This is a genomic window from Bacteroidota bacterium, from assembly GCA_016721765.1.
In the GTDB taxonomy this organism is placed as follows: Bacteria; Bacteroidota; Bacteroidia; order UBA4408; family UBA4408; genus UBA4408.
This window is the reverse complement of the sequence record JADKHO010000001.1, coordinates 2,227,132-2,268,056: the sequence shown is the minus strand read 5'-3', so window position 1 is coordinate 2,268,056 and position 40,925 is coordinate 2,227,132. Positions and strand designations below refer to the sequence as shown.

General features: G+C 35.7%; 33 protein-coding genes (1 of these 33 running past the window's edge). 21 read left to right on the top strand and 12 right to left on the bottom strand.

Going from position 1 to position 40,925, the window contains the following annotated elements; all coding sequences use genetic code 11:
* Positions 1–108 precede the first annotated feature (108 nt).
* The 6 genes from IPP32_08435 to IPP32_08410 all read right to left on the bottom strand — a co-directional run bounded on the left by IPP32_08435 (position 109) and on the right by IPP32_08410 (position 7,514).
* Positions 109–1,119 carry a T9SS type A sorting domain-containing protein gene (locus tag IPP32_08435; GenBank protein MBL0048105.1) on the bottom strand — a complete coding sequence of 337 codons (1,011 nt, stop codon included), beginning with the start codon at positions 1,117–1,119 and terminating at the stop codon, positions 109–111.
* A 205-nt stretch (positions 1,120–1,324) separates the two neighbouring features.
* A complete protein-coding gene (locus IPP32_08430) occupies positions 1,325–3,964 on the bottom strand; it encodes a hypothetical protein (GenBank protein ID MBL0048104.1) in 2,640 nt (879 codons plus the stop codon).
* 63 nt (positions 3,965–4,027) lie between these two features.
* The gene (locus IPP32_08425) at positions 4,028–4,480 is read right to left on the bottom strand and encodes a T9SS type A sorting domain-containing protein (protein MBL0048103.1); all 453 of its coding nucleotides are present in this window, start codon (positions 4,478–4,480) and stop codon (positions 4,028–4,030) included.
* Positions 4,461–5,756, bottom strand: a complete 1,296-nt coding sequence (locus IPP32_08420) for a hypothetical protein (protein MBL0048102.1) — start codon at positions 5,754–5,756, stop codon at positions 4,461–4,463. Before IPP32_08420 ends, IPP32_08425 begins: the two co-directional genes overlap by 20 nt.
* Before the next feature lie 112 nt (positions 5,757–5,868).
* A complete protein-coding gene (locus tag IPP32_08415) occupies positions 5,869–7,107 on the bottom strand; it encodes an SBBP repeat-containing protein (GenBank protein ID MBL0048101.1) in 1,239 nt (412 codons plus the stop codon).
* Positions 7,035–7,514, bottom strand: a complete 480-nt coding sequence (locus IPP32_08410; GenBank protein ID MBL0048100.1) for a hypothetical protein — start codon at positions 7,512–7,514, stop codon at positions 7,035–7,037. The genes IPP32_08415 and IPP32_08410 overlap by 73 nt, the downstream gene beginning before the upstream one ends.
* Positions 7,515–8,916: 1,402 nt before the next feature.
* On the opposite strand from IPP32_08410, the gene IPP32_08405 reads away from it, so the two are divergent.
* The 5 genes from IPP32_08405 (at position 8,917) to IPP32_08385 (ending at position 16,930) form a co-directional block, all read left to right on the top strand.
* Positions 8,917–9,774 (top strand): BACON domain-containing protein, encoded by an 858-nt coding sequence (locus tag IPP32_08405; protein MBL0048099.1) that lies wholly within the window; start codon positions 8,917–8,919, stop codon positions 9,772–9,774.
* A 261-nt stretch (positions 9,775–10,035) separates the two neighbouring features.
* A complete protein-coding gene (locus tag IPP32_08400) occupies positions 10,036–11,280 on the top strand; it encodes an AraC family transcriptional regulator (GenBank protein ID MBL0048098.1) in 1,245 nt (414 codons plus the stop codon).
* Between the two features lie 67 nt (positions 11,281–11,347).
* The gene (locus IPP32_08395) at positions 11,348–13,147 is read left to right on the top strand and encodes a VCBS repeat-containing protein (protein ID MBL0048097.1); all 1,800 of its coding nucleotides are present in this window, start codon (positions 11,348–11,350) and stop codon (positions 13,145–13,147) included.
* Positions 13,148–13,347: 200 nt separating this feature from the next.
* Entirely contained in the window at positions 13,348–15,231 is a 1,884-nt protein-coding gene (locus tag IPP32_08390; protein MBL0048096.1) for a M14 family metallopeptidase, read from the top strand.
* A 292-nt stretch (positions 15,232–15,523) separates the two neighbouring features.
* Positions 15,524–16,930, top strand: coding sequence for a T9SS type A sorting domain-containing protein (locus IPP32_08385; GenBank protein MBL0048095.1), 1,407 nt, complete (start codon positions 15,524–15,526; stop codon positions 16,928–16,930).
* A 39-nt stretch (positions 16,931–16,969) separates the two neighbouring features.
* On the opposite strand, the gene IPP32_08380 is transcribed toward IPP32_08385, so the two are convergent.
* Both IPP32_08380 and IPP32_08375 read right to left on the bottom strand, forming a co-directional pair.
* Positions 16,970–17,665, bottom strand: a complete 696-nt coding sequence (locus IPP32_08380; protein ID MBL0048094.1) for a response regulator transcription factor — start codon at positions 17,663–17,665, stop codon at positions 16,970–16,972.
* 1 nt (position 17,666) lies between these two features.
* Entirely contained in the window at positions 17,667–19,139 is a 1,473-nt protein-coding gene (locus tag IPP32_08375) for a HAMP domain-containing histidine kinase (protein MBL0048093.1), read from the bottom strand.
* A 131-nt stretch (positions 19,140–19,270) separates the two neighbouring features.
* On the opposite strand from IPP32_08375, the gene IPP32_08370 reads away from it, so the two are divergent.
* Positions 19,271–20,059 (top strand): GLPGLI family protein, encoded by a 789-nt coding sequence (locus IPP32_08370; protein ID MBL0048092.1) that lies wholly within the window; start codon positions 19,271–19,273, stop codon positions 20,057–20,059.
* 6 nt (positions 20,060–20,065) lie between these two features.
* Positions 20,066–22,816, top strand: coding sequence for a TonB-dependent receptor (locus tag IPP32_08365; protein ID MBL0048091.1), 2,751 nt, complete (start codon positions 20,066–20,068; stop codon positions 22,814–22,816).
* A gap of 197 nt (positions 22,817–23,013) precedes the next feature.
* Here IPP32_08365 and IPP32_08360 read toward each other — a convergent pair whose 3' ends face one another.
* The 4 genes from IPP32_08360 to IPP32_08345 all read right to left on the bottom strand — a co-directional run bounded on the left by IPP32_08360 (position 23,014) and on the right by IPP32_08345 (position 26,568).
* Positions 23,014–23,658, bottom strand: a complete 645-nt coding sequence (locus IPP32_08360) for a DUF1211 domain-containing protein (protein ID MBL0048090.1) — start codon at positions 23,656–23,658, stop codon at positions 23,014–23,016.
* A gap of 553 nt (positions 23,659–24,211) precedes the next feature.
* Positions 24,212–24,856 (bottom strand): response regulator transcription factor, encoded by a 645-nt coding sequence (locus IPP32_08355; GenBank protein MBL0048089.1) that lies wholly within the window; start codon positions 24,854–24,856, stop codon positions 24,212–24,214.
* A 27-nt stretch (positions 24,857–24,883) separates the two neighbouring features.
* Positions 24,884–25,573: a hypothetical protein gene (locus IPP32_08350; protein MBL0048088.1), complete on the bottom strand. Its 690-nt coding sequence runs from the start codon at positions 25,571–25,573 to the stop codon at positions 24,884–24,886.
* Positions 25,574–26,265: 692 nt separating this feature from the next.
* Positions 26,266–26,568, bottom strand: a complete 303-nt coding sequence (locus IPP32_08345; protein ID MBL0048087.1) for a hypothetical protein — start codon at positions 26,566–26,568, stop codon at positions 26,266–26,268.
* Positions 26,569–26,906: 338 nt separating this feature from the next.
* On the opposite strand from IPP32_08345, the gene IPP32_08340 reads away from it, so the two are divergent.
* The 14 genes from IPP32_08340 to IPP32_08275 all read left to right on the top strand — a co-directional run.
* The gene (locus tag IPP32_08340) at positions 26,907–27,053 is read left to right on the top strand and encodes a hypothetical protein (GenBank protein MBL0048086.1); all 147 of its coding nucleotides are present in this window, start codon (positions 26,907–26,909) and stop codon (positions 27,051–27,053) included.
* Positions 27,054–27,354: 301 nt separating this feature from the next.
* Positions 27,355–27,735, top strand: coding sequence for a hypothetical protein (locus IPP32_08335; GenBank protein ID MBL0048085.1), 381 nt, complete (start codon positions 27,355–27,357; stop codon positions 27,733–27,735).
* A 37-nt stretch (positions 27,736–27,772) separates the two neighbouring features.
* Positions 27,773–27,973, top strand: coding sequence for a hypothetical protein (locus IPP32_08330; GenBank protein ID MBL0048084.1), 201 nt, complete (start codon positions 27,773–27,775; stop codon positions 27,971–27,973).
* A 301-nt stretch (positions 27,974–28,274) separates the two neighbouring features.
* Positions 28,275–29,942, top strand: coding sequence for a DUF2219 family protein (locus IPP32_08325; protein ID MBL0048083.1), 1,668 nt, complete (start codon positions 28,275–28,277; stop codon positions 29,940–29,942).
* Positions 29,943–29,998: 56 nt separating this feature from the next.
* Entirely contained in the window at positions 29,999–31,657 is a 1,659-nt protein-coding gene (locus tag IPP32_08320) for a hypothetical protein (protein ID MBL0048082.1), read from the top strand.
* A gap of 365 nt (positions 31,658–32,022) precedes the next feature.
* The gene (locus IPP32_08315; GenBank protein ID MBL0048081.1) at positions 32,023–32,673 is read left to right on the top strand and encodes a hypothetical protein; all 651 of its coding nucleotides are present in this window, start codon (positions 32,023–32,025) and stop codon (positions 32,671–32,673) included.
* A gap of 88 nt (positions 32,674–32,761) precedes the next feature.
* Positions 32,762–33,532, top strand: a complete 771-nt coding sequence (locus IPP32_08310) for a hypothetical protein (GenBank protein ID MBL0048080.1) — start codon at positions 32,762–32,764, stop codon at positions 33,530–33,532.
* A 211-nt stretch (positions 33,533–33,743) separates the two neighbouring features.
* Entirely contained in the window at positions 33,744–34,448 is a 705-nt protein-coding gene (locus tag IPP32_08305; protein ID MBL0048079.1) for a hypothetical protein, read from the top strand.
* 45 nt (positions 34,449–34,493) lie between these two features.
* The gene (locus IPP32_08300; protein ID MBL0048078.1) at positions 34,494–35,282 is read left to right on the top strand and encodes a trypsin-like peptidase domain-containing protein; all 789 of its coding nucleotides are present in this window, start codon (positions 34,494–34,496) and stop codon (positions 35,280–35,282) included.
* 16 nt (positions 35,283–35,298) lie between these two features.
* Positions 35,299–35,505, top strand: a complete 207-nt coding sequence (locus tag IPP32_08295; protein MBL0048077.1) for a hypothetical protein — start codon at positions 35,299–35,301, stop codon at positions 35,503–35,505.
* Positions 35,506–35,881: 376 nt separating this feature from the next.
* Entirely contained in the window at positions 35,882–37,843 is a 1,962-nt protein-coding gene (locus IPP32_08290) for an AAA family ATPase (GenBank protein ID MBL0048076.1), read from the top strand.
* 506 nt (positions 37,844–38,349) lie between these two features.
* A complete protein-coding gene (locus IPP32_08285) occupies positions 38,350–39,948 on the top strand; it encodes a hypothetical protein (protein MBL0048075.1) in 1,599 nt (532 codons plus the stop codon).
* 520 nt (positions 39,949–40,468) lie between these two features.
* Positions 40,469–40,822, top strand: a complete 354-nt coding sequence (locus IPP32_08280) for a hypothetical protein (GenBank protein MBL0048074.1) — start codon at positions 40,469–40,471, stop codon at positions 40,820–40,822.
* A 67-nt stretch (positions 40,823–40,889) separates the two neighbouring features.
* Positions 40,890–40,925, top strand: the beginning of a protein-coding gene (locus IPP32_08275; GenBank protein MBL0048073.1) for a DUF3830 family protein. It continues 387 nt past the right edge of the window; 36 of the gene's 423 nt are visible here — the first part of the coding sequence; the start codon lies at positions 40,890–40,892; the stop codon falls past the right edge of the window.

The following is a 40,925-nucleotide window of genomic DNA, read 5'->3' as shown; positions in this document are numbered from 1 at the left end:
ACAAAAGGCTATTATTGCTTTTCTGAAAACCTTAACAGATACTGCTTTTCTCAATAACAAAAAGTTCAGTTACACTTATATTAAATAAAAATCCAAAATCATAAACCTTTATTCTAAAATCACTTTCTTAATAATTAATGATGCAGTTGAGGTCAATTTTAAAAAATAAATTCCTTTTGGAAATTGGCTAATATCTATCGCCTTCGTAGTAAAGTTTACTAATTCTTCCATATAAATTAGTTGTCCGCTAGCATTTGTTATTTCTAAATGTGATTTGCCAGTTAGGATAGTTGTTGAAGAAATTTTTAATTCCTCACTTGCTGGATTAGGTGAGATATTTATGACCGCTACATCTGGAGTTTTACGAATTGAATTACCCAAATCAATGGTAATGATATAATCTTCAGTTTCGCCGGTTATATAATTAATACAAGCTGAATTTGCTGTTAATGTACCTGAAATATTTTCTATCGATCTGATGCGCATACCGGTTTTTCCTGTCGGTATTCCTTGAGGAATGGTTAAATTAGTAGAACTAGGAACACTTGCAGTTGAAGAATTTGTAATTTGTTTCCACTCGGAAGATTCAAATATTCCATTTTGATTATAATCAATCCATACTGCTAAAGAATTATTGTAAGAAGTTGTTACACTTAAAGAATAAGTGTTTCCGGTAAGAAGTGTAGCTGTGCTATTCCCATAAGGCGGAAAAGCATTTATCGAACTGCCATTTGTAACCGCACATATTGGGTTGCTATTGTTTAAGGAAGTACCTGAAATTGTTACGTTTGTAAGATTGCTCCGTGACCAACTTGATCCGCATAATGCGCCACCTAAATTAGCACTGCAATAGCACAAAGCAGTATCTGTAGCCAATATTTTAACACTTGTAGAACTAACCGTTTGAGCGTTGCAACTTACCTGACATCGATAATACATCGGACCAGAGAAATTAACATTATAATACGGGTAGTTTGCACCCTGAATAATCGACCAAGTTGTATTATTAGTTGAATTTTCCCACTGATAGCTTTGTCCAAACCCAAACCGAATTTCCCGCCCGCAAATAAAGTGAAGTAAGCGCACCCGAACACAAAGTTGAATCCAATGCCAAGTCAAACCCCCAGTTGGTGGTCAACACAAGGATTGCCGCTTACAATGTTAACGGTGTAATCTTCGGTCTCGCCGAAGAAGTAACTACCACAAGGGCTTTGCAAAGCAGAACCTGAACCGGTCAATTTAATCCGCATCCGTTTGGGACCAAGCGCTGAGGTGTAGGGTATAAAAATATTTGAAAAAAGTTTTCCTTGGTTAGCTATTGTGGTTAATCCAATTGGAAAGTTCTCATCAAATGAATTAAAATTACCATCTTCATTAAAATCAATATAAAGTGTTGTGCATAACTCTGAAAAAGTGTAATACTGTTATTGATTTGAATTATGCGGATTGTGTAGTTTTGACCTTGAATGAGGTTCGTTGCAGGTAGGTTGGTAAAGTCAGTATATGAATTGTTTGCGGTTGAATTATTAAAGGTACTTGTATCCGTTCCATTTTGAAGTGTGGAAATACTTACATACCCAATATCATTGTACAAAACGTAGTTTGCATTTGATTGACAATAGCATGGATTAATTGTATCCATTGAGATGGACTGAACAGTGGAGTAAGTAAGTTGTCCATTGCATAAAATACTGCACCTGTAATAAGCTCCCACATTAATTGTGTCGGAATAACTTTCTGAATTAGCACCCAAAATAGACGCCCAATTAATGTTATTTGAAGAGCTTTGCCATTGGTAAATTTGTCCGCTGCCTGTTGAATTTCCTTGAAGAGTGAAAAACACAAGTGTCCCTGGGCAAACAATAGAATCACTTGCAAGGATTGATCCTCCGGTTGGGGAAGTGCAGGGAGGTATATTTGGGACAATATTTACTGTGTAATCTTCCGTTTCTCCATAGTTGTATGTTCCACAAGGTGATGGGCTAATTGATCCATATTGACGTAAAACAATTCTCATTCGTGTGTTACCCAACAAGGCTGTGGCAGGTATTGTTATTGCCTTAGTAAGGCGATTACCACCCGGGCCGGAGTTTGTTTGCCCAATGTCAATCATTTCATCCGAATTATTAAAGAAGCCGTCTTGGTTGTAATCGATATACACCTTAGCATAGCAGGCAATAAAGAAAGAGGTTTTGTTAATTTGAATCAGGTCTATAATGTGAGAGGAGTTTCTGGGTAAATTAGGAGCGGGCAAAGTAGTAAAATCACTGTACATTTTGGTGGACGTTGGGTTATTCCTTGCTGTGGTGTCAGTACCATTTATAAGAGAACCTAACGAAAAATAACCTATATCCGAATCAGTATTAAACTGCGCAGTGGAATTGCAATAATTACACTGTGTAATGGGATTCAATGCAATATGCTTGGATGATGAGTATGCAGAATCGGAATTGCAAATTAAAAGGCATCTATAGTACATCGAACTGAAAATGGAATCAGAATAGCTCGCGAGGGTTGCTCCCGGTTTGCTTATCCAATTGATACCATCGCTTGAAAATTGCCACTGAAAAGTTTGTCCGATTCCTATTGAATTACCTTGTAAATAGAAACTAACAACACTTCCAGCGCATGCATAACTTTCGGTAGCATTTGTTATTCCCCCTATTGGTGGTGAGATACAGGGTGAGGGTCCTTGTATATTTATAAGATAATCCTCCGTTTCACCATTATTATAAGTGCCACAAGGATTTTGAGGAGATGGACCTCCCTCTTTTAAAATAATTCTCATACCGGTAATCCCAGTAAGTGCTGTTGCAGGAATCGTAATAAATCCACTAACTGTTTCACCCCCAGGCGCAAATGTAGACCCTATGTGAAATCGCTCAGTGGTTGTATTATAAACAGTATCGTGGTTGAAATCTATATACGCGTAAATATCGCTAACACTATAATTACTAGAACCACTAATTTGATTTACGCGCATTGTATAAGAAGCTGAAACCATAACATCTGCAGGTGGCAGATAAGTATAATCACTATACGTTTTATTAGCCGTAGGATTATTGTATTTAGATGTGTCTGTTCCATTCTGCAAATTAGAAAAGCGGACATATCCAATGTCAGTGCGAATTGATGATGTTGCATTAGATAAACAATAACAAAGATTATTGGGTTTTACCCATACAAAAACGGGTGCTGTTGTATCCGACACACCGCTGCAGGTTACAATACACCGGTAATAACTTGCAGCAAGAACTGTTTGAACTAAAACCGTATCGACTGCACCTGCAATGTTACTCCAATTCAGTGAAGCCGGTGAAACTTGCCATTGATAAGTTAGTCCATACCCATGATCGTTTGATTTTAGTTTGAATGTATCGACGGTACCTTGACAAAGAGCACTTAATGTTGGTAGAACTTGACCAGCATTGGGAGGTGAGGTGCATAGAGGTCCTGTAATAGTTAACGTATAGTCTTCCGTTTCACCAGTCGCAAAATGAGTACATGCAGAACTAGAATTATTAGGATTTCCATAAGCCCTACTTCTAATTCTCATTTTAGTTTTGCCAATATAAATTCCATATGGTACGGTAAAATTTACTGTTAAAACTAATCCTGGTGCACAGCCATTTGCTATTTGTTTCCATTCAGATGCGTCAAAAACATAATTATGATTGTAATCAATCCAAAATGAAATAATGCTATTAGATGTACTAACAACTTTTAAAGTATATGTTTGGCCCCATGTAACTGTAGCAGTAGTTGTTCCGCTTGCAGGAAAATTGCTATATGAATCTGAACCGGTAGTTAGCGTGCAACCATTATTATAATTAACTAAGGTGGTTCCCGCAATTTCAACGCCACTAAGTATATCATTTGTAAAGCAATATCCTCCCCCTAAGCTAAAAACACAATACTGTGCGCGCGCAGTTTGACTAAGGATGAGTGTAAAAAAAGAAAGCAATGAAATAAAAAACGGAATGAATGTTTTTTGTAGCTCATATTTAAATTGGGAATAACCATCTTACTATTGCTTCACTAATTTTATGACAGAATTATAATTATCAGAAATGATTTTAAGAATGTATATTCCATTTGGTCCCTCTAATTGTGCTCTCAATTTGGAAGTATTAACAAATTTTAATTTGTTAACTTCTTGACCGGTCAGCGTAAAAATTCTAATCTCTGCAGCTGAAACTGCATCTCCTAAATCGATATTAATTTCTCCGCTTGTAGGATTGGGATAGGCACTTAACTCATTTTGGGATAACCTTACAGGAATTGAAAGTGGAGCTGAACCATATTTTGCAAAATAATAATTTGTATATAAAGGAATACTCAAAGTTAAAGATTGATTTGGATCTGGATTAAAATCTAAAATGCCTGCATAACTACCAGTGGTGTATAAATTTCCGTTGTTGTCAGCTTTTATTCTATTGCCAAAATCTCTGGCATTACTACTAAGTTTGAATGCCCACATAAAATTCCCCACTTGAATCATATTTTGAAATATAGGAATCGCCTAAATTGGATGTATCAGCAGACATCATATAATTAACAGGCCCAAAATCAAAATCAGCTGTACCCATGAAATTACCTGTCACGTATAGGTTACTATTAGAGTCATAACTGATATCATAGCAATTCTCGGTAAAAAGACTTCCGGTAGAATTACTTCCAATTAGATTTGCAGATATATAATTTCCACTGGAATCAAATTTGCAAATAAGGCCGTCATATGATTGCGCAATTAAGTTAGCTATTCCCGGTCCGGGGTCAAAGTCGCAGGTTCCGGTTAAAAATCCAGCCATTGCGATAGTTCCATATTGATCAGTAGTCAATCTGCGTAAATTTTTTGGATTTGTTGATCCAATTTGTTTCAGCCAGCGAAAAGCACCATTAGAATTAATCTTACACACAAAAATATCGTAAATACCGGTTGCATAGGAAATTAGGGTGGATGAGTCAAATACTGTTGTGTCACTGAAAGTTCCTGTAACATTGAGCATATTATCAGGGCTTATTGAAATTGCTCGTGCATAACTATGTAAACTTGAAGGCAATTGTTTCACCCAAACGAAATTTCCGTTCGAATCCAGTTTTAAAATATATGCTTGTTGTGTTTTTAATGTATTGAAAGAATAAATACCAGGCCCCGGATCAAAATCTACAATTCCACCGGTATAGCCAACAGAATAGATATTGTTGTTGCTATCCAGCGCACATGAAAAAATTTTATCATCAAATGCGTTTCCAATTTTTTTAGCCCATAAAAAGCTTCCATTGCTTGAGAATTTAGTGATAAAAATATCTGTATAACTATATGAACCTTGGGTAACGGTAGGCGCACTAATCATTTGAAATATACCCACACCAGGATCAAAATCCACAGTATCACTAAATGTTCCTGTAAAGAAAATATTTCCTGAATTATCAATTTTTGCATCAGTAATTTCTTCTGTTAAACGTGAACCAAATTTCCGAGCATAAATTAAATTGCCAGTAGGAGTATATTTTGCAAAAAAAGCATCTAATTTACCCGATGATGTAAGATTGGTAACGCCTGAAGGAGATAGGTTAAAATCAACGGTGCCTTCAAAATTTCCGGCAATAAGTACATTGCCATTTTCATCTATTTCTATGCAATTTACGTAAGCATTTAGGTTATAAGCCCACTGCAGTGATTGTGCCTTTGCAGTATTGCTAATAAATCCTAACCAAATTAAAAGAATGAAAAGAATAATTTTTTTTAGCATGGATTAGAAATTAATGTGATAGCTTCTTGAGGAGAATATCATCTTCTATTGGTTTTTAATATTCAAATCATGAAAAAATTACTCTTTGATTATTTTTAGTGTATTGCTCGATTCAGGGCAAATAATTTTCACAAAATACATTCCAAGATTCTCCAGGAATAATCGCTTTTAGACGAGATGCATCAATATATTTTGTCCTGCTGATTTCCTTTCCTAGCATATCGTGAATTATTATTTCTAGGAATGAATAGTGTTGCCCCAAATTAATCTCAAATGCACCTTTTGTTGGATTGGGATATAATGTTGCATTCAAACCAGAAATGTTTTCGGATATACCTATACCGAATACTCCATATTTTGCGATAAAGATATCAGAATATCCAGCTGATGTTAATAGGGAAGAGGCCGGAGAATCAAAATTAGCAGTAACTTCATAACTTCCTGCTGTGTAACAATTCCCTCCAGCATCAACTGTAATACTGTAACACTTTTCTGTGCCTGTACCACCTATTCTTTTAGCACCGAGAAAATTACCCAAAGAATCTAGTTTAAGAACAAATGCGTCATCATTTCCAGCAGTAGTTAAATTAAAAACTGCGGGACCCGGATCAAAATCAGCACTCCCCTGCAAAAGGCCACAAACAAAGATATTTGCTGAGGCATCTAGTGCAATACTATAACCATCTAAATTATTATTCCCTTCAACATTTTTGGCCCATTTGAAAATGCCGTTATTATCCAATTTCAAAATAAAAGCATTGCTGGCACTACCAGCGGGTGTTAGATTAAAAATAGCGGGTCCCGGGTCAAAATCAACTTGGTTGTTGAATCTACCGGAAATGTAAATATTATCCTGTGCATCACAAGACAATGATTCTGCATAATCATTTAAGTTTCCACCAATAGTTCTGACCCATAAAAAGCTACCGCTTGAATTTAATTTCAAAATATAGGCATCCACATGTCCTCCTGTACCTACTGAACCTATTTTGGTTACTCCCAAGCCTGGATCAAAATCGGTGCTATCATTAAATGAACCACATATCAGCGGATTTTGGGCTACGTCTAATTTAATATCTAAGCATCCTGAAAGTGCAGATGGAGTTGGTGAAACCAATTGCTTGGCCCATATAAAATTACCGGCTGAATCGAGTTTACTAATATACCCGTTTGATCCGCTTCCTGGAACAGTTAAATTGTAAACAAGCAGTGGGTCGGGATTAAAATCAACACCTTTAAAAGATCCGACAGTGTAGATATTGCCCGAATTGTCTACAGTTATACTACCGCAAGCGCCATTGTATGAGTCAGAAATATACCTGGCCCAAATAAAATTTCCTGCGGTATCCAATTTATTAAAGGCATAGTTCCATCGGTTAATGTATATACTCCAGGTCCCGGATCATAATCTACAACTGAGTTGTAAGTAGCATATCCGAAAATATACACATTGTTGAATGCATCCAGTGTAATTCCTCTTCCTGCTGCATTAGTCCCAGTCAAATTACCTCCAATGCTCTTTGCCCATACAAAATTTCCGGCAGGGTCTAATTTTAAAATAAACATATCAGTACCTATCGATGTAAGATTATAAACTCCCGGACCAGGATCGAAATCTGTAGTTCCTCTAAAAGAACCTGTTGAATAAGTGTTGCCATACGCATCTGACTCAATTTCGTAACATGATTCAGGGGTTGGCGTTAATAGTGCTTTTGCCCAATTAAATATTTGGGCATTTAGATTTGAGGAGTTAAACACGAATAAATTACGTTTGATAAAATTTCCTCTATCATAAACTTTATTTTAAATTTTCTACTTCATTAAATCTTGAGATGGTGTCTTCCTTCATTTTTGTTGGCTTTGTGTCGACCCATTTCAGAAATATTCACTCACAAAACTCTGTTCTTCAAAGGTATCAAATCAAAATATGCAAGCAAGAATTAAAACTCCCATCAAAAAAAACAACTTGCCCCTTTTAACACTGAAATATTCCAGCCAATAACTCAGGTGACAACCAAAGTTTAAAAGAATTTATTAGTTCCACCTAACAGGCTCTATAATGATTTAACCCTAAAAATAAATCTTGAAATAGTGTTGAAACTAGGGTTGGACATTTAATTGCATATGGAGCTGTCTAAAGTATTTCATTGGGAAATATTTTCTTCTTCATAATTATTTGCGGAGGGATATCATCCCCGCTTCGGAATTGAATCTGTTGTTTTCAAAACAAGATTACGAATTGCACCATCTTCAATGCTTTGCTTTAATTTTTTCTAACTGAATAAGAATTAAACAAAAAATAGATAGCTTCGTATTCGGCACCTTAGGTTGCAAATTTTTTAGTTCATTTCACGATGTGAAAAAATTGCTCTAGGGGGGTTAAACATAGCTTAAACATTTTGCGGTTTATCTACTTTTCTAAAAAAGTCTAAAAAAAGTCTTATCATTGTTTTTCAGACAGTTAACTGTTTTAGAAACCAGTAGAAACCATTAGAAACCGCATTCCTCTAGCTTCATAACCCTGAGGTCACGGGTTCAACTCCCGTCTCCGCTACGAAAGTTAAAGCCTCCTCTGGGGGCTTTTTTGTTTTCTATTGGGTTAGGTTCAAAACTTATCAGTCTTCTATTTCGTTTGCTTATCCTCCAATTGCACTTTTGTTCTCTTCTCCTTCTCGCGCAAATCTGCGCAAACAATTATACGGTAGGTAAGGGATATATTGATATTGAGCTTCTTGAATAGAATAATATAATCGTTGGAAAAAGAACTATTTAAACGCACAAGTCACAGACTTGCGAGAGAAACAGAATCTTCCAAGGATGATTAGAAGCTAATTTATGTGAGAAAAAATACCTTCATCTGTTATAATATCACTCATTAATCTCCCAGTAAATTGCACTAGTGCTTCTCCTTCTCTTCATGATTTCATTGTAAATTGATAATTACTAATTTGATTATCAAACTTCTCTAATTCATTATAAATAATTCTAAAATTAACCATATGTCTTGATGAATTATTGCTATCAATTTGTTTGAGAATATCATAGTGGCTATTTTGAATTTATTTAAATATATTTGAATCGATATAAAAGTGGATTCTCACTACCAATAGTAAAAAGGAGGGCGATACCGAAAAGCCAAACGAGTAGGACATTTAAAATCATGAAAAAAATAAGTCTACTATTTATAGTTACTATGTTGTTCACGGGTATCGTGCTCAACAGTTGTAAGAAAAAAGATGATGCCACAGAAGAAGAAATAACAATGACAGAAGGCTGGAATCCTACCAGCGTTGTAGTTCCTAGTACCGCCGGCACCTATGTGGCTACACTGAACCTTGTAGGTGATTGGTCAGCGTTTCAAAATACAGGGTCTTCCTGGTGTTCTATTTCGCAAATGTCCGGTTCTGGACAAACCGAAATAACGATTACATATAAAGAAAACCTGGGAGCAGGACGAACTGCTGAAGCTATTGCCTTTAACAGCGCTGGTACCATGTTTACTATAAAGGTTATTCAAGATGCCTCACCCTATTTGTGTAGTGGTAAACCCGGAGTGAATAGTTACTTCCCGCTTGCAATGGGCAACAAATGGTTGTACGATTTTCACGGAACTCTATTAACTTGGGAAGTAACCTCTACCCAAACGACGGGCGGATTTACTTATTACATTATTACTCGGCAACAGATTTCCGGTAGCTCAACCCTAAAATTGAGAGTTGCCGCCAATGGTGATGTTTACCAAAACACAGCCAGTGGTGATATGCTGCTTGTTCCGGGTAACACAATTGCAGGTGCGGATATTGGACCTGACCCATCATTAACGGGTTTAATCCCACATCGGATTGTTAATTCAACCAACTGGACTTTATCACCTCCCAATCTATGCACATGGGATGATGTATTGTATATCGAAAAAATCGGACAAACCGGTGGTGTAGTTAGCCGTATTTATTTCAAGAAAGGGCTTGGTATGGTTGCCGATATTGATTTTGATTTAAAGGGCGTTAAACTGAATTAGTTGGAATAAGCTTTTCTATTTCATTTCGAAATGACAAAGGCACGGAATCATCCGTGCCTTTTTTTTATACACAACTCAGCGCCCCTTTTGCACTTGACTTCGGACTTGTGCGTTATTGTAATTAAATCTTTCTATTGCTAATGAAATCAAGCATTCAATCCAAAAAATAACCCCCTTACCTAAATAAAAAAAGGTCACACTTTATAAGCAATTACCTTTAAGAAACTCAAAATTGATTAATTTGTCGTCAAAACCCTTACTATGAGTTTACCCATCCTGTTGTTTTATGGCTTTTCTTTTATTGGAATTGTGCATGCTTTGCTCTTTTCATTTTTGGCCATAAAAAATAAGAACATTCCCAATTTAATCCTCTCACTCTTTTTGCTGGCGCAATCTTTAATAATTTTGGAGTATGTTTTCTTTTGGACGGGCTTATATCTTGTTCATCCCTATTTGTGTAACATCAGTTTGCCATTACTTTTAAGTTTTGGCCCTTTATTGCTTATGTATATTGACTTTGCTTTTTTTGAACCGAAAAAAGCCTTTGTTTATGTCTTGCATTTTTTACCCGCAATACTTGTTTTTATTTTAATGTTGCCTTACTACTTCAGTTCAGCTGATGCCAAGCTATATCACAGTAAAAACATACCCTTTTTTGTATTGGACTTACTCTATGTATCCTATTTTATTTTTGTTCACATGGCCTGCTATTGCATCTACCTAGTGCTAAAAATAAGGTCCGAAAAAAGAGTTGCCTACCTTAAAAAATGGATGTTTATTATACTCAGCTTATTTGGCTTTTATATTGCTTGCTATTTAGCCTATTACATTCTTGTAAGGTTACCTTGGTTTAATTTAACTACCGATTACTTTGTATCGTTGGGAATGTGCGCCAGCATTGTAGCACTTATTTATTTTGCATTTGCCCGAAACGCAATTTTTGAAGGTAAGCGTATCCCCGAAGCCATCCAATTAAAAAACATTTATTTTCAATACCAATCAAGCGTCAAGGAAATTAAGCCAGCTACCTTAAAAGCTAGCCCTATCCTTTATGAGTATTCCACATCTGCAGTTAGGCGCAATCCTTCACCTTCCCAATCGATAGAAATTGAAAAAAATTCAATCAAATACAAAAATTCCGGGTTAACCGAACAATTAGTTGAAGAGCTGGCAAGTGCCTTAGAACACTTAATGAAAACTGAAAAACTGTATGTCGAAAGTGAATTAAAATTAGAGACCCTTGCCGCCAAACTTGGTATTACCAAACATGCGCTTTCGCAAGTGATTAACCAAACTTTTGAAGTGAGCTTTTTCGAATACATCAATCTACACCGCATTCAGGAAGCAAAAAAATTATTATCCGCTAAAGAAAAAGCGCATCTAACCATAATAGAAATTGCATATGAAGTTGGCTATAATACAAAGAACACTTTTAATTCAGCCTTTCTGCGAATTGTAGGAATGACTCCCAGCGAATTCAGAGCGCAACATAAACAAGAAAAATAGTCTTACATTATCGGGAATGACTATGCACAGCTGAAGAGTGTATTGTTTTGTAAAAAAAAACAATACTATGAAATCAAAATTGATCCTGCTCTTCATTATCGCCACCGCGTTTTGCCGCAAGAATGCCACAGCGCAAATTTTTTCGAAGGTAACTTCAGCCACAAATCCTATTGTTTCGGATCCCGCTCAAAGTTTTTACAACGGTGCCAGTTGGATAGATTTTAATGCCGATGGCTTACTTGATTTATTTGTAGTTCGCGGTGGACTATACCAAAATGTGGGCAATGGAAATTTTACAAAAAATACCGGTAGTGGAATTGGCCTAAGTACCGGAATAGGTAATACCTGGGCCGATGTGGACAATGATGGAGATATTGATTGTTTGCTTTCGGGCGGAAATGCAGGTGGAACAAGGTTGTTTTTAAATAATGGCAATGGAACATTTGCCGAAAATACAAGCGGTGTATTTACTAATCCGCTTAAGCTCAGAGGCTGGGGCTCTGCTTTTGGCGATTATAATAACGACGGTTGGGTAGATTTATTTATTGCAGCTCCATTTGGGTTTGCCCAGATAAGCGATTCATGCAAGTTTTTGGTGAATAATGGAAATGGAAATTTTGCACGTATAGATACATCTGCATTAACCGATACACTTGATGCATACACAGTACCCACGTGGAGCGATTACGATAATGATGGAGATGTAGATTTATTTATCGGTTCAGGAAGAGTGAATGGAAGCCTGTCAAAAGACTATCTTTTTGACAATAAACTCACTTCCGGGAACCCCGGCTATTTCAGTAGAAATAACACTAGCCCACTAGGTACTGATGTGCATGACGGACAAGTTTGGAATTGGATTGACTTTGATAACGATGGTGACCTGGATGGATTTCTTACCAATTATCAAGGCACAGGAACTGTTGGATATTTAAACGAAATGTATAGAAATGACAGCGCTTCCTTTACCAAACTAAGCGTTGCTGATGTTGGTGCAATAGCAGGCGACATAGGTGTTTCACTTGCCAGCACTTGGGGAGATTTTGATAACGACGGCGATTTGGATTGCATTGTAACAAATGAGTTAAATCAAAAAAATACTTTCTATAAAAGCAATATACGTCAAGGAAGCACAGTATTTACAAAGATTACTAATGAGCCATTTGGACTTGCGAATGGAAATCATTGGTGCGCTACAACAGGTGATTATGATAACGATGGTGATTTAGATTTGTTTATTTCCGGTGCAAGCGATAAAGGATTGTATTTAAATTCTACCACTCAAACTGATTTTATAAATATTAAACTCGTTGGAATTAATTCCAACAAATCAGCCATTGGAGCAAAGGTGCGTGTTAAAGCAAGAGGCTTTTGGCAACTGCGTGAAATTTCGGCGCAGAATACATTTAACGGCATGAACATGCTGAATGCACATTTTGGATTTGGCAACACCGGACCGCTGGCCTTGTATATTGATTCCATATTAATCGAATGGCCTTCCGGAAATACGGATATTTGCACGAATATTTTTGCCAATACTTTTTATTTAGCCACCGAAGGTCAATGCCTCATTCCTATTGGGCTTGAAAAAATAAATTCAGGGCCTGCTGGATTTCAATTTGTATCACTGTATCCGAATCCAGTTAAAGAGCTGCTAACAGTAAACTATATCGCATCGAACGAATCAAGTACTGAAATCAATATTCTTGACGCTAGCTCTAAGCTAGTTTTGAGCAAGCCCATCCTCAATGGGAAAAAAGGGGACAATAGTGTAATCTTTGATGTGAAAAATTTAGCCCGTGGCGTGTATACCCTTCAACTTAAAAATCAATTTCAAACTTCAAGCGCAAAATTTATGAAAGAATAGTGGTCGGACCGCTTGTCGTCCGACCACTAAAATGCAATTAAAATAGGTACTCAATCCCAAAATAATCGTCCCTTTTTCACGTCATTCTCTGTCGAGAACCTTGCTATTTTTAATATAGTGGTCGGACCACTAGTCGTCCGACCACTATATTAAAGAGAATTGTAATTTAGTCCAAAATAAAATCAAAACTAATTGCTCGCATGAAAAAAAATATTTTTTTTCTATTTCTTTTAAGCGCCCTAAAGGTGTTTGCACAAACTAATACTTCCTACCATTTAAAACTATCTACCACTGCCTCACTCCCACCTCCATTGGAATGGAAAGGAAAAAGCGAAACCTTAATTGCCGACGCTGCAAATCCTTGGATTACTACTTGCGAAAAATCCGATTTTAAAAAAACTCCTTCCTATGCTGAAACCATGGCTTGGTTTAAAAAACTAGCCGATGCATCTCCACTGATTAGCATGCAATCGATTGGTAAAAGTGTGGAAGGAAGGGATATTTTTATGCTGATTGCTTCCGCCGATAAAAATACCAGTGCTGTTGATTTAAAGAGTTCTTCTAAACCACTACTGTTCGTGCAAGCCGGAATACACGCCGGCGAAATTGATGGTAAGGATGCAGGGATGATGCTCTTTCGCGACATTGCATTTGGCGGAAAACAAAGCCTCTTAGACAAAGTAAATTTTTTATTTATTCCCATTTTAAATGTGGATGGACACGAGCGAAGCTCAGCATATAATCGCCCCAATCAAAGAGGCCCTGAAAGCATGGGATATCGCACCAATGCACAAAACCTAAATTTAAATCGAGATTATACTAAACTCGACACCAAAGAAATTCGTGCGGTAATACAGGTAATAAATGAATACAATCCTTTGTTGTATATGGATATTCACGTAACCGATGGCGCCGATTATCAATACGACATTACCTATGGTTGTGCCGGAAAACAAGGATATTCCCCTGCTATCTCCAATTGGGTATTGTCCACTTACACGCCTGCTGTTAACGCAGGATTAAAGGCAATGGGACATGTACCCGGACCATTTATTAACGGCATGGAATGGAACGATCTTTCGGGTGGAATTGTGGATGTTTTGTATGGTCCAAATTTCTCGACTAATTATGGAGATTTAAGACATTTACCCACATTACTTGTCGAGAATCATTCTTTAAAACCCTACAAACAAAGGGTCTTAGGAACATACGTTTTGCTTGAAAACACTTTAAAAGTTTTAGCACAAAATAGTCAAACCCTTCTCGAAAACAAAAAATTAGATGAGGCAATTCGAATTAATAAAATTCCTGTTGAATGGAAAGTTCCTCAGCAATTGCCTGTTGATGCAAAACTAAATTCGGATGCAACACCTCACTACCTCGCCGCGGATAGCTTTAATTTACAAGGTGTCTCCTACCAAAAAAAGAAATCTGAAATTACCGGTGCAGAATACATAGAATGGACCGGCAAAGCGGTGAATTCAAAAATTGCTTTTTATGAAGGTACTGAAATTGTAAACAGCATTAATTGTGCAAAGCGCTATTGGGTCCCGGCTGCATGCGTTGATGTTATTGAACGTTTAAAATTACATGGCATTAAGATGGAATTAATAAATACGCCAAAAGAAGTTGCAGTTGAAATGTACCGCATGAGTAATCCGCAGTTTTTAAATTCCGATGGACAAGTGCTTCCCTTTGAAGGTCGTATGTTGGTGAATGCAACAACAACAATTGAAAAACGGAATCAAGTGTTTCCTACCGGATCCGCTTGCATTTCAACTGATCAATCGCTGGGTGAACTTGCGGCTTTGCTGCTCGAACCAAACGCTCCGAATTCCCTTTTCAGATGGGGATTTTTTATGTCCATTTTTCACCGCACCGAATATATTGAAGCCTATGTTATGGAGCCGCTCATTAAAAAAATGTTGGATGAATCCGTTGAGCTGAAAAAAGAATTTGAAGCGAAGAAAAGTTCAGATGCAAACTTTGCTAAAAATCAAACTGCCATTTATGAATGGTTTTATAGTAAGAGCAAGTATTATGATGAGCGGTATTTGTTGTATCCGGTGGGGAGAGAAAATTAGAAAATAGTTCAAGCCGGAGGCTTGGGAATAGCTAACGCTCGCAGGATGCGAGCGAATGGTTAGTGCGAGCGAAAGTTTGAGGAAAAATTAGAAATATGATAACTAGTTGTTAATTTATTTTGATTTTGGTTTTTTGATTTTAGCTATTTACCACCCCCTGCCCCCGCCAGCGGGGGATATTTTTCATATTTAACTTCGCTAAATTTTTTGAGGTCTGTTTGCCTTCCTTATACCAACTCCTCCGAGGGTGGATAGTTTTTTATTAACTTTTCTAATTGCTTACCTTTGAAGCATGACAGGCCATTTCAAAAACTTATTTTTCTTTTTATTTCTTCTAGTAATTCCTTGTAAAAGCTTTTGCCAATACAATTTTTATTTTGGCACCTTGCATGCGCATTCGGCTTATTCTGATGGGAATAAAGATTCTCTTACTTCTTTTATGACCACACCCTATCAGGATTATGAGTATGCCAAACAAAGTTTAAACATGCATTATTTGGGCATTTCAGATCACAATCATGCCGATGCAGGAATGAAACGGGCGAATTATTTAAAAGGAATTCAACAAGCCAATTTAGCTAATGTGAATGGAAGCTTTGTATGCCTTTACGGGATGGAATGGGGCGAAATTGCAACAGGAGGACATGTTCTTATTTATGGATTTGATTCCTTGATTGGATGGGAACCCAACAACTACGATGTGTACAATGCCCAAAGTGATTATACCGGCTTGTTTTCTAAAATTGCCAATCATCCCGGAGCATTTGCCTATTTAGCACATCCAACTACTACCGACTTTAATGCCTTATTTAGCGGGAGCTATAATCCGGTAAACGATAAAGCAATTATTGGAACTCCCTTTAGAAGTGGTCCCGCGTTTAGTACCAATATTTCCTACAGCAATCCTTCAACAGGGCATTACCTGAACCGCTTTTACGATGCATTAAAGAAAGGATATCATTTGGGAATTGGAATGGATCACGATACACATTACAGTGTTTTCGGTCGTTCGCAAGAAGGTCGCACGGTAGTGCTTGCAAATTCACTCACACAAGCAAGCATTTTAGATGCTTACAGTCAAATGCGCTATTACGCCTCCGACGATTGGAATACGAAAGTTAATTTTACAGCCAATACTTTTCCATTGGGATCTATTGTAACTGCATATGGAAATCCTGCCCTTGCTATTTCGGTTGTGGATCCTGATATGGAATCGGTTTCTGATATAAGTATTTTTTCGGGTATGCCCGGAAGTGGTATCGCTCCCGCCTTGCTTGTTTCTGTTGCCGGCAGCCTTAGTTTAAACTACACACATGTAGTGAACGATAGCAGCACACATTACTATTTTGCACGCATACAACAAACTGATGGCGATCAAATTTATACAAGTCCTATTTGGTATACTCGGTTTGATGCCATAGGAATTACTGAAAATTCGCGCTCCACCATTAGTGCATTGTCGATTCATCCTAATCCAATTCGGGATGCATTTATTTTGTCTTTTACATCCGAGAAATTCGGTTCCTATTTTATGGAAGTGTATGCAGCATCCGGAAACTTAGTATTAAAAAAAGAGTTGGGAAAAGTACAAGGTGCTTTTGCACAAAGGGTGGAACTTAACGATATACCTTCGGGCATTTACTTAGTGCGAATTAACAACGAAAATATATCGCAAACACTTCGCATCGTGAAAGAATAAGTTTGAAAAGCACCCCACTGCCGAACTAATTTATCTCCCTTAGTTAGGAACAATAAAATGATAGCCCTTCCCCTTAAGGGTTACAATTTCGATGCCTGCATCGTGAGAAAAATAATCACGCAACTTTCGAATATACACGTCTAAGGTGCGTGAATTAAAAAACGAATCATCTCCCCAAACAGCCAACAACAAGTTTTTACGATCAATGCTTTTGTTTCTATTTTGTGCAAACATGTTTAATACTTGTGCTTCGCGATGTGATAATTTAATTGTCTCCGAACCAATTTGCAACTCATACTTTCCTGGATAAAATTTATACTTACCTAACTGAATGAGCTCCAAAATAGCAGTTTTATTTTCCCATGTACTTTTCAATAACTGCAACTGGTTGTGTATGCGCACAACTAATTCGTCTACGCTGAATGGTTTTTTAATATAGTCGGTACCACCGGATTCAAAGCCTTTTAAGAGGTCGTTGGTTTGTGTTTTGGCGGTAAGAAAAATGATGGGTAATCGAGGAAATCGATTTCGAATTTCGGTTCCTAATTCAAATCCATCTCTATTGGGAAGCATCACATCCAACACGCACACATCGGGCACAAAGCGATTAAAGCTCTCAAGCACCTTTGCACCATCTGTTACAAGCATCACTTCAAAGTCGCGGGATTCTAGGCTTTCGCTTACAATCTTCCCCAAAAAGGGTTCATCCTCCACATAAAGTATTTTTAATTTCATACTAAACCTTAGGGAATTGAATCGAGAAGGTACATCCTCCTTCGATATTGTTCTTTACTTTAATACTTCCATTGTGTTGCTTCACTACAAAAGCCACATAACTCAATCCCAATCCATAGCCTTTTACATTATGAAGGTTACCGGCAGGTACGCGAAAAAATTTCTCAAAAACTTTTGTGTGAAATTCTTCAGGAATTCCGGGTCCATTATCACTTAATTTTAACACCACAAAATTTTCATTTTCAGAAAGTATCAGACTCATTTGCGGCTTATCCAAAGCATATTTCAAACTATTGTCCAACAGGTTTAACAATACACCTTGCAAATGAAAACTATCGGCTAAAACAAAAAGCGGATCCGTAGTGCTTTCAAAATACAATGCTGCACTTGCACGCTCCAATCGCAATTGTTGTTGCTGAATCAGCTCTTTACAAGACTGAACTAAATTAATTTTTTCTTTTTGAAATATCGTAGCACCCTCCTCTGCCAATGAAGTACTTAGCACTTTATTAATCAGTAAATCAAGTCGCTCTGTTTCGAGTTCAGCCATATTGAGGTATTCATTTACCTTGGCGGGATTATCCTGCACTCCTTTTGTTTGCAGCGCTTCAAGTGCCACCTTAATGGTAGAGACAGGAGTTTTTAATTCGTGCGACATATTGCTGATGAAATCATTTTTTAATTGATGTAAACGATATTGCATTTTCAGATTTCGATAGGAAAGAAAAAATGCACTTGCACTTAAGAGCAGCAACACCAGTGAAAACAATATTTGTGGTATTATTTTTTGAATTAGATAAACCTGAAATTGACTGACTTCTACGCCGTATTCCTTAGGGAACAAATGGCTCTCAAAATAAAAAACAGCAGCATTTGTTTGAAGTGTATCGCGCTTGCGGCTTAGCCATTTCGCCTGAAATTCATAGCCTGAATTTTTTAACTTCATAGCCAATACTTTTTTCAACAAAACCGTATCTGAATTAAAATAATAGTTCGATTCCATGCGGCTTTCATTTACCGAATCGGATGTAATTTGTTTAATAAAAAGTTTCACTCCATGGAGCAACACTTCATGATTTGAATCACGACGTTGCATGTTAATGCTAATCATTTTATCGCCGTTGGCGTTCCCCGATTTATCAATAAGTACAATTGAATCGGTTGGAGAGAACTTAAATTGCTTTTCGATTTCATCCTCCTCAACACCCTTAAAATCTTGTGTAGAATCAGTTGTTTCCATGTGGATTTTAAATCCCTTTTTATTTTTCAATAAGGGTTCAATAAAACTATTTACTAAACCCGAATCCATGACCTGTTGCTTTGACTCCGTAAATTTCTGAAAGAGTTCTTTATGAAGTTTATTCTTCTCCTCGTTGAATTGTCCAATGAGCCACCAGAGGACGAATGCCGTGAGCATAAGTTGACTCAATAACATGAGCGCAGCAATTGTGGAAGACTTTTTGGAGTTTGGCATTTTAAATTTTCAAAACAAAAATAATACGATAATCCTTACAGCACAAGGGATTAACCTTAATTAACCTTAATTCGATTGCCTTAACTTCTAATGCTCAACGGCTAAAATACATTTGTAAAAAAAATAAAAACATGAACACACAAAAATTAATTGGAATAAAAAACAGAGCAAAGCTAATTCAATTATGTTGCTTCCTTTTCTCACTTGCTAGTCCAACATTAGCACAAACTTCAGGCCGAATTGAATACGCTGAAAAAGTAAAATTGGTTTTACATGTAGAAGGCAATGCAGAGGAAGATATGGTGAATTCGCTCCCTAAGGAACACATTTCACAAAAAGAATTACTCTTTAACTCAAGTGCTTCCCTCTATCAAGGCAACAAGCAAAAACCATCGAACAAAGATTCAGAAGCTATTGAAGGAGACGGAGCGCACGTGATGATTAAAATGAAGGAGCCGGATGATAAAGTATTTTGCGATTTAATCAACAAGCTAAAAACGGAACAAAGAGATTTTATGTCGCGCATATTTTTAGTGGAGAGCAATTTATCGAGCCTTCAATGGAAATTGAGTGGGGAACAAAAAATGATTTTAAATTATCCTTGTCAGGAAGCGCTCCTAAAAGATAGTAGCAAAACAGTGCGTGTATGGTTCACGCCATCTCTTCCTATTTCGAGCGGCCCCAATGGGTATGGCAATTTGCCCGGAATTATTCTGGAAGCTGATTTGGACAATGGCAAAGTTAACATCGTTGCAACAAAAATTGAACTCAAGGAAATTGATAATGCGTTGTTAAAAAAACCAAAAGATGGAAAAAAAGTTACAAAAGAAGCATTCGAGAAAATTAAAGCAGAGAAAAGAAAAGAGATGGAGGAAGAAAATGGAGGGAACGGCAACGTAATCATTAAAATCAGAAAATAGCTCAAAATGAAAATTTTGTATTTGTGGTTTTCATTACTCATCAGTTGCAATTTATTTGCGCAAGGACATAAACTTCATGGCACTGTACTTGACGAAAACAAGGAAGCCTTGCCTTATGCCAGTGTAAGTTTATTGCAGCCTTCAGATTCCACACTTGCCTTTTATGGCATTAGCAATACCGATGGCTTTTTTGAAATCCGAACTATTTCGAGTGGGAATTACATTTTACAAATTGCCTACTTGGGCAAGCAAACTTTGTATCGAACAATTGAAATTCCTGGGTTAAGCGAGCAGTTAGGTGTTTTGGAATTAAAAGCCAGCACAGTATCGCTCAAAGCTGCGCAAATTGAAGCTGAACGCATTCCAATTTTAATTAAGCAAGATACAATTGAATACTCGGCAGCTTCATTTAAGACAAAGCCTGACGCCTCTACCGAAGATTTACTTAAAAAACTTCCGGGCTTGGAAGTTGACCGTGCAGGAAATATTAAAGCGCAGGGCGAGGATGTAAAAAATGTACTGGTAGATGGTAAAGAATTTTTTAGCAGTGATCCCAAAGTAGCTACAAAAAATCTCCCGGCCGATGCCATTAGTAAAGTACAGGTATATGACAAAAAATCGGAGGAAGCCGAATTAAGTGGCATTCAAGATGGAGAAAGAAATAAAACAATAAATCTACTTTTAAAGGAAGATAAAAAAAGTGCTTGGTTGGGTGATGTAAAAGCCGGTGCGGGCAGTGAGATGCATTATCAAGCCGCAGCAAAAGCGTATCGCTTTACTAAAAAAAGTCAAATTGCACTGCTTGGAATGGTGAATGATATCAATCAATTTGGATTTAGCTTTCGCGATTACATCGATTTTAATGGAGGGATGCGAAACATGATGAATGGCGATGGGGGGATGCGCGTAACATTTGAAGATGACAATAGTTTTCCGATAAATTTTGGTCAGCCTATTACCGGACTAATCACTTCGGGTGCCGGTGGAGCCAATTATACCTATGAGAAAAAAACTGGGCGCCGATTCAACATAAGCTATTTGGGAAATGGTTCCGACAAAAAATTAGTAGAGGAAACGCGCACTGATAATTTTACTCCCGATACCACCTTCACCAATTTTGCAAACTTAAAGGAGCGCAGTAACAACAATGGACACACTTTAAATTTTTCATGGAGAAACAGTATTGATTCTACACAAAATTTCATAGGTAACGGAAACATTGGATTAAGCGAAGGTTCGACAAATTCGGCCAGCGTAATTCAAAATTATGCAGCGCAAAATATAACGAGTAACACACTTTTAAATAACTACGAAAAAGTAAATACCCTAACTGGAAAACTAACTACTATCTATTTAAAAAAAAGAAAAGCAAAGTGGCTTCTGTTAAAGCTTCTTGCTGAAGCTAATGGGTCACACAATTTAAGTGGCAAGGAATGGCAAAGTCAATTTCAAAATTATAATTACGTAAATTTATTTCAGGAAGCGCAAGAACAACACAAAACAGTAGACCGTCTAAACTATTCCGGAACCCTTTCGGCAACACGTGAATTACCGCGACGATGGTATTTTGTACCCGAATTAAAAGCTGGTGCGAAACAGGAACAGCTTATGCGCAAACAATCAAATAGCCAAGACAAGGAGCTTGCAATAGATTCGTTGAGTGCAAATTTTAACGCCAACTACAATTGGATGCGACCCGGAATAAGCTTTAAGCGAAGCAACGACACGAAACAATTTAAAGCATCCATACAACTGGAAGCCGCCACTTTAAAAACGGCAATGTCAGATAATGGAAGAACACAAGCATCCTTTTTCTATTTTTTGCCCGGATTGGCATGGGAAAAAGAATATAAACCGGAGCGTCGATTAAGGGCCTTTTATGAATCTTTTGTGAACAGTCCTACTGCAAATCAATTGCTGCCTTTGAGTGAAACGGTGAACCCTACGCAACGGTATTCAGGAAACAGAAAATTAAAACCGGAATATGTCCATCATGCCCAAGTCAATTGGATTGTGTTTGACCAATTTTCATTCACATCAGCATTTGCAGCACTCGGCGGAACAATAACATCGAATAAAATAAATTGGTCGCGCAATGTGGATAGCAGCTTTAACCAAGTGCTTAGCCTTCGTAATGTTCCGGAAGATTACCGACTTTATTTCAACTTCGATTTTTCAACACCGCTTCGCGCCATCGGAATGAATGTAAATATAAATCCGCAGGAAAGCTGGAATAAAGGAATGACTTATGTAAATGAAATCATAAATAATAACCAAACTTTTACGCATGAATTGAATGTGCGACTTGATAATCGCAAAAAAGAAAAATGGGATATTAGTCTAGGAACAAATCTTTCCTACACGCAGGCATTCCACAGTTTGGAATCGAAACGGACAGATTATTATTCACTGAATTATTTTACAGAACTTAATTATAGTGCAACAGAACGATTGCATTTAAGTGCGAGTGCTGATATTACACAATACCATTCTCAAACCTTAAGTCAAAATATAACGGTACCCATTTTAAAAGCAGAAGTTTCGTATTTTATTTTAAAGGCAAAACGCGGCGTTATCAGTTTGGAAGCATTTGATTTACTAAATAAAAACACAGGTATTAGCCGTATTAGTGAAATGAATTATGTGCAACAAAAAAACGCTAACTGCATTGGAAGATATTTCCTACTTAGTTTTAAATACCGACTCACAAAATTTGAAAACAAGGATGAAGTAGATGTAAAAGTTAACGGACGTTAAACTGGCAACTTCAAATTCTTAATTCACGATTCCCAGATTTTAAAAAGACAAACAGTCATAGCAGCGCTATTTTGCGCAGTAGATTGCTTTTACCTTTTATTGCAACCTTATCCTTCAAATTATTTATTGAAATCATACTTAAAGTGAAAGCACATTAAGTTAAGAAAGCCTGTTCAACTTACTTGTAGAGTTGATAATTAGCAGTTAAGCTTCCTCTTTTTGCTATTGATAAAAAAACCAAGTTGCATCATTACCACATAAATAATTAAACCCAATTTAAGGTTGATGTATCCTAAAAGGAGTGCAATTATTATGGCAATAGGAAACAATAAATAATCGGCCGAAAGCCAAAAGCGTTGCGCAGAAGAATAGGAAATTGAATAAAGTTTAAACTTAGGGTTTACGGCATGACGAAACAAAAGGTAATTGCAAAAGGTAAGAAATATCAAAGTAAAACCATACACCAGATAAGGCAAAGAAATTTCGGAAATAGTGTTATGCGCAAAATAGGAAGTCGAAAATGGAATTATTGTATTGGCAAATAGAAATGCCGCATTTATGCGAATTAGTTTTGTGTCGTAGCCAATAATATTCCCAAATAACTCATGGTGTTTAATCCATTGGGATATAATAATGGCAAAGCTAATTCCGAATGAAATAAACTCCGGTATAAGATGCGTTAATTGTGCTACTTGCTCACTAAATGAAATGCCATGCTCAATGTGTGGCGCCTTAATTTCGATGATTAATAAGGTTACGGCGATAGCGATTAAGGCATCACTAAAAAAAGCAATGCGCTCCACTTGAAAATGAATTTTATCTTTTTGATGGCTGTCTTTCATGTGGACTAAAATAAAGATTCAGGCTTTAAAATAAAAATGAAATTTAATTTAGTTGATTAGCCGATTTGTTGATTAGCTGATTAGCTGATTAGCTGATTAGCTGATTAGTTGATTAGCAGATTAGCTGATTGCTGTATCCTATTTGGAACCTATGCTTCTCAGTGTGAAAATTATTTCGGCAATAGAACGCTGATTTATTAGGATGATTATGATTTTTGCTGATTTAGGGTTACAGATTCATTGATTACAAAATACTCTATGTGAATCTATGTATCTATGTTCCTATGTGTTAAAAAAATCCAATCACATATAGAACGCTGATTTATTAGGATGATTAAGATTTTTGCTGATTTAGGGTTACAGATTCATTGATTACAAAATACTATATGTGAATCTATGTATCTATGTTCCTATGTGTTTAAAAAAACAATCACATTTGGAACGCTGATTTATTAGGATGATTAGGATTTTTGCTGATTTAGGGTTTCAGATTAATTGATTACAAAATACACTATGTGAATCTTTGTATCTATGTGCCTATGTGTTAAAAAAATCAATTAAAAAGTTGATTCTTATGTGCAAACACCACTAATCCGGCTGTATTTCTTGAATTGGTTTTTCGCAAAAGGTTTTCACGATACGATTCCACGGTGCGGGCCGAGATGAAGAGTTTATCCGCAATTTCTTGATTGGAGTATTGTTTACAGATGAGTTTTAAAATATTCTTTTCTCTTTTAGTGAGCTCGGCAGTTTCCTTCTCAATTTTTTGCTTTTCCTTAAATCGATTTATGATAAGCTCCGAAACCTCTGGGACGTAATACGATTTACCTTGACTAACTTCGGCGATGGCTTTATTAATATCCTCCACCGGCGAACTTTTTAACAGGTAGGCAGCTGCTCCCGCATCATACAGGTCATAAATATTTTTCTTATCCTGATGCATCGACAGCACAATAACTTTGGTGGATTTATACTTTTTAGCAATCATTTTTGTGGTTGCCAAGCCATCCATTTGAGGCATGCTAATGTCCATAAAAATGAGGTGAAAGGGCTCCTCCGCAAGCAATTGCATTACTTCTATACCATTTGATGCATGCTTAACAGTTCCAATAAGTATATTACTTTGTAAAACAAGTTCAAGACCATCGCGATACAATTTGTGGTCGTCGGCTATAATTACATTCAGCAAATTGCTCATAGGATTTGAGTAGGAAAATCAGAAATGTTACTTACTTTTTAGCATTAACTTCTCATCAAATATAATTTTAAAAAAAGAACCTTTGCCCACTTCACTTTTTACATCAAAAAATCCACCGTATAAAGTTGTTCGGGCGTTTAAATTTTTTAATCCGTAACCTTTAACTGCTTCTTTTATGTCAAACCCGAGTCCATCGTCATCGTAATATATACTCAGTGTTCCGGTTTGGTGATGAATTAAGAAGTTGAGCTTATCGGCTTGGGCATGCTTTAACGAATTATTAATTAGCTCCTGTACAATTCTAAAAATACTCAATTCAATTTCGGCAGGGTATCTGGGCAACTCACCTTCTACCTCCAGGTTGGTATCAATACTGCCATTATCTTTTAGATTTTGAAGCAATTCATTTAATTCTCCGAGCCAGCCATTTTCTGTAATGTTTTTGGGAATAAGGTCGTGCACCGTTTCACGCAAGTCGAGTAAAGCTTTATCCAAATGACTTAGCGCACTGTTGTTTAATGCTTCACTTTTTTGCGTATCGCTTTGGCTGCTCATGGCCGTAACATAATACTTAATTGTTGAAAGCATGGCACCCAAGTTATCGTGCAGGTCTTGAGCAATACGGTGGCGTTCCTTTTCCTGAGTTTGATAAATAACTTTTAAGGTTTCCTCTTGGCGACTTTTATTTTTTTTATAATTATTTACAATCACAATCATAAAAAAAACAATGAGCACAAAAAAACTTGCGCAAATAATCAGAATCGAAAAAATCAGTTTGTCGCTTGTGAGTTGCACCAAAAACAATAAGTAAATGAAAGGTTACAAAATATGTTTAACCACATTGGTATTACCCACAGTTTAGCCACTTCCGTGGGATGATCAATTAATATCAAATCAGCAATGCTAAATATCGATAAAGATATTGAAAAGTAAATCAACAGAACAGAATTTAGACAAAATAGTGAATTTTTAAAAAGTGGAATTAAACTGTAATTACTTTCATGGATCATGAGTAGCCCTGAAAATATGATTACCATAAGACACTCTATGGAACGAAATTTAGAATTGAAGGTATAAAAACCGCTAGAGTATTTAAAGGTTATCCAGCCAAATACCACTAAAAGAATCAATAAAATGGGTATTACCAATTTTCGACTAGAGAAAGGTTCAATTCTAAAATACAAAATCAGAAAAAGAAGTGTTTCAATTATTGTATAAATATTCAAAATAAGAGAATACTTCCAAGTATTGGCCACAAAAATGGTCACAGTTAAGTCCACCAAAAAACTAATAATCAGAATTAAACCAAACAATAGGAAGGTACTATTAATCTTTCTTATCCATATCAACAAAAAGGTGATTGGAATTAAAACAGATAAAAATGAAACCGAACTAATTGTTATCTCCACTTAATCATTGTTCAAAGGATTGGGAACTCCGCATGCAGAAGGGCAAGGTGTTGAAAAATCCATAATTTCACCATCACAAATATCATTACCGAATTCATCCACCGCAACTAAAATTATGGTTTTCTTCCCATCCTTATCAATACCATAATAGTACCTCATTCCAATAGACTCTTCTGTAAGCATGGTCAATATTTGATCTTTCCAGAAAAAACCGCCCTTAATAAAATTGTCGCGGTAACGTTGCGTCATTTCTGCTGCTTCAGCTAATGTAATTGTGTGATCCTTTGGTGCGGGTGCTGCCATAATTTCTAGTTTTTAGTAGTTTATAAGTTTGTATTTAATCAACTTTCAAATGTATAGCTAAAATAATTTGCTTTTACTTTTTTTCAGTGCTCTGGATTTTTTCAAAAATAGAATAACTCTCGCAACTCTTTATTCTCAACACTTTTGAAGCATATCATAAAATGATTTTTCCGTATTTCTACGGTATCGGCTACCGTAGAAATACGGTGGTGCACAGCAGCATTTTCCGTATTTCTACGGATTGACAATGCGGTATTTGACTGCCTACATTTGAAAAATATTTTTATTCCTACCCAAAAAAAATAGAATAAATGTCGAATTCAAAAAAACACATAAAAATGAATACGAACAAAAAACGCAGCCCTAAAAAAACTGATAAACCTATAGATACAAAAGGACTGAGCACAAAAAATGAGGCTTTGCCAAATGCATTGCAAAATTTTAGTAAAGCCTTTGCGGAGTATTATAAGGGATTTGTGTTATAGGGAGTAGTGAGTAGTTAGTACAAAGTACAAAGTACAAAGTACAAAGATATGGGATTTGGGAATTAGGGTTTGGGATTTAGGAATGGGGTTTGGGGATTTTTTGAGTGAGAACTTTTAGCTTAAAACTTGAAACCAAAAACCTGAAACCTGAAACTTGGAACTTGGAACTTGGAACTTGAAACCAAAAACTTGAAACAAGATTTTAAATAATTTTTATACGCTTTTAAAAAATGTAGTAACAAACTGTTTTTCTTTTGCTTTTTTTAAGCAACACCCCAATGGCCACCAAGTCTAGTATGGTATGATAAAAAGAAACAGGTATGTATTTTTTATAAGCTTGCTGGCAACTGCGCTTATACTAAGCAATCCCGGAATTGATAGTCACCGGGAAGCAGTTGCAGCAGCTTTGTATAAAAAAGAAAATGTGAATCCAAATGAGTTAAAGAGCTTACAAAGTATGAGCAATTGGATGGGTGCGGGAATGTTGTTGAACACTTATTTTATTAACGAAAACATTAAACAAGTATGCGATACCTGTGTGAGTAAAACAAATTTTGGACTGTTTTCACTTACCCAGTTTAGTTATAAAGGACAGCATGCCACCATTGGTGTAGGAGCGTTGGGAAAGGTGATTTTGTGGGAAGATTTAGAAGACAAGGAATTGCGTCTTGGATTTGAATAAAACAACAAAAATTATATAAACCAATCTACTCACACCTATGAAAACAGAAAATCTACTTACGATTAGAGAACAAGAAATACTTCAATTAATTGTTAAAGCGCAACCCCGCAAGCGAATTGCAGATCACCTGCGCATTTCAATTCGCACGGTTGATACACACATCAGTAACATTCATCGTAAGTACAATACGCATTCCACGCTACAATTAGCACTCATGGCTGCTCAAACTATTGCCTAAACATAAGTTGCCTGAATATAAAATTTAAAAAGAGTTCATGAATAGTTAAGTTAGAAAGCGCAGGAGCAATTCTGCGCTATTTTCATTTTCAAATCTTCTGAAGTGCATTTTCACTTTGCATCTTTTAATAAAATTAAATCTTCCAACTCCCTTTATCGTTAAGCATTACAGGGCAGCAATCGGAGATTATACTTAAGTTAAAGTACTTAGGTACAATAGCGGATTGACAAATTTTATTTCAAGGATTATGTTTGAGCCGTTGGAACAATCAAAATCATAGTTGAATTTTCAAAAAGTTAAGATGAAAATAATTCTACTCCTTCTCTTCTTTTTAAGCATCAATACTTTTGGTCAAACTAACTGCATGCAAAATGCAAATAAGATTTATCGCATTATTAATCTCGATGCGCACATTCACAAAATCGATACTTACAACTCATTTACCAAAGATTCTATTAAGCGCGACAACACACTAAAAGCATTGGAAAATTATGGCGATGCAAAAAAACAACGCGAGGATTCGTTAGCACAACTAATTAAAGTTTCAGAAATTTTTAACTGCGAAATCGAACCTGTTTGCTTGCGCTACTATCTTCAAAGCATTCTCCACTACAGCAGTCTAAAATTATTTTGCGACAAAGTGCAAAGCACTTTCGAAGACATGGAAAACGAGCATTCCAAAGGCGAACAAGGTAAAGCCAATTACTATTGCATCGAAAAACTCAGAGAAAACATTACTATTCTGAACCTGCTCCTGCACCAAAAAACAGAACGCAATTTTTTTCAATACCGTAATGATAATTACAAGCCGCACCTCATTAAAGGTGGAATGATTTACCATGACAATGATTTTATTTTTGCCACAAATAATTCCGATCGCGATTACACCGGGGGCGCACGCATAGAGCTGTTTACCGATTACCTTAAATTTAATTTACTCAACAGTGCCATCAACATGGTAACCGAAGTGTGGAACAATCGTCGGGTAAAAAAAGGAAAGAGCTTACTTTATGAAGACAATAATTTTAATACCTATCAAAGTCTTTTCTACGGTGCCGAAGCCTACACTCCGCAGCTGCGTAACCGAGGTGTATTTACTACCTTAACCAGTGTGGATAGCCTCGACCGGCCTTATGCTTCGTTTCAATACATTGGTTTGGGAAAATATTTTATTCGCAGGCGGGGCGATATACGCGTGCATGAAGAAACTAAGTTTGGAAAAATAGGCGGTAAAACTACCGATGTAGTGCAAAGCGTGTTGCACCGCGATTTAATTACCAATTCGCTGGTACCTTATGGCTGGGAATCGCAAATTGCTCCGAATGGACGCTATGGTATACAATACGACTTCCTGCACGAAATGGCGCTGATTTCGCCCGACAATGTGTTTCGGCATTTGCTGCATACTTCTTTTAACTGGGGTAAACTTGTAAATTTTTATTCGATTGTAGAAGGCCGTGCCGGTTGCGAAATGACTTCGGCTGCCTTAGGGCTTGGCTACACCACTGTACCTTTCAAAAATCAAAACGGAACCTATATTAAGAAACGCGGAACCTTAAAAGACAAAGGCGGTGACTACAACAAAGCCAATGGAATACGCTATTTATTGGATGTTAAGTTGATGTACCGCTACATGCATTACTCCTCGCTGCTGCAAGGCTTTGGGTACATCAGCCCCATGACAGATGACGACCCCACCACCAAAGAAGTGTATGTATTAAGCAAATCGGAAGTGGAACATTTTTATTGGTTGGGAAGCATTTCCTTCTCGCTCGCGAAAGGCCGCACAGCATTGTTTGGGCGGGTATCCTTTATAGGCGATGAAGTAAGCCCCAACAAAAGCCATTACTACAACGACAAAGATTACCTCACCTACAGCGACGGCGAAACGGACCATAAATCCTACCAGCGCAAACTCCATAAAAATACCTGGGGAACCTTGGGCGTGCAGTTTTTGTTGGGGGAGTGATATTATTAATTAGGAGGTGCCGAAAATCCTTAAGAGTAGGTGTAAAAATAATTAGTATGAAAACTAAAATTAAGATTCTCGCAATTTTACTTATTATCTCAATTGAATCCTTTGGACAGGCAAACAACCTCTCAGTTTTTGACAGGCAAAATGGAATTGTAATGCAACGAGCATTAGCGATAGAATTTGATGAAACAAATAAACTATTTTATTATAATAAAGATGACCGTAATAAACAAAGACATCTTGAAATAAGAAATTATGATTTGTTCAATATCAAAGGCACAGATAATGGAAAATACATACTTACAGTTAAATTCTACAATCCTCTTCGAGTAAAATTTACATTTGATGAAGTATTAATGGAGGATCCCTCAATTAGGGACATAAATAATTTTATTGACAAAATCCCAGGAGATCTATACGGACTAAATAAAACTTTTAAAACTCAAAATCAGACAGACTTAAATGTAAATAAATCCATATTTGAATATTACAGCGGCTCATATGAATTTAAAACTATTGAGAGCATAACGAGCTCAAAGGAAGGCACAAAGGAAAATAAAAAGGAAATTAAAAAAATTCCATCTTCTATTATTTTATCACAATGGTTATATGAATTCAATAAACTCCCAATACTAAATTCAACAGATGAGGAAACAAAATTGGTTAACAATTTATTAAGTAGTTTGAATAAAATCAAAGTTGTTGATGACTATTTATATAATGAAATTGAATTTATTGAAAACAAAGACACAATAAAAAAGAGTCTAAGTGATTGGATTAATCAAATTCAAACTGACATGTACTCACAAGTATCAATGGAGAGTTTCAAAAAACAATTAGATCGCTCGAATGATATCAGGAAAAAAATAGAGAAACAAAAATCTGATGCAGAAAACAACTTAGATGAATTTTTTGTATTAATTACAGATGGCTTTACTGAAAAAATTAAGCCAATAATAAAAGTTGATAAAGTCATTACAACTCTTGCAAAACCAACTGATAATTTCAAAGAATATTCGATTGCAGCAAGGCAATGGATAAGTATTACAATTGCTGGAAGAAAACAACTAAATGACGAAGCCGTTAAAAAACTTGGAGAATATATTGACAAACTTAATAGCTTTTATAATCAATTTACATCTGATGGCTACAAAACTCTTCAAACTAGCCAAATAGACCATAAAGCTGAGAAAATTAAAGAAATTACCATTTCAGCTGTGAAACTTGAAAAAGATGGAAAAGAAATTAGTGATACAAAACAGAAAAATATTTTTATGATTGAACGATGGAATTCCGCATATCCATATATAAGTACTGGTGGTTTTTTTACAAATTTCTCCTTTCCAGAATATAGTTTAAATCTAGATTCCACTGGTGCATCACTTATTAATTCTAGCCAGAAAAAGCTTCGATTTGCTCCTGCTATTTTTTTAAATTTTGTCTTTAATGCTCATAACGATTATGTATATCCCGTTTTCCAAATTGGACTTGGGACAATAAACAAAAGTATTTTAATGCCCATTGGGCTTGGATTCAGTATAACTGATAGGGTCACTATTTCTGGTGGAGTAGTGCCTGCCTTTGTAAAGGAATTGGATAAATTAAAAGTTGGGGACAATGTTGCAAGCCAAGATGTTCTTGATAAAGACTTAAGTTATAAATTAATAAGCACAGTTTATTTTGGAGTTAACATAAATTTAAATAAATAAATGAATTAAAACTCCAATTTACAAAGGTTTAAATCACCTCCAAATTAATAAATAAAATGCGCTTTTTTTAATATCATAAGTTTGTTTCAAATATTAATTATTTCATTCGATTTTTATTAATTAAAAGAATAACTTGAAAAATAATACAAAACATTACTCCGATTGGTAACATTTAAAACTTTATGAAAATTCATTCCCTATTCCACTGAAGCAACTAACTAAAATGAGCACGAGTTATGAAAACTATTAAAATAACAACACTCCTATTATGCTTGATTGCATTTGTAAGTTGCAAAGAATCCCCCCAAAAAAACAACCAAACAACTCATGCTATTGGAATGCTCTCCAATTGTAATTCCAATCCCATGAATGCAATGGGACATTCAAAGTTGAAGAGCACTAAACTGGCTCCTGCTAAAGATTTGGTTTGGGATAAAAAAAAATTAACCTGCTTTTTTCTAACAGACGATAGAGAATTTGTGGACACGATAATGACAGTGCTGCAAGCTTGGGAAAATTGTTGTGGTGTCGACTTTATTTTAACAGATGATAAAAATGCAGATATAAGAGTTTCATTTTATGATAGCATGGGTTGTAATTCTCAAATTGGAAAAAACTCACAATTTGATAAAGACCACCCATCAATGAATTTAGATCCCAAAATGGTCACCAAAAATTCTGATTACTGGTTAATCAATTTATTTGTTTTACACGAATTTGGACATGCAATGGGTTTTATACACGAGCATCAAAGAGCTGACCTGACAATTTTGTGGGATTCTGCTTGTGTTTATAAATATTATGAATGCACTGCGGGATGGAATCGGGAGCTAGTGGATGCAAATATATTTATGAGATATGCATTTGATGAAAATAGGGCAAGTGAATATGACACACTTTCAATAATGCACTACGACTTTCCTCAATTTTTAACTAAAAATTGTAAAGGTTATTTGGCGAATTGGACCTTGTCAGAATCTGATAAAAAAACCGCATTAGCCTGTTATCCCAAGTAATAGAAATTTACATTATTATAATTAAATAATTAGAATTAATCACTTGAATTTCGTATTAATTTACAATTAACGATAAAAAAAACTACCCATGCCCCAAACCGCCAACCTCTCCTACCGCTACCTCCGCCAAACTATTGGCTGGTTGGGGATTTTGTTGCCTTTGATTGTGTATGTGGATGCGCGCTATGTGGGTGATTGCGCCTGCTTGCAAGACTCCATTAGCCATTATTATTTTACGGTGGCTAACTCTTGGTTTGTGGGGATTTTTTGGGGATTGGGTTTGGTGTTGATCTTTTATCCTAATTACAAGGAGAAAGACGTGACCAATAAAAAAAATTACGATGGTGTGCTCACCTTTATTGCAGGGATTTGCGCTTTAATTGTTTCTGTTTTTCCAACTTCTTCAAAAAGCAACGACAGTTGCAGAATGTTTGCTTTGGTAGACTCCGATTTACGAGTTGGGGTACATTATGCCAGTGCTGCAATTATGCTTTGCATTTTCGTGTACATGAGCATTTGTGTTTTTACAAAATCTGATAAAACAAAAGCCGAATTAAAATTACCGGAAAACCGTTGGAAAAAACGCCGCAACAACATTTTTATAATTTGTGGATGGCTCACTTTTTCAAGCATTGTATTAATGGGCATTTGCGCCATCATTGAAAATAAAGCTCCAAGCTTCCCACTCCCCACAAAATACACCTATTGGCTCGAAGTAGCTGCCCTCCTACCCTTTGGCTTTGCTTGGATTATTAAAGGGGGATTTGCTTTTACGGATGAAGTGGATGAAAGCACTGTGGAATGGGCTGGGAGTAAGATGGGAATGAAAAAGGCTCACTTGAAAAAACTAGGAATTTGATGTACTGAAACAGAAAAAATGACAAAAGAAAATTTTATCAACAAACGATAATAAAGATAAATTTTACCAGCTAGTTTTAGATTAGATAAAGTATATTTGAGAGATATGCGAAATTTGAAATACTAAACTTTGGGACTAAACCCGCTATAGCCAATTGGTCGATAAAAACTAGCATTAAAATAAAATTAATCAAACTTAAACAGAAATAAATATGTCATTAATAATCGGAGTTTATGTACCAACAGGAATTATCATTTCTGGAGACAGCAGGACAACAGGTACGATGCAACAACAAGTTCCCAATCCCCAAGCAGCTGGACAAAATATGACAATCCAAACAAACATAAAACTTTCAGATTCGACTGAAAAGGTCTTTAAATTATTTGATCGATTCGGAGTAGCAACCTTCGGCGATGCGCATATTAACAATTTACCAATCGCCCATTACATAGAACAATTTGAAGCTATCAACTCTAAAAAACCACCTAAATTAACTGCTGACATTGTTACATTACTATTAACTTATTTCAGACAGCTAAATCCTAAACTACGAACAGGTCTAATTGTTGCAGGTAGCGACAATAATACACCACACGTTTATGGAGTTGATGTTTTTGCAAACACTTCAACAAGACATAACATTGTATCAGGCACGCAGACAATACAATATGGAATAGTTCGAGGTGGAGACACTGACATTGTAAATAGACTTTTGAATAATAAACAACTTTTACCTCCGTTTGAAGTTATGAGTTTACAAGATGCAGTTGATTTTTCAAGACATTTAATTAGAGCAACTATCGACCAAATGAGGTTTGAGCCTAAATTCCCTACAGTTGGTGGAGAAATTGATACTCTTCTTATAACAAACAAAATTGTTGACTTTTTACAACAGAAAAGTTTAAAATGCTTTTAATTTTCACTAATAATAAATCAAAAACAAATTTTAGAGGCAAAATACATGAACTTAAAAGAGCAATGGAAATTTAATTATCAATCTGTTTGTAAAATAATTCATTTAAAAGACGGGAAAATTATTGGAGGAGGAACTGGCTTTAAAATAGATGGTAAGATAATAACTAATAGCCATGTATTTAATGCATCTGAATCTGATGAGACACGCATAGTGTTTATTGACAAGGATTGCATCACACCGATACTTACTAAAATTTACGAAAAAAAAGAGTTTGAAAACCTCTTGCTTGATGCTATGCCACCAAATAGCTGGGACTTTGCAATTCTAAGTGCAGTTGATAGTGATTATAATTTTATTCCTTCTTTAGTAATTGCAGAAAGCACATTTCCAATTAACGTTGGTCAGAATTGCTTTTTTCTTGGGTATCCCTTATCTTCAATTAACCTATCAATTCATTCTGCATTTATTTCGTCAAAATTTATCTCTCCTGGAACAAGTGTGAAAAATCTGCAAATAGATGCTAGTGTGAATAATGGAAATTCAGGTGGTCCATTATTAGATTCAGAATCAGGAAAGGTTATTGGGATAATTACATTAAAAAAGACAGGCTTTACCAAAAAGTTTGAGGAGTTAAATGATAGCTTTAAACAAAATATTAAATTATTCGAGGAGACCGCAAAACATGCCAGAATTCAACTGGGAAATGTAGACACATTACAAACCTTTAAAATAATTCAAACTCAATTAGAAATTCTTTGTTCTGAAATTAGTAGAAATACAAATGTTGGTATAGGATACGCATTTGAACTTGATGAAATAAGAAAATATTTATAAACCAAAAAACAGAAATATGAAAATCGGAGACCAAATTCATGTACAAATTAGTGGAGGCAATAATGGGATTACACTTGGCAATCCTGGAGGGGCATCAATGACTATTGGTGCTGGAGCATCAATGAGTGTTGCGGGAGTCATATCAGCGGACCTTGGTTCACATTGGGAAGTAAGACTAAATATGTTTATTGACGGAAATAATATTGTTGTTATACCGAAGTAATAATAAGACAATTTTAATCGCCCCTAAGTTCGGTGTGAAATTACTCAGACCTTTGAATCCCAAAGAGTAGTTTACCGCTTACTAGTTATATAAGAGACATTACGTAGTATTTTTTTTGGGGGTATAAAATGCTAAATTACTGATGAATCCGTTCCTAGTTAATACATAAAAATATTGCAAAGTAAATTTCGGTATGTAATTTTTCTATCCAATTTGAACTAATTTTAACAAAACCGCAGCGATTGCGCAAATTAAAATCAGTCGAATTACTTCAAAAAGTTAGAAGGAACATTGCGATTTGTAGATTCTTAATATAGAAAGTCTCATAATCAATCAAAATAATAACTATAAAACAAATAACTTGAACAATTAGAAAATGAGAATTTCAAAAATTAAGATACCGTTAACGGAAACCCAAACCGTAAATCTAAAAGAAATTAATCTTTGTAAAAAACCTTTAGGCTCTGTTGTGGCATTGGTTGGTAAAAATGGAGCTGGAAAATCACGAATCTTAAAATTTGTTGAGAACTATATTAAGAAAATAAATTATGAAAACTACTTTGATGACCATTTAATAAATATTCCAACAACTATTATTTCCCAGTTCGAACAAAATATTGCAACTGCAAGACAATATCAGAAAGCATTAGAAAATAATAACCTAAATGGACCTCAAATCCAACAAACAAAACATATTATCAATCAAAATATGTCTGGTTTTCTTCAAAGACTACAACAATTAGGACAAGCCTATATAAAAATTGTTGACAATGATGACTTGAAAAACATAAAGGCTAATATTAACAATGGAAATGCAATTACTTTTGAAAGAATCTTAAAAAATACCCATTTCGATAGTGTTGTTGCAAATCCATCATTAATACAACAAGCAGAAAGCAATCCGCTAAACCAACAAAGTATTTTGTTGAATGAATTTACAGCGTTTAACAACCAATCTACAATAAGTTATTTAACAAGGTTAACAAATGAAATAATAACTGATGAATTTAACTTGTATATCAAGCACAGACAAAAGCCCGAATTAATAAAGGATGAAATTCAAAACAAGACATCGTTCCAATTGTTCGATAAGTTTCAAGGTTATGTAAAGCAATTTTTAGGTAAAGATTTTTCATATCAGCAGAATGCGCAAGGTAATACTGTTAATAGTACATTATTTTACAATAATGAACCCTTCAATCTAACCCAATTTTCACCTGGCCAAAAAACACTTTTTGCATATGCAATTCTATTTTTTTATTTAGACATAAATTCTAAAACTAATATTAGGGAAAGTATTATCATTATTGATGAGCCTGAAAAACACCTCCATCCAGAAGCTCAAATAACCTTGATAAATGCGTTAAAAAGTATTATTGGCAAAACAGGACAATTATGGATTGCTACTCACTCAATTCACATATTATCACATCTAGACTATGATGAAATTATGATGGTAAAAGATGACGAAATCATACCACCATCAAGGACAACACCAGGAAAATCATTTAACGATTTAATGGGAATTGATGAACATTTAAACGAATTAATCTCATTCATTACATCTATTTCAGAATGGGCATATGGTAATTTTATGGTGCAGTGCTTTAAAGAACCTGATGTAATTTTTGGCAAAAATATTAATGACCCTCAATATAAAATTTTTAAGACCTTTTTAAATGACATGACAAGTATTGAATTACTTGATTTTGGAGCTGGAAAAGGGAGAATTGGTTATACAATTCAAGAGGACGAAATGGTTTCTAAAAAAGTAATTTATAGTGCTTTCGAACCAGATAAAGGAAACTATGCAATATTAAATAATGTTCCAGATAAAAAAGTAATTTATTCAAATTTAAATGAAATACCTATAAATAATTATGACTGTGTAGTTCTCTGTAATGTTCTGCATGAAATAAATCCGAAAGAATGGGTTAACATTCTAACTTCTATAAAGAATCTTCTAAAAGAGAATGGATATTTATTAATTATTGAAGATCGTTATTTGCCGAAGGGGGAGAATGCCCATGAGTTTGGCTATTTAGTTTTCGGAAACGAAGAAACAAAAATCCTTTTATCATCTTCATCATCAATGCTTTTAAAACTTGACGAAGTTGAATATTCAGAAAGAATAATTTTTAATGCATTTCTAAAAAGTGAAATTAATCCTTCGACTGAAAGTGTCATTAATTCTATTAAAAAATTAAAAGAAAATTGCTTTGTCAACATAAAATCATTTAAGAAAAAAGTTAATGATATTAATCAGGGTCGCAGATATGCAAACGAAACACAACTTTACATTAATGCTCAACTAGCTTTAGAAATCTTAAAAAAATAATTTAAGCTCCCCCTCACAAGTCCTCGTTTTCGAAGAAAGCATTAAAATTTGTGCTTATAACGTAATAAAGAAAATTCTATTTTAAAGCTTGTTTAGGCGAGCATTGCATTACTTAAAAAAGGATATCCTTATTGTATTTCAGTTAAAAGTTCCAAGACTACTGACTAATTGAGTGCCCTTTTATGCCAACATTTTAAAGTCACGGCGGTTTGCGCATTCGCCATTTGCCAAAATATTATGTCATGCACCACCCCTAAGCTCATATTCTGGAAGCGTTTCAGCCTTGTATTATAAAAAGACCTACATTAGTCATTGAATCCAAAAATAAAGCAAATGAAAAAAAAGGCTATAGGTTTCACGGCTGTTCTGATAATACTATCCTTTCTTCTATTGATACTCGATGGATGTAAAAAAAGAGTCTTGAAATTGAAGCGCAATCTAGCTCAATAAATGATACCGTAAGCGTTGATGCACTTACTGAAGAAGATATACAGGCCATTGATGCCATGCGCATCGACACTATTGCCAAATTCATTGACCTTCGCTTTTCTGACGGCTCAAGCGTACGTAATTTTTTAACGCTTCACGATTCTGTCTTTTTAAATCAATACCCAAGCGGAAAGACAAGTATTAACAACGATTTGGATTATAAAAATGCTATGTTGATTTCAAGAATGCTCGCATTTGGGTATCACCTCGAAGACAGATCCCAACATGTTTATAATGAAGCTTTGCCAAATCATACAGGAGTAGCTTATAGCTTTGGTTCTAAACAATACTTTATAAGAAAAAAACCTAGAGCTGGAACTTGTAATACTCAAGTAGCATATCACGGTCTTGATTGTTCAGGCTTTATTTTTCAATTGGCCGATAAAGCAGACATGCATTTTGACACCTCTCAATTTGAATGTGGTACAAGCTATTTAAAAAATGCCCAAAACTATAACAATGCTTTTACCGGTATAGAGTACAGTGGGCTTAAAGCAGTAAATATTGGTGCTAGAAAACTAGCCGATTTGGCTATTGGCGACATTATTGTTTGGAACTATGGACATTGCGGAATCTGTGATGGTAAGATAGGAAACGATATAGGAATGCTTAATTGTTCCGGTTATTCAAGTGAAAAATGTGAAAAGAATTTTTTACCAGAAAGAGGAGTGGTTAGAAAAGTACTAACGGAGGGTTATCTTAATAATTATAAAGGAGGTTCTCAAGTAATAAGATTCACGGGAAATTGCTTTGAATTAGCAGCTGATACTAACGTTAGTAATAATGGTGTTGAGGTATGGGCTTCTGGCGGAACACCTCCTTTTAAATTTAGCTTGGATGGAGGGGCATTTGAAGAAGTAGGCAATTTTGTATTTAACTCCCCCTATAATCCGCATAAAACCTATTTAAACTTGTTGCCGGGGCCGCATTATGTAAAAGTAAAAGATATGTTGGAGTGTGAGGATTCTCTAGCAGTGATAATAAGCCAGTGTAATGGAACATTAAATCTTGCTGTTAATCGAACTGGAAAAATTCTTACAGCCACAGCAACTGGTGGGGCACCACCCTATCAATTCAAGTTTTATAATGAGCCATATTCATCAAGCAATATTTATAATATGGAATACGAAGGCAGTTATAGTGTAGTTGTAAAAGATATAAATAATTGCACCGACACCCTTGTTGATTGCTTTAGTGATGTTGTTATAAATAGTATCACTTGCACTCCTATGAACCTTATTGACATTCACCCAAACGGTAACTTTTCAATTAGCTACTCAACTGCTACAGGGCTAATTCCTTCCTTTTTGATTTTTAATAACAATGAGTACATTTTAAGTAATTGGCTTATCACAGGAGGCAACAGCAGTTTCTATATTCCGAATCTCAACTATTGCAGTTCTAGTGGATTTCAAGTTCCATATACCCATTCACAAGGTTCTGGCACAATTTATAATCGCACTTTATATTTTATATTAATCAATCCGGATAAGGTTTTAGGAGCAAGTCAAATTAGCTTTCGACTTGGTAATTATTGCAATGGAACTTCGGCATGCCCTTTAGGGCCTTATCATCAGGATGATCTTTGGAGCTCTGTCTATAGTTTTAGTTGGTAATTTCGATCACTCTTCCCCACTAGTCCTCGTTTTCAACGATGACTTTTAAAATTTGCGTTTATTCATCTTTTGTTTATTACTTTAAGGTATTCATGATTCGGCTGCGCCTTAATTATTCATTTTGTGTTTGTTTTTTAATGTATTTATGATGCGGCTGCGCCTTAATTATTCATTTTGTGTTTGCTTTTTTATTGTATTCATGATGCGGCTGCGCCTTAGTTGCAAGGCATAAAAAAAACAATTCCGATTTCTGAAAGCAGTTGTATTGAACGAGCATAAAATAAATCCTTCTGTACCCCCGAAGTGTAACTTCGGGGGATGATAGTAGTTAGCGCTTTGCTCGGCATTTAAACACATATTATATTTAAAGCACCTCAATTATCAATCAACAATCAAATTTTCGTTACCACCAGCCAAAGTACAATCGCTTTCATCTCCGCCCTACCAAAAAAAGAATTTCTTAATTTTATAACAGCTTAATAAAAGCCCGATTAACTTTTAATCCTAAATAAACATTCAAATGCCCGGCAAAATTTCCTGCTTAAAAATTATTGCCCTCTTGCTCATTTGTTCTTGCTTTAGCGCTTGCAACAAGGCAGATATTGCTGCCGGTACACCGAAATGCATAGCGCGAAAAATTAAGAAATTCGACAAAGAAACTTCCTGCAAGGATGCGGAAGTGCGGGAATACTTGTTTCAGGGCAAGGCGGTGTATACCTTTGAACCCGGCAGTTGCGGGGCGGATGAGAGTACTGAAGTGTTGGATGACAACTGCAATATGCAGGGCAATTTGGGCGGTATATCGGGTAATCGCATCATAAACGGAGAAGAATTTACAAAGGCTACTTTTGTGAAAAGCATTTGGAAAAAATAAATTTTGTGTCGCGCTGAAAAACTTTGGTAAAGCAAGCAAATACAACTATTAACCAATACATACAACCGTGCAAGGATTTAAGATTAGCAGCCCAGAAAACGAA

Coding starts and splice junctions, on each gene's coding strand:
- IPP32_08300 (MBL0048078.1), top strand. CDS start 34,494: ATGAACTTAAAAGAGCAATGGAAATTTAATTATCAATCTGTTTGTAAA.
- IPP32_08425 (MBL0048103.1), bottom strand. CDS start 4,480: ATGTGGGCATTCAAACTTAGTAGTAATGCCAGAGATTTTGGCAATAGA.
- IPP32_08305 (MBL0048079.1), top strand. CDS start 33,744: ATGTCATTAATAATCGGAGTTTATGTACCAACAGGAATTATCATTTCT.
- IPP32_08290 (MBL0048076.1), top strand. CDS start 35,882: ATGAGAATTTCAAAAATTAAGATACCGTTAACGGAAACCCAAACCGTA.
- IPP32_08350 (MBL0048088.1), bottom strand. CDS start 25,573: ATGATTGTGATTGTAAATAATTATAAAAAAAATAAAAGTCGCCAAGAG.
- IPP32_08395 (MBL0048097.1), top strand. CDS start 11,348: ATGAAATCAAAATTGATCCTGCTCTTCATTATCGCCACCGCGTTTTGC.
- IPP32_08420 (MBL0048102.1), bottom strand. CDS start 5,756: ATGCTAAAAAAAATTATTCTTTTCATTCTTTTAATTTGGTTAGGATTT.
- IPP32_08340 (MBL0048086.1), top strand. CDS start 26,907: ATGAATACGAACAAAAAACGCAGCCCTAAAAAAACTGATAAACCTATA.
- IPP32_08295 (MBL0048077.1), top strand. CDS start 35,299: ATGAAAATCGGAGACCAAATTCATGTACAAATTAGTGGAGGCAATAAT.
- IPP32_08365 (MBL0048091.1), top strand. CDS start 20,066: ATGAAAATTTTGTATTTGTGGTTTTCATTACTCATCAGTTGCAATTTA.
- IPP32_08345 (MBL0048087.1), bottom strand. CDS start 26,568: ATGGCAGCACCCGCACCAAAGGATCACACAATTACATTAGCTGAAGCA.
- IPP32_08285 (MBL0048075.1), top strand. CDS start 38,350: ATGCGCATCGACACTATTGCCAAATTCATTGACCTTCGCTTTTCTGAC.
- IPP32_08405 (MBL0048099.1), top strand. CDS start 8,917: ATGAAAAAAATAAGTCTACTATTTATAGTTACTATGTTGTTCACGGGT.
- IPP32_08325 (MBL0048083.1), top strand. CDS start 28,275: ATGAAAATAATTCTACTCCTTCTCTTCTTTTTAAGCATCAATACTTTT.
- IPP32_08360 (MBL0048090.1), bottom strand. CDS start 23,658: ATGAAAGACAGCCATCAAAAAGATAAAATTCATTTTCAAGTGGAGCGC.
- IPP32_08310 (MBL0048080.1), top strand. CDS start 32,762: ATGCCCCAAACCGCCAACCTCTCCTACCGCTACCTCCGCCAAACTATT.
- IPP32_08370 (MBL0048092.1), top strand. CDS start 19,271: ATGAACACACAAAAATTAATTGGAATAAAAAACAGAGCAAAGCTAATT.
- IPP32_08335 (MBL0048085.1), top strand. CDS start 27,355: ATGATAAAAAGAAACAGGTATGTATTTTTTATAAGCTTGCTGGCAACT.
- IPP32_08390 (MBL0048096.1), top strand. CDS start 13,348: ATGAAAAAAAATATTTTTTTTCTATTTCTTTTAAGCGCCCTAAAGGTG.
- IPP32_08320 (MBL0048082.1), top strand. CDS start 29,999: ATGAAAACTAAAATTAAGATTCTCGCAATTTTACTTATTATCTCAATT.
- IPP32_08380 (MBL0048094.1), bottom strand. CDS start 17,665: ATGAAATTAAAAATACTTTATGTGGAGGATGAACCCTTTTTGGGGAAG.
- IPP32_08315 (MBL0048081.1), top strand. CDS start 32,023: ATGAATGCAATGGGACATTCAAAGTTGAAGAGCACTAAACTGGCTCCT.
- IPP32_08385 (MBL0048095.1), top strand. CDS start 15,524: ATGACAGGCCATTTCAAAAACTTATTTTTCTTTTTATTTCTTCTAGTA.
- IPP32_08280 (MBL0048074.1), top strand. CDS start 40,469: ATGCCCGGCAAAATTTCCTGCTTAAAAATTATTGCCCTCTTGCTCATT.
- IPP32_08375 (MBL0048093.1), bottom strand. CDS start 19,139: ATGCCAAACTCCAAAAAGTCTTCCACAATTGCTGCGCTCATGTTATTG.
- IPP32_08355 (MBL0048089.1), bottom strand. CDS start 24,856: ATGAGCAATTTGCTGAATGTAATTATAGCCGACGACCACAAATTGTAT.
- IPP32_08330 (MBL0048084.1), top strand. CDS start 27,773: ATGAAAACAGAAAATCTACTTACGATTAGAGAACAAGAAATACTTCAA.
- IPP32_08400 (MBL0048098.1), top strand. CDS start 10,036: ATGAGTTTACCCATCCTGTTGTTTTATGGCTTTTCTTTTATTGGAATT.